Raw genomic sequence first — 54,304 nt, forward strand, 5'->3', positions numbered from 1 at the left:
GGCCGAAGCGATGAGCAAGGCGCTGAAAAAAGCCGGCTTTACCTTCGTCGGGCCGACCATTTGCTACGCCTTCATGCAGGCCTCGGGCATGGTCATGGACCACACTCAGGACTGCGACCGTTACGCGGACTTGGTCAACGCCGGTTAGAATGCCGGCTTTGCGCACCACACACGATCAGGAGTGACCTGTGGAAAAGTTTAAAGGCGCCTTGCTGGTAGGTGCTCTCCGGCTGTTTGCCCTGCTGCCTTGGCGCGCTGTCCAGGCGGTAGGCACGGCCATCGGCTGGATCATGTGGAAAACCCCCAACCGTTCCCGCGACACCGTGCGGATCAACCTCTCCAAGTGCTTCCCGGAATGGACCCCATGAGCGCGAAGCGCTGGTCGGCCGCAGCCTGATGGACATCGGCAAGTCCCTGACCGAAAGCGCCTGCGCCTGGATCGGCCGGCCCAGCGCTCCATCGACCTGGTGCGTGAAGTCGAAGGCCTGGAAGTGCTGCACGAAGCCCTCGCCTCAGGCAAAGGCGTGGTTGGCATCACCAGCCACCTGGGCAACTGGGAAGTGCTGAACCACTTCTATTGCAGCCAGTGCAAACCGATCATTTTCTACCGTCCGCCCAAGCTCAAGGCGGTGGATGAGTTGCTGCGAAAACAGCGCGTGCAGTTGGGCAACCGCGTAGCGGCGTCTACCAAGGAAGGCATCCTCAGTGTGATCAAGGAAGTGCGCAAAGGCGGCCAAGTGGGTATTCCCGCCGACCCGGAACCGGCTGAATCCGCCGGGATCTTCGTGCCGTTCTTCGCCACCCAGGCGCTCACCAGCAAGTTTGTGCCGAACATGCTCGCCGGCCACAAAGCCGTGGGTGTGTTCCTGCATGCCCTGCGGCTGCCGGATGGCTCGGGTTATAAAGTGATCCTGGAAGCGGCACCGGAAGACATGTACAGCACTGACACCGCTACGTCCTGCGCGGCGATGAGCAAGGTGGTGGAGCGGTATGTCGGTGCGTACCCGAGCCAGTACATGTGGAGCATGAAGCGCTTCAAGAAGCGCCCGCCGGGCGAGGCGCGGTGGTACTGAGCCACCCCTGACTCAAGACCCATGCAGATCTAATGTGGGAGCTGGCTCAAGGTTGGCGATCGAGTTCTTCAGGAACACCGCCATCTCTTTCTCGGCCTGCTTGTCGCCATGGGCTTGTGCCGCTTCGATGCCCTTCTCCCAGGCTTGTCGGGCTGCCGCGCTATCGCCTTGAGCGTGGTGCGCCTTACCCAACAGCTTCCACGCCGCCGAATACTTCGGATCGAACTCGACGCATTTCTGCAGATGCTCCGCTGCCTTGCTGTTGTCCTTCGCGTCCAGGTAACCCTTGCCCAAACCAAAACGCAGCAGCGCGTTATCCACACCCTTGGCGAGCATTTTCTCCAGTGACTCAAGCATACAGAACCCCCTTGTAGGCGCCGGGGGGACGCCTATTCCTTGCCGGCGACGGCGTCAGAAAAAACTCAGCCCCACGTGGAACAATTTCTCCACGTCGCGAATATGTTTCTTGTCCACCAGGAACAGGATCACATGGTCACCCGTGGCGATCACCGTATCGTCGTGGGCAATGATCACCTCTTCGTCACGAATGATCGCGCCATGGTGGTGCCTGGCGGCAAGCCGATATCGCGGATGGCCTTGCCGATCACCTTGCTCGACTTCGAGTCGCCGTGGGCAATCGCTTCGATGGCTTCCGCCGCGCCGCGCCGCAGGGAATGCACGCTGACGATATCGCCGCGGCGCACGTGGGCGAGCAAGGTGCCGATGGTGGCCAACTGCGGGCTGATGGCGATGTCGATATCGCCGCCCTGGATCAAGTCCACATAGGCCGGGTTATTGATGATGGTCATCACTTTCTTCGCGCCCAAGCGCTTGGCCAGCAACGACGACATGATGTTGGCTTCGTCATCGTTGGTCAGCGCGAGGAAGATATCGGCGTCGGCGATGTTTTCTTCCATCAGCAGGTCGCGGTCCGAGGCACTGCCTTGCAGTACGACAGTGCTGTCCAAGGTGTCAGACAAATGCCGGCAACGAGCCGGGCTCATCTCGATGATCTTTACCTGGTAGCGGCTTTCGATGGCTTCGGCCAAACGCTCGCCGATCTGCCCGCCACCCCGCGATGACGAATGCGTTTGTAGGTCTCGTCGAGGCGGCGCATTTCACTCATGACGGCGCGAATATTCGCCTTGGCCGCGATGAAAAACACTTCGTCGTCAGCCTCGATCACTGTATCGCCCTGGGGCAGGATCGGGCGGTCACGGCGGAAAATTGCGGCTACGCGGGTTTCCACATTGGGCATGTGCTCACGCAACTGGCGCAGTTGCTGGCCCACCAGCGGGCCACCGTAATAAGCCTTCACCGCGACCAATTGCGCCTTGCCACCGGCAAAGTCGATCACCTGCAAGGCGCCTGGGATTTCGATCAGGCGCTTGATGTAATGGGTGACCACTTGTTCAGGGCTGATCAGTACGTCCACCGGAATCGCGTCGTTGTCGAACAGGCCGGCGCGGGTCAGGTAGGCCGCTTCGCGCACACGAGCGATCTTGGTCGGGGTATGGAACAGGGTGTGGGCGACCTGGCAGGCGACCATGTTGGTTTCATCGCTGTTGGTCACGGCGACGAGCATATCGGCATCGTCGGCACCGGCCTGGCGCAGCACCGTCGGAAACGACGCTCGACCCTGTACCGTACGGATATCCAGGCGGTCGCCGAGGTTGCGCAGGCGCTCGGCATCGGTGTCGACCACGGTGATGTCGTTGGCTTCGCTGGCCAAATGTTCGGCCAGCGAAACCGCCGACCTGCCCTGCCCCAAGGATGATGATTTTCATCCGGTCACTCCCTTAAAACCATTCAGCCGCGCGCGGCGGCGATCTTGATCAGTTTGGCGTAGTAGAAGCCATCATGTCCGCCTTCTTGCACGAGCAATTGGCGGCCATGGGGCTGCTTGATGCCAGCCGTGGGTGGCGAGGTCCAGCTCCCGGGCGCCCGCTGGTGCGGGCGAGGAAGGCTTCGATGACCTCGGTGTTCTCGGTGGCAAGGTGGAGCAGGTGGCGTAAAGCAGGATGCCGCCGACTTCCAGGGTCGGCCACAGCGCGTCGAGCAGTTCGCCTTGCAGCACGGCCAGGGCGGCAATGTCGTCGGGTTGGCGGGTGAGTTTGATATCCGGGTGCCGGCGGATCACGCCAGTGGCTGAGCACGGTGCGTCCAGCAGGATGCGCTGGAACGGCTTGCCGTCCCACCATGCGGCAGTGTCGCGCCCATCGGCGGCGATCAGCTCGGCGCTCAAGCCCAGGCGCGCGAGGTTTTCCCGTACGCGCACCAAGCGCTTGGCTTCAAGATCCACAGCCACTACACCGGCCAGGTCTTTTTCGACCTCCAGGATGTGGCACGTCTTACCGCCGGGCGCACAGCAGGCGTCGAGTACGCGCTGGCCGGGAGCCAAGTCGAGCAAGTCGGCGGCCAACTGCGCAGCCTCGTCCTGCACACTGATCCAGCCTTCGGTAAAGGCCCGGCAGGCTGCGCACATCGGCGGCGGCCTCGAGCACGATGCCGTCAGTGCTGTACACGCACGGCGTAGCGTTGATGCCGGCGTCGGTGAGCAATTGCAGGTAGGCATCACGGCCGTGGTGACGCCGGTTGACCCGCAGGATCATCGGCGGATGTGCGTTGTTGGCCGCGCAGATCGCTTCCCATTGCTCGGGCCAGAAGGCTTTCAGGGACTTTTGCAGCCAGCGCGGGTGAGCGGTACGCACTACCGGATCGTGTTCCAGCTCGGCCAGCAGCGCATCGCTCTCGCGCTGGGCACGGCGCAGCACGGCATTGAGCAAGGCCTTGGCCCAGGGCTTTTTCAGTTTGTCGGCACAACCGACGGTTTCACCGATGGCAGCGTGGGCCGGCACGCGGGTGTAGAGCAACTGATAGAGGCCCACCAGCAACAGTGCCTCGACGTCCGCGTCCGCGCCCTTGAACGGCTTTTGCAGCAGCTTGGCCGCTAGCGCAGACAAACGTGGTTGCCAACGGGCGGTGCCAAAGGCCAGGTCCTGGGTGAAACCGCGGTCGCGATCCTCGACTTTATCCAGCTGTGTCGGCAGTGAGCTGTTAAGCGAGGCCTTGCCGTTGAGGACAGCGGCGAGAGCCTTGGCGGCGGCCAGACGTGGGTTCATTGAGCGGCCACCCCAAGGATCGTGCCCAGGGCAAATTTCTCACGACGGCTGTTGAACAAATCGCTGAAGTTCAGAGCCTTGCCGCCGGGCAATTGCAGACGAGTCAGGCACAGTGCCTGTTCACCGCAAGCCACCACCAGGCCATCTTTGCTGGCGCCGATGATTTCCCCTGGGGCGCCTTTGCCATCGGCCAACGTCGCGGCGAGTACCTTCAAGGCTTCGCCGTCGAGGCTGCTGTGGCAGATCGGCCACGGGTTGAACGCACGCACCAGGCGTTCCAACTCCACGGCGGGACGGCTCCAGTCGATGCGCGCTTCGTCTTTGTTCAGCTTATGGGCGTAGGTAGCCAGGCTGTCGTCCTGGACTTCACCTTGCAGGGTGCCGGCCGCAAGGCCGGTGATGGCCTGGATCACCGCGGGCGGGCCCAGTTCAGCCAGACGGTCGTGCAGGCTGCCGCCGGTGTCTTCGGCGGTGATAGGCGTGGTGACCTTGAGCAGCATCGGGCCGGTGTCCAGGCCCGCCTCCATGCGCATCACGGTCACGCCGCTCTCGCCGTCGCCCGCTTCCACGGCGCGCTGGATCGGCGCAGCACCGCGCCAGCGTGGCAACAGCGAAGCATGACTGTTGATGCAGCCCAGCCGCGGAATATCCAGCACCGCCTGGGGCAGGATCAGGCCGTAGGCCACCACCACCAGCAAGTCCGGTTGCAGCGCGGCCAATTCAGCCTGGGCTTCTGCGTTACGCAGGGTCGGCGGCTGCAGTACGGGAATAGTGTGCTCCAGCGCCAACTGTTTGACCGGGCTCGGCATCAGTTTTTGCCCGCGACCGGCCGGGCGATCCGGCTGGGTGTACACCGCGACGATGTCATGAGGGCTGGCAAGCAGCGCCTTGAGGTGTTCGGCGGCAAATTCGGGGGTACCGGCAAAAACAATGCGCAGTGGCTCGGTCATGGGAGGTCTCGGTTAAAAGCAGTCACAAAAGAAAAAGGCTTGCCGCAGCAAGCCTTTGGAAGAAGGGCATCAAGCTTGCTGGCGATGCTTTTTTTCCAGCTTCTTCTTAATCCGGTCGCGCTTGAGCGTGGACAGGTAATCGACAAACAGCTTGCCATTGAGGTGGTCGCATTCGTGCTGGATGCACACTGCCAACAGGCCTTCGGCAATCAGCTCGAACGGCTTGCCGTCGCGGTCCAGGGCCTTGATCTTCACGCGCAGCGGGCGCTCGACGTTCTCGTAGAACTCCGGCACCGACAGGCAACCTTCCTGGTATTCGCCCATCTCGTCGGTCAGCGGTTCGAACTCGGGGTTGATGTACACCATCGGTTCGCTGCGGTCTTCCGACAGGTCCATGACCACGATGCGCTGATGCACGTTGACCTGGGTCGCGGCGAGGCCGATGCCCGGGGCTTCATACATTGTTTCAAACATGTCATCGACCAACTGACGAACCTTGTCGTCCACTACGGCCACCGGTTTGGCGATCGTGCGCAGGCGCGAGTCGGGGAATTCGAGGATGTTCAAAATAGCCATAAGCGTAATTGCTGCACATGTGAGGTAGAGGCAAATCGGCGTTGGGATGGACCCAGACAGCCGGTGTGAAGCGCCCCGAAGCCGCGAAGGCTCTGGCATTTCACGCGAACGCACATAATAAAGGAGATTGACCCCATGAGGAAATCGCTACTCGTCTTGCTGCTGTGGGCCCCGTTCGCGATGGCCCTGCTGCCGCAGCCCGTCCAGCGACTGGATCAGCCGACGCAACACGCTATCCAGCGGTTTTTACTGCATAACCGCCTGCTTGATTCGCCCCAGGATCTGGACAACGCCCCGTACATTGTCGCCGCCGATGCAGGACGCGTGCTGGGTGCCAATGGCGAGCGGGTGCATGCCCGAGGCAACTTGGACCCTTCCCAGCCCGATTACGCAATCTTCCGACGGGGTAAGGTCTACACCGACCCCCACACCCAGGAACTGCTGGGCATCAATGCCGACGACATTGGCACTGCGCGATTTGTCGTGGCCGGTGACCTGACGACCCTGGCCGTACAGCGGATCACCCAGGAGGTACGTCCCGGCGACCGCCTGCTGCGCGTGCAGTCTCCCGTCGACCCGACGACCTTTGGAGACACGCCGGCAGCGGCTTTTGTCGAAGGGCAAATCATCGATATCCCCAAAGGCGTCACTCAGATCGGCGTACTCGATGCAGTCACCCTGAACAAAGGCCGTCGCGACGGCCTGGTCGAAGGCCAACGCCTCAGTGTGATCAAGACTGGCGCTACCGTGCGCGACATCTTCACCGCAGCCCCGGTGAAGCTTCCCGATGAACACGCCGGCGTCCTACTGGTGTTTCGCACCTACGAAAAGCTCAGTTACGCCCTTGTGCTCAGTGCCTCACGACCGTTGGCGGTGATGGACCGATTCGAGACTGCCCACCAAACACAATAAATAGCCTGCTAAATAAGTTACCAACAGAGTTATCCACAGCTTGTTCCGGTCAAGGATGATCAAATGAATCCGATAAACTGTCATGAAATATCCCCGTCAGAACTGGAAGCCCGACTACGCTTGCACAGGCTGCCGGAACTGGGTCCCAAGCGCTTTCGCTTGCTGATCGAAGCGTTCGGCTCTGCATCCAAGGCTCTCAGTGCACCCGCCAGTGCCTGGCGTTCACTGGGTGTGCCGGCCATCAGTGCCGACGCCCGTCGCAGCCATGAAGTCCGCGAGGGTGCCCGTTCGGCATTGGCCTGGCTGGCGTGCCCGGGCCAGCATTTGCTGATGTGGGACCAGCCGGAGTACCCCGCGCTGCTCGCCCAGATTGATGACGCGCCACCGCTGTTATTCGTCGCCGGTGACCCCCTGATCCTGGAAAAACCGCAACTGGCGATGGTGGGGAGCCGCCGCGCAACCCGTCCTGGCATGGACACGGCGGCCGCGTTTTCCCGCAGCCTGGCGAGTGCCGGTTTTGTCATCACCAGCGGCCTGGCCTTAGGCATCGACGGCGCAGCTCATCAAGCCGCATTGGACGTGGGCGGCCAGACAATCGGGGTACTCGGCACCGGGCTGGAAAATTTTTATCCACAGCGTCACACACGCCTGGCGGCGGCGATGATTGACCAAGGCAGTGCCGTGGTTTCCGAGTTTCCCCTGGACGCACCGCCCCAGGCCGGCAACTTCCCCAGGCGTAACCGCATCATCAGCGGGTTGTCCCTGGGCGTACTGGTGGTGGAAGCCAGCATGGCCAGTGGTTCGCTGATCACCGCGAAACTGGCGGCCGAGCAAGGCCGCGAGGTGTATGCCATTCCGGGGTCCATTCATCATCCCGGCGCCAAGGGCTGTCACCAGTTGATCCGTGACGGTGCGGTACTGGTGGAAACCATCGAGCACATTCTTGAAGGTTTGCGTGGCTGGCAGGCGCTGTCCCGACCGACGCCGATGCCTGTCGTGCATCCGCTGGTGGCGCTGCTGCACGCGGCGCCCCACACCAGTGAAGGCCTGGCGATTGCCAGCGGGCGGCCGCTGTCCCAGGTGTTGGCGACCCTGACCGAGCTTGAACTCGAAGGCCAGGTCATCTGCGAAAGCGGGCGCTGGCTTGCGCGCTGCTAGGTTTTGTAACGAAGATCGGTAAACTGCGCAGAGCTTTAGTCTGGAGAGTGAACCATGGTCAACCGGTGGCGTGTGCTGGAAACCGCACGAGAAATTCGCGCAGGCGCGGTGATTGCCTACCCAACCGAGGCAGTTTGGGGCTTGGGCTGCGACCCGTGGAACGAAGAAGCAGTGGACCGTTTGCTCGCCATCAAGAACCGTTCGGTGGACAAGGGCCTGATCCTGGTGGCGGACAACATCCGTCAGTTCGACTTCCTGTTCGAAGATTTCCCGCAGGATTGGATCGACCGCATGGCCAGCACCTGGCCGGGCCCGAACACCTGGCTGGTGCCTCATCAGGACATGCTGCCGGAATGGGTAACGGGTGTTCACGACACCGTGGCGCTGCGGGTAACCGATCATCCACTGGTGCGCGACTTGTGCTCGCTGGTGGGGCCGTTGATTTCCACGTCGGCCAACCCCCAGGGACGTCCGGCGGCGCGCTCGCGGATTCGCGTGGAGCAATACTTCCGTGGCCAGGTAGACCTGGTATTGGGTGGCGCCCTGGGTGGGCGCAAGAACCCGAGCCTGATTCGCGATCTGGTGACGGGCGAGGTGGTGCGGCCTTCCTGAGGCCGAGGCGCGGCCATCGCGGGCAAGCCCGGCGCCCATACTTGATCCGTGTTCGTCATGACAACGCGGTCAAATGTGGGCGCCGGGCCTGCCCGCGATGAGGCGTTTACAGGCTCCAGATATCGATTGTCCTACGGCAACAGAATGGTCGACCCTGTCGTGCGCCGCCCGGACAACTCGGTCTGTGCCTTCGCCGCATCCGCCAGTGAATAGCGCTGGTTGATATCAATGCGCACCTTACCGCTCTTGATCATCGAGAACAGGTCATCCGCCATTGCCTGCAGGTTCTGCGGGTTATTGGCGTAGGTCGCCAACGTCGGCCGGGTGACGTACAGCGAGCCTTTGGCCGCCAGAATCCCCAGGTTCACCCCGTCCACCGCACCCGACGCATTACCGAAACTCACCACCAGCCCCCGCGGCGCGACGCTGTCCAGTGACGTCAGCCAGGTGTCCTTGCCAACGCCGTCGTACACCACCGGGACTTTTTTGCCGTCGGTCAATTCCAGCACGCGCTGTGCGACATCTTCCTTGCTGTAGTCGATGGTTTCCCAGGCTCCTAAGGATTTGGCCAACGCGGCTTTTTCCGGCGAGCTGACGGTACCGATCAGCTTGACGCCCAGCGCCTTGGCCCATTGACAGGCCAGGGAGCCTACGCCGCCTGCGGCGGCATGGAACAGGATGGTTTCGCCGCCTTTCAGTTCGTAGGTCTGGCGCAACAGGTACTGCACGGTCAGGCCCTTGAGCATGGCGCCGGCGGCTTGTTCGTAGCTGATCTCATCCGGCAGGTGCACCAGGTTGGCGGCGGGCAACACGTGCAGCTGGCTATAGGCACCCAGCGGGCCGCTGCCATAGGCCACGCGGTCGCCGACCTTGAATTGGGTGACTTCGCTGCCGACGGCGTCGACCACACCGGCGCCTTCTGCGCCCAACCCCGATGGCAACGCGGGCGGCGCGTACAGGCCACTGCGGAAATAGGTGTCGATGAAGTTCAGGCCGATCGCCTCGTTACGCACACGCACCTGCTGCGGGCCCGGCTCCGCCGGCGTGTAGTCCACATACTCAAGCACTTCGGGGCCGCCATGGGCGCTGAACTGGATACGTTTTGCCATCTGCCTTCTCCTTGGGTCGAATTCGCGTAGCCCACTATCCCACTCCTAAGCTTGATCTTCGTCAACTGCGGCGCAATGGGGTGCAGTGGTATCCTGTGCGCCCATTTGCCGCCGACGCCCAATGGCCTCGCGTAGCTTTGCCCGATTCAAGGTGATGCCATGACTACCCGCACCGAGGCTGTAAAGGCCTACCTGCTAGACCTGCAAGACCGCATTTGCAGCGCCCTGGAAACCTTCGAGACGGACACTCGCTTTATCGAAGACGCCTGGACCCGGCCTGCCGGCGGCGGTGGTCGCACCCGTGTAATCGAGAACGGTTCGGTGATCGAAAAAGGCGGCGTTAACTTTTCCCACGTGTTTGGTAGCGGCCTGCCACCGTCCGCCAGCGCGCATCGACCTGAACTGGCCGGTCGAGGCTTTGAAGCCCTGGGCGTGTCGCTGGTGATCCATCCGCATAACCCACATGTGCCGACTTCCCACGCCAACGTGCGGTTTTTCATCGCCGAGAAAGAGGGTGAAGAACCGGTATGGTGGTTCGGTGGTGGCTTCGACCTCACGCCTTACTACGGCAACGAAGAAGACTGCGTCCACTGGCACCGCGTGGCCGAGCAGGCCTGTGCGCCGTTCGGTCCGGATGTGTATTCGCGCTACAAGGCGTGGTGTGACACCTACTTCCATATCAAGCACCGCAACGAACCGCGCGGTATCGGCGGCCTGTTCTTCGATGACTTGAACGAGTGGGGCTTCGACACCTGCTTCGCCTTCATCCGGGCCATCGGCGACGCTTACATCGACGCCTACTTGCCGATCGTGCAGCGCCGCAAGGCTCTCGCCTACACCGAGCAACAGCGCGAATTCCAGGAATTCCGTCGCGGTCGCTACGTTGAATTCAACCTGGTCTATGACCGTGGCACCCTGTTCGGCTTGCAGTCGGGTGGGCGCACCGAGTCGATCCTGATGTCGCTGCCGCCGCAAGTGCGCTGGAACTACGACTGGAAGGCCCAGCCCGGCAGCGAAGAGGCGCGTCTTACCGACTACTTCCTGCAAGACCGCGACTGGCTCGGCATCGCCGCGCCCAAGGCGGCTGTCTGATGGATCGTTACGTCGTCTTCGGCAACCCCATCGGCCACAGCAAGTCGCCGCTGATCCACCGGATGTTCGCCGAGCAAACGGGCGAGCAACTGGACTACAGCACCTTGCTGGCACCGCTGGAGGATTTCACCGGCTGTGCCCGTGAGTTTTTTCAACACGGCCGTGGCGCGAACGTCACGGTGCCGTTCAAGGAAGACGCCTACCGCCTGGCCAACACCCTGACCGAACGCGCCCAACGTGCGGGCGCGGTGAACACCCTGAGCAGGCTGGCCGACGGTAGGCTGCTGGGTGATAACACCGACGGCGCCGGCCTGGTGCGTGATCTCACGGTCAATGCCGGGCTGAAACTGCAGGGCCAGCGCATCCTGCTACTGGGTGCCGGCGGTGCGGTACGTGGCGCGCTGGAGCCGCTGCTGGCCGAGCAACCGGCCTCGCTGATCATCGCCAACCGCACCGTAGAAAAAGCCGAGTTGCTCGCCGAGTTGTTCGACGACCTGGGCCCGGTGTCTGCCAGCGGTTTCGACTGGCTGCGTGAGCCGGTGGACGTGATCATCAACGCCACGTCCGCAAGCTTGTCAGGCGATGTACCGCCGATTGCCGGCAGCCTGATCGATCCGGGCAAGACCTTTTGCTACGACATGATGTACGCCAAGGAGCCGACCGCGTTCTGCCGCTGGGCGACCGAACAGGGCGCGTCCGTGGCCATGGATGGCTTGGGCATGTTGGTGGAACAGGCGGCGGAAGCGTTCTTCCTGTGGCGCGGCGTGCGCCCGGATTCGGCGCCGGTGCTGGCCGAGTTGCGCCGGCAGTTGGCCTGACGCTATCTGACGTGGGCACGGCACTGTGGGAGCACGCAAGCCAGCGCCCACAGTTCAATGGTGTTTAGTCTTCGAACTGGATGGGGCACTTGTCGGCCCCTTCCAGTTTCCTCAACTCCTCCACCACCTGCGGCCTGGCCCTGCGCAACGTCAGGCTGCGTCCCAAGCCCTTCAGGCGCCGCGCTTCCTGATGCAGCATCTCCACCCCGGAATAGTCGATAAAGTTAATCTGCTGCGCCTCGATCACCACCCGTTCGCCCTGCAAACGTTGCAGGCGTACTTGCAGGTAATGGCTGGCGCCGAAAAAGATCGAGCCACCCACCCGCAGCACATCTTCGTCTCCCTCACGCCACTGCTGCACCCGGGGTTGCGAGGTGCGCTTGAGGTAGAAAAACAGTGACGCCAGCACCCCGGCATAAATTGCCGTCTGCAGCTCCAGCAGCAAGGTGGCCACGCACGTCAGGCCCATCACCACAAACTCGGCGCGGCTGACACGGAACAACGCACGAATGCCGCGATGGTCCACCAGGCCCCAGCAAATCAGCAGGATGCTCGCGGCCATGCTCGGGATCGGGATGTGTGCGATCAGCGCCGCCCCAAACACCGCGAACACCGCCACCCACAGCGCGGAAAACACGCCGGCCAATGGCGAGCAGGCGCCGGCCTCATAGCTGAGGCCGGAGCGAGTAAAGGACCCGGCTGACAAGTAGCCGGAGAAAAATCCGCCAACGATATTGGATAAACCCTGCGCGCGTACTTCTTGGTTGGCATCGAGCAATTGCTGTGAACGGGCCGACAGCGAGCGGGCGATCGACAGGCTGGTGACCAGCCCGAGCATGCCCACTGCCACGGCGCTGGGCAGCAGGCGAAGAATCATGTCCAGGTCCATCGGCAAGGGGCTGAACGGCGGCAGTTTGCCAACAAATGAACTGACCCGCGCCACATGCCCGAACATTGCCGGCCACACCCATGCGACCACGCTGCCCAGTGCCAGTGCAATCAACAGCGTTGGCCAGCGGGGTACCAGGTACTTGAGTAGCGCGCCCACCAGCAACGTGCCCAGCCCAAGGGCGAGGGACGCATGGTCCCATTCGCCGCTGTGGTGGATCAGTGCCAGCAGGCTATTGATCGCCGTAGCCTGGCTGGGTAAATCCAAACCCAGCAGGTTGGGCAACTGCCCCAGGGCAATCACCACGGCGGCACCCAGGGTGAAACCGAGCACCACCGAGTGAGAGACAAAATTCACCAGCGCGCCAAAGCGCAGCATGCCCAGCAGCCACTGGAAAACGCCGGCGAGGAAGGTGAGCAGCAGGATCAGGGTGATGTAGTCCTGGGACCCCGGCACGGCCAGGGGGCTGACACTGGCGTAAAGCACGATGGAAATGGCCGCCGTGGGGCCGCAGATCAGGTGCCAGGATGATCCCCAGAGGCAAGCGATCAGGACCGGGATAATCGCGGCATACAAGCCGTATTCGGGAGGCAGGCCGGCAATCAGTGCGTAGGCGATCGACTGCGGCAGGGCGAGCACGGCGCCGCTCAGGCCGACCAGTGCGTCACGGCCGACGCTGGCACGGGTCTGGCGCGGCAGCCAGGCGAGGAACGGAAAGAGTGATTGGCGGTTGGGCCGGGGCATCGCAGACTCGGGTCGGAAAAGGTGTGAGGCAGAGTATCAGTACACGCAAGCCCCTGTGGGCGCTGGCTTGCCTGCGATACTGGCACCTCGGTGTTACCGGAACACCACAGTGATGCTATCGCAGGCAAGCCAGCGTCCACCGGAGTGGCGGCGGCCGTCAGAGTTTGGCTTTTACAGCGGCCAGCGCACCCTTGCCATCCACGGTTTTCACGCCGTCCAGCCACTTGTCCAACACTGCCGGATTCGCCTTTAGCCACGCCTTGGCCGCATCGGCGTTGCTGACCTTTTTATTGGCCACCTCGGCCATGATGCTGTTCTCCATCTCCTGGGTAAAACTCAGGTTGGTCAGCAATTTTCCGACATTTGGGCAGGCCTGCGCATAGCCCTTGCGGGTCAAGGTATACACGCTGCCGGTGTCACCAAAGTATTTCTCGCCGCCCTTGAGGTAATGCATTTTCAATTGCACGTTCATCGGGTGCGGCGTCCAGCCGAGGAAGGTCACGAATTTCTGCTTCTTCACCGCTCGCGACACTTCGGCCAGCATCGCCTGTTCGCTGGACTCGATCAGCTTCCATTGGCCGAGGTCGAAGTCGTTTTTCTTGATGATCTCTTGCAACGAGATATTCGCCGGCGCGCCGGAGCCAATGCCGTAGATCTTCTTGTCGAACTTGTCGGCAAACGTGTTCAGGTCAGCAAAGTCATGCACACCGGCGTCCCACACGTAGTCGGGCACGGCGAGGGTGAACTCGGTGCCGTCGAGGTTTTTCGCCAGTTGCACCACATCGCCATTGGCCACGAACTTGTCGTAGAAGCCCTGCTGTGCCGGCATCCAGTTGCCCAGGAACACATCCACCTGGCCATCCTTGAGCCCGCCGAAGGTGATCGGCACCGCGAGGGTGTCGACCTTGGCCTTGTAGCCCATGCCCGTCAGCAGGAAACCGGTGATGGCATTGGTGGCCGCGATATCGCTCCAGCCTGGATCGGCCATCTTTACCGTTTCGCAGCTGGTATCCGCGTACACGTTGACGCTGCTCAGCGCCAGGATGCCCAATACCACAGTCAACTTTTGCATGGCCTTCCCTCTGTCTATTTATGGGTGTTGGCAGGGTTGTGGATAACGTGCCTTGCGCTCCAGGTCGTCGAGATCGATATGGTTGCGCATGTATTGCTGACTGGCGTCCACCAGTGGCTGGTGATCCCAGCTCTTCAGCTTGCCCTGGGTCAGTGCTTCAAACACCAGGCGACGGCGACGTTGGCTGGCGAGCACCTGTTGGTGGATCGCCGGGATGTCCCATTTGGCCCGCGCCTCGTCCAGGAAAGCTGCAAACAGCGCCTGATGCTGCGGCGACTGGCTGAGTTCTTCCTGCTCCCGAGGGTCGTTGTGTACATCGAACAGTAGACAAGGGTCGTCTTCGCTGTAGATGAATTTGTAGGCGCCACGGCGAATCATCATCAGCGGGCTGATGGTGCCTTCGGCCATGTATTCGCCAAACACTTCGTCGTGCCCGCCCTGCCCCTGCAAGTGCGGCACCAGTGAGCGGCCATCCAGTGGCAGTCGCGGGTCCAACTCGCCGCCGGCCAGTTCCACCAGGGTTGGCAACAGGTCGGCGGTGGACACCGCTTTGCTGACGCGGCCCGCCGCGAACTGCCCTGGCGCACTGACCAGCAGCGGCACGCGGGCGGCCATTTCAAACCAATGCATCTTGTACCAGAGGCCCCGCTCGCCGAGCATGTCGCCGTGATCGCCGGAGAAGACAATGATGGTGTCATCGGCCAGGCCTGTGTCTTCCAGGGTCTGCAGCAGCTTGCCGACATTGCTGTCGATGTAGCTGCATGCGCCGAAATAGGCGCGGCGTGCATCGCGGATCTTATCCACAGGCAGCGGCTTGTCCCACAAGTCGTAGACCTTGAGCAGGCGCTGGGAGTGCGGGTCGAGATCGGCTTGGGCCGGCGTGGTAGGCAATGGAATGTCGGCGTCGTCGTACAGGTCCCAGAACGGCTTGGGAATGGTGTACGGATCGTGCGGGTGCGTCATCGACACGGTCAGGCAGAATGGCTGGTCGCCGTCTTCGCGGATATGGTCGAACAGGTATTGCTGGGCCTTGAACACCACCTCTTCATCGAAATCCAGCTGGTTGGTGCGCACGCATGGCCCGGCCTGCAGCACCGACGACATGTTGTGGTACCAAGTGGGGCGCACGTCTGGCTCGTCCCAGTTCACCGCCCAGCCATAGTCGGCGGGGTAGATGTCGCTGGTCAGGCGCTCTTCGTAACCGTGCAATTGGTCGGGGCCGCAGAAATGCATCTTGCCCGACAGCGCCGTGCGGTAGCCGAGGCGGCGCAGGTAGTGGGCGTAAGTCGGCACGTCGGCAGGGAAATCCGCCGCGTTGTCATAGGCGCCGATTTTGCTCGGCAGTTGCCCGCTCACCAGGGTGAAGCGCGACGGTGCGCACAGCGGGCTGTTGCAATAGGCGGCGTCGAACACCACGCCTTGTGCAGCCAGACGGCTCAGGTTTGGCAGTTTGATCGGCGAAGAACCGTAGAACGGAAGCAACGGTGCGGCCATTTGATCGGCCATGATGAAAAGAATGTTCTTGCGCTTCATGATCTATCGGCATTCCATAGGCGGTGTTTATGCGACTGAGCATGCAGCCCATGGAAAATGGGGTAAAGCCCATGAAAAGCAATGTCTAGGATAAGCACAGCTTATGTATGAAGCCCTCGGTGACCTGTCTCTCGATCTGCTGCGCGCCTTTGAAGCGGCAGCGCGTCATCGCAGCTTTACCGCCGCCGCGATGGAACTGGGCACCACCCAGCCAGCGATCAGCCAGCAGATCAAGCGCCTGGAAGAACAACTGGCGATCCGCCTGTTTGATCGCATCTACCGTGGCATCGAACTGACCGATGCTGGCGCCTTGTTGTTCGAGCATGTGCAAGGCGGTTTGCAGGCCATCAACGCCGGGCTCAGTGCGATCACCCAGCAGGATCAGCACGAAGTGCTGCAAGTGGCCACCGACTTCGCCTTCGCCGCGTATTGGTTGATGCCGCGCCTGCATCGCTTTCATGCGGCCAACCCTCAGGTGGATGTGAGCCTGGTGACCAGCGAGCGCAACCACGCCACCTTGCGCAGCGACATCGACGTGGCCGTACTGTTTGGCGATGGTCGTTTCAAGCAGGGCGACAGCCTGTGGCTATTCAACGAGGAAGTGTTCCCGGTGTGCAGCCCGCAGTGGCTCAAGGAACAGGCCAGGCCGTTGTCTGTACAAAATTTGCACGATTTTCCATTGCTGCACCTTCGCCAGGAGAACAACAGCCAGTGGTTCGACTGGAGCGGCGTGTTTCGCGAACTGGGCATCGCCAGTGCACCGACGCCCGGCCAACTGCGCTTCGACAACTACACGCTGTTGATTCAAGCCGCGATTGCCGGCCAGGGCGTGGCTATCGGCTGGCGCCACTTGGTGGATAACCTGCTGGAACAGAACTGGTTGTGTCGGCCGATCAGCGACACAGTGATCTCGCGTTTCGGCTATTACGTGGTGCAACCCCAACGCAAACGCCGGGGGCAGTTAGTGGAGCGTTTTGTCGACTGGCTGGTCGCCGAGCAGGCCAGTAGTGCGCAGTCCTTGACCGGGCTGGCCCTGCCGTCGATTGCGGTCTAGCATCTGGCGCATATTGGATCCGGAGTCCGTCATGCAACGTATCAAGGGTTACCACGCCCATATCTACTTCGACGCAAACACGATCGACCAGGCGCGCACCCTGTGCGAAGACGCCGCCAAACTCTTCCCGCTGCGTATGGGGCGCGTGCATGAGCGGCCCGTGGGCCCGCACCCGGACTGGAGCTGCCAACTGGCGTTCGATGCCGAGTACATCGGCGTGGTGCTGCCGTGGTTGGTGATCAATCGGAATGGGTTGGTGGTGTTCCTGCATCCCGATACTGGCGATGACCTCAAGGACCATACCGATTACGCGATCTGGATGGGCGCGATGCGCGAGTTGGATTTGTCTATTTTTTAATCGATCCCGTCACCTGGCTGCGCTAAGGGACGGGATTTTTATTGCCTTCTCCCACTATATGGGACCGTTATTTATATATTGAGATATAGCCAAGCATAGGTTTATATTCGCCCATCTGCTTTTTTCAGCACCCACTCAATTCAGGTGAAGCGATGCAGGCGCAATTGATCGCGCTCGATTGGGGTACCAGCTCCCTTCGTGCTTATAAACTCGGCCCCGCAGGCGTGGTGCTGGAACAGCGCTCGCTGGCGTGGGGCATCATGCATTTGCCCACCGAGCCCCGCGATATAGCCGGCGTACGCTGCAGCGATGGCTTCGAGTTGGCGTTCGATGCGGCCTGCGGGGATTGGCTCGACGCCGCGCCCAACGTGCCGGTGATCGCCTGCGGCATGGTTGGCAGCGCCCAGGGCTGGAGCGAAGCGGCCTACCGCAACACTCCGGTCGATGTGGCGAGCCTTGGCCAAGCGCTGCATCGCGTGCGCAGTGTGCGTGGCGTCGACGTGCATATCGTGCCGGGCGTGATCGAGCGGGTTGGCTTGCCCAATGTGATGCGCGGCGAAGAAACCCAAGTATTGGGCGTGCTGCAAGGGTTGGGCGCCAATGGGTTGATCGGCCTGCCCGGCAGCCATTCCAAGTGGGTCGAGGTGGTCGAGGGCTGCATCACCCACTTCGACACCTTCATGACCGGCGAGCTGTTCGCGGTGCTGAGCAAACACAGCATCCTGGGGCGCACCCAGCAACCCAGCGAACAATTCCAGGCTGACGCCTTTGACCGAGGCGTGCACGTGGCGCTCTCCAAAGACGGCCAGCGCGGTGTGCTGTCGACCCTGTTCAGCGCGCGCACCCTTGGACTTACCGCGCAACTCGCCCCCGACCAGCAGCCTGATTACCTCTCGGGTTTGCTCATCGGCCATGAACTCGCCGGTTTGCCCGGCCGCGCAAAACACCAGCCGATCATCCTGGTCGGCGCCGCTCCCCTCTGCGCCCGCTACCAACGCGCCCTCACCCTTTGCGGCTTTGCCCACGTCAGCCTGGCGCAGGAAGCCACCGAGCGTGGCCTGTGGCAATTGGCCGTGGCAGCCAAGCTCATTCAACCTGTAACGGAGGCCTGACATGCTCAAGCAAGCACTCGCGCAAAACGGTTTGATCGCCATTCTGCGCGGCATTCGCCCGGACGAAGCCGAGGCCGTCGGCCAGGTGCTGTATCAGGCCGGGTTTCGCGTGATCGAAGTCCCGCTGAACTCGCCCGACCCTTACACCAGCATCCGCACCCTGCGCGATACCCTGCCCGCCGATTGCCTGATCGGTGCCGGTACGGTGTTGCTGCCTGAGCAGGTCGAGCAAGTGAAGGCCGCCGGTGGCCAGGTGATCGTGATGCCCCACAGCGATGCCAAGGTGTTGCGTGCCGCCAAAGCCGCGGGTCTGTTCCTGTCGCCGGGTGTGGCGACGCCCACCGAAGCCTTTGCCGCATTGGCCGAAGGCGCCGACGTGTTGAAGCTGTTCCCTGCCGAGCAAATGGGCCCGGCGGTGATCAAGGCGTGGCTGGCGGTATTGCCGGCCGGCACCTTGTTGCTGCCGGTGGGCGGCATTACTCCGGACAACATGCAGGTGTTTATCGACGCTGGCGCCAAAGGCTTCGGGCTGGGCTCCGGGTTGTTCAAGCCGGGCATGACCGTGGATCAGGTAGCGAGCCGCGCCCAGGCTTATGTCGCCGCCTGGAAAGCCCTGAGCTGACTTCAAGTTCCGCGCCCACAGGCGCTGCATCTAATAAGAGAGATAACAGATGAAAATCACCAAACTGACGACCTTTATCGTCCCGCCGCGCTGGTGCTTCCTCAAGGTCGAGACCGACCAGGGTGTGACCGGCTGGGGCGAGCCTGTCGTCGAGGGCCGCGCCCACACCGTGGCGGCGGCCGTCGAAGAGCTGTCCGACTACCTGATCGGCAAAGACCCCCGCAATATCGAAGACATCTGGACCGTGCTCTATCGCGGCGGCTTCTACCGGGGCGGTGCCGTGCACATGAGCGCCCTCGCCGGTATCGACCAGGCGCTGTGGGACATCAAGGGCAAGGCCCTGGGTGTGTCGGTCAGTGATCTCTTGGGTGGCCAGGTGCGTGACAAGATTCGTGTGTATTCATGGATCGGCGGCGACCGCCCGGCCGACACCGCCCGCGCCGCCAAAGAGGCCGTGGCCCGTGGCTTCACGGCGGTGAAAATGAACGGCACCGAAGAGCTGCAGTTCGTCGACAGCTTCGAAAAAGTCGACCTGGCCCTGGCCAACGTGGCCGCCGTGCGTGATGCGGTCGGCCCCAACGTCGGCATTGGCGTCGACTTTCATGGCCGCGTGCACAAGCCCATGGCCAAGGTGCTGATGAAGGAACTGGACCCGTACAAGCTGATGTTTATCGAAGAGCCGGTGCTCAGTGAAAACTACGAAGCGCTGAAGGAACTGGCACCGCTGACCAGCACCCCGATTGCCTTGGGCGAACGCCTGTTTTCGCGCTGGGACTTCAAGCGCGTGCTCAGCGAAGGTTACGTCGACATCATCCAACCGGATGCGTCCCACGCCGGTGGCATCACCGAAACCCGCAAAATCGCCAACATGGCCGAAGCCTACGACGTGGCGCTGGCCCTGCACTGCCCGCTGGGCCCGATTGCGTTGGCGGCCTGCCTGCAACTGGACGCGGTCTGCTACAACGCGTTCATCCAGGAGCAAAGCCTGGGCATTCACTATAACGAGAGCAATGACCTGCTCGACTATGTGCGCGACCCGGGCGTGTTCGACTATGACCAAGGCTTTGTGAAGATCCCCAACGGGCCGGGCCTGGGCATCGAGATCAACGAAGAGTACGTGATCGAACGCGCGGCCATCGGCCACCGCTGGCGTAACCCGATCTGGCGGCATGCCGACGGCAGTTTTGCCGAGTGGTAATTCCTGGCTGACGCACAACAGGTGGGAGCGGGCTTGCCCGCTCCCACCTTGTTGATCCGGTTTATCCCGTCAGATCCATTTCAGACCTCAATAAGCATAAGAAGAGGCGACCCCCATGCACCCTGAATCCTTCACCGGGCAGGCTTCTTTAGTCACGCCTACCAGAAAGCGCTTTTTCATCATGCTGCTGTTGTTCATCACGGTGGTGATCAACTACCTCGACCGCAGCAACCTGTCGATCGCCGCGCCGGCGCTGACCAGCGAACTGGGTATCGACCCCGTGCACGTCGGGCTGATTTTCTCCGCGTTCGGCTGGACCTACGCCGCCATGCAAATCCCCGGCGGCTGGCTGGTAGACCGTGTGCCGCCGCGCATCCTCTACACCGCCGCGTTGTTGCTGTGGTCCATCGCCACGGTGATGCTCGGTTTCGCGGCCAGCTTCATCGCGCTGTTCGTGCTGCGCATGGCCGTCGGCGCCCTGGAAGCCCCGGCCTATCCGATCAACAGTCGCGTGGTCACCACTTGGTTTCCCGAGCGCGAGCGCGCCACGGCGATTGGCGTGTACACCTCCGGGCAGTTTGTCGGGCTGGCGTTCCTCACACCGGTTTTGGCTTGGCTGCAACACGCATTTGGCTGGCACATGGTGTTTGTCGCCACAGGCGGCGTGGGCATTGTGTGGGCGATCATCTGGTACGCGGTGTATCGCGAACCCAAGGACTTCAAAGGCGCCAACGCAGCGGAGATCGAGCTCATCCGTGACGGCGGCGGGCTGGTGGATATGCAGGCGAAAACGGTCAAGGCGCCGTTCAGCTGGGTCGACTTGGGCATCGTGTTGAGCAAGCGCAAGCTCTGGGGCATCTACCTGGGGCAGTTCTGCCTGAACTCCACGCTGTGGTTCTTCCTGACGTGGTTCCCGACCTACCTGGTGAAATATCGCGGCATGGACTTCATCAAGTCCGGCCTGCTGGCGTCGTTACCGTTTCTCGCGGCGTTTGTCGGCGTGCTGTGTTCCGGGGTCTTTTCCGACTGGTTGATTCGTCGCGGCGCGTCGGTAGGCTTTGCACGCAAATTGCCGATCATTGGCGGGTTGCTGATCTCCACGGCGATCATCGGCGCCAACTATGTGGACTCGACGGCGTGGGTGATTGCGTTCCTGGCGCTGGCGTTTTTTGGCAATGGCCTGGCGTCCATCACCTGGTCGTTGGTGTCGACCCTGGCGCCGGCGCGGCTGCTGGGGCTGACCGGTGGGGTGTTCAATTTCATCGGCAACCTGTCGGCGATTGCCACGCCAATCGTGATTGGCTTTCTCGCCAGCGGCGATTCGTTTGCGCCGGCAATTACTTATATTGCGGTGCTGGCGTTGCTCGGTGCGCTGTCCTACGTCTTGCTGGTTGGTAAGGTCGAGCGCATCGAACTCAAATAACCACCGCCCAACCTTGCAGGAGCCGGCAAGCCGGCTCCTGCAGTGGGAGTGGCTCAGTTGAGGACGCCGTCGAGGATCTCGTAGACGATGCCCGTGCCGACGGCAATCAACACCACATCCGGCCCCGAACGGCGCCATTCATAGCCCGGGTATACCGGCAAGCGCGCCAGGGCGCGGTTATCGAGGCGTTCGCCGTAGTAGCCACGGGGCAGTGGCTGGCCGCGCACCAGGCGCACATTTGGCGGTGGTGGTGCGCCGCGGGAGAACTGGCCGTGGTTGTCATGGATGATCTGCCGAACCGGACCGAAGTCCTGGGGTGGGCCGCCGCGACGGTTGTCCTGCGGGCCGCGATGGTCATCGCCACGTTGTTCGTGCTGGCCTTGCGGGCCGCCACGGTCAGGGCCGCCTTGGTCATAAGGCGCGGCTTGCACCAGGGCGCTGGCACCAAGCACCAGCACGCCGAGGCTTGCGATCACGGATTTGGGCATTTTCATCGGGTATTCCTCAGGGCACACACAAAAAAAGGGATCTCGAACGAGGTTCGACATCCCTTGGTCTTGCTGTTTAGGCCGTGCCTGAGCAGGTTGATTCCTCTGTATCAGGAACTTTACCTATGGCTTACGGGGCGCTTACTTACGGGCGTTACGCACGCCTTCCGATAGCGCCGCACACAAGCCCAGTACGCCATCGATGGCTTGCTGGTCATTGCTGGCGTTGGCGATGTGATCGATCAGCGCCGAACCCACGACCACGCCATCGGCCAGGCGAGCGATGGCCGCCGCTTGTTCCGGTGTACGGATACCAAAACCGATGCAGATCGGCAGGTCGGTGTGGCGACGCAGGCGGGTCACGGCTTCTTCGACATGCTCCAGGGTCGCTGCACCCGCACCTGTAACACCGGCCACTGACACGTAGTACACAAAACCGGAGCTGCCATTCAGGACGGTCGGCAAGCGCACATCGTCAGTGGTTGGCGTGGTCAGGCGGATAAAGTCGATGCCGGCAGCCTGGGCCGGGTCGCACAGCTCACCGTTATGCTCGGGCGGCATGTCGACCACGATCAGGCCGTCGACGCCGGCTTCCTTGGCATCGGCAATGAACGCCGTCACACCGTATTTATGGATCGGGTTGAAGTAACCCATCAATACCAGCGGCGTTTCGTGGTTGTCCTTGCGGAACTCGCGGACCATCTGCAGGGTTTTCGCCAGGTTCTGCTTGGCTTCCAGCGCGCGGATATTGGCCAGCTGGATCGCCGGGCCGTCTGCCATTGGGTCGGTGAAGGGCATGCCCAGCTCGATCACATCGGCACCGGCGGCTGGCAAGCCCTTGAGGATTGCCAGGGAGGTGTCATAACCCGGGTCGCCGGCGGTGACGAAGGTCACCAGGGCGGCGCGGTTTTCTTCTTTAAGCTGCGCAAAGCGGGCTTGCAGGCGGCTCATCAGTGTTTCTCCTGCTTAGACTGTTCCATATGGTGCATCACGGTCTGCATGTCTTTGTCGCCACGGCCCGAGAGGTTGAGCACCATCAGGTGATCCTTCGGCAGGGTGGGTGCGCGCTTGAACACTTCGGCCAGCGCGTGGGCGCTTTCCAGTGCAGGAATAATCCCTTCCAGGCGGCAGCATTTGTGGAACGCATCCAGGGCCTCATCGTCGGTCACCGAGGTGTACTGGACACGGCCGATGTCATGCAACCAAGCGTGTTCAGGGCCGATGCCGGGGTAGTCGAGGCCCGCGGAGATGGAGTGGGCGTCGATAATCTGGCCATCGTCGTCTTGCAGCAGGAAAGTGCGGTTGCCGTGCAGTACGCCGGGCACGCCACCGTTTAGGCTGGCGGCATGCTTGCCGGTCTCAATGCCGTGGCCGGCGGCTTCAACGCCGATGATCTGGACGCTGGTGTCATCCAGGAACGGGTGGAACAGGCCCATGGCATTGGAGCCGCCACCGATGCACGCCACCAGGCTGTCCGGCAGGCGGCCTTCCTGGGCTTGCAACTGGTCGCGGGTTTCCTTGCCGATCACGGCTTGGAAGTCACGCACCATGGCAGGGTACGGGTGTGGGCCGGCGACGGTGCCGATCAGGTAGAACGTGTCGTCGACGTTGGTCACCCAATCACGCAGGGCTTCGTTCATTGCGTCTTTGAGCGTGCCGGTGCCGGCTACTACCGGGATCACCTCGGCGCCCAGCAGCTTCATGCGGAACACGTTGGCTTGCTGGCGCTCAATGTCAGTGGTGCCCATGTAGATCACGCATTGCAGGCCGAAGCGCGCCGCCACGGTGGCGGTGGCCACGCCGTGCATGCCGGCGCCGGTCTCGGCAATGATGCGTTTCTTGCCCATGCGCCGTGCCAACAGGATCTGGCCGATGCAGTTGTTGATCTTGTGCGCGCCGGTGTGGTTCAGCTCTTCACGCTTGAGGTAGATCTTGGCGCCGCCGCAGAATTCGGTCAGGCGTTCGGCGAAATACAGTGGGCTTGGACGGCCGACATAGTCGCGCTGGAAGTAAGCCAGTTCTTCTTTGAACGCCGGGTCTTCCTTGGCCGCTTCGTATTCGCGGGCCAGTTCGAGGATCAACGGCATCAGGGTTTCAGCGACGTAGCGGCCGCCGAACGCGCCAAACAGGCCGTTGACGTCTGGGCCGTTACGTAGATCGGTCTGGGACTGAGTCATGGGACGCTCCAGGAAAGAATGGGGGGTGTAAAGCAATGAGGACCACTCTACCCCTGACCTTCTACGCTGAAAACCGATAAGATCGCCGTAACCTGTCAGGAAAACTCACATATGAGCCGCGACCTTCCTCCCCTTAACGCGCTGCGTGCCTTTGAAGCCACCGCGCGCCTTAACAGCGTCAGCCAGGCTGCCGAGCAATTGCATGTGACCCACGGCGCCGTCAGCCGGCAGTTGAAGGTGCTGGAAGAGCATTTGGGGGTGAGCTTATTCGTCAAGGATGGACGCGGCCTTAAACTCACAGATTCCGGTATCCGTTTGCGTGACGCCAGCGCAGAAGCGTTCGAGCGGTTGAGGGATGTGTGTGCCGAACTCACCCAAAGCAGCGCCGACGCGCCGTTCGTGCTGGGGTGTTCGGGCAGCTTGCTGGCGCGCTGGTTGATCCCGCGCCTTGGCCGCCTGAACGCGGACCTGCCGGACCTGCGCCTGCATTTGTCGGCAGGTGATGGCGATCTCGATCCTCGCCGTCCTGGGCTGGATGCCCTGCTGGTGTTTGCCGAGCCGCCATGGCCCGCGGACATGCAGGTGTATGAGCTGGCCAGCGAGCGCATCGGCCCGGTGATGAGCCCGCTCTTCGCCGGCTATGAGCGCCTGCGCCAGGCGCCTGCCCAAGCCTTGTGTGGCGAAGCCTTGTTGCACACCACCTCACGCCCGCAAGCCTGGCCCAGTTGGGCGCAGCAACACGGGATCGCGCCCGGCACGTTGAAGCATGGCCAGGGGTTCGAGCATTTGTATTATTTGCTGGAGGCGGCGGTGGCAGGATTGGGGGTGGCGATCGCACCCGAGCCGCTGGTGGCAGAGGACTTGCGAGCGGGTCGCCTGGTGGCGCCATGGGGTTTCAGTGAAACCCCGGCCCACCTGGCGCTGTGGCTACCCAAGCGCGCCGCAGACGGTCGCGCTGGGCAGCTGGCGCAGTGGCTCAAGGCTGAGCTGTTGCGCCAGCCGGGTTAGCCGGTAAACCATCAGTCACCGCGTTTGCACAGCAGATAAGCCGCCAGCAGACCCAATGCACCGACAGCGACGCCGGCGGTGGTCCATGGGTGCTCTTGCGCGTAATCGCGGGTTGCAACACCGGTTTCGCGGATTTTGACTTTGCTTTCTTCGTAGGCATCGCTGATCAGGTGACGGGAGTGCTTGAGGGCATTCTCGGCATTGCTTTTCAGGGCCTTCAGCGTTTTGCGCGACTCATCGGACGCATCGTCCTTGAGACTCTCAAGTGACTTGAGCAGGCTCGAAATCTCGGCTTCCATGCTTTCCAGCGACGCTTTGCGTAAAGAAGTGTTGGCCATGTGGACTCTCCTGAATGATTGAGTGGCATGTGTAGATACCGACTGCGGCCATTTCAGAAAGTGCAGTAAATCTGAACTTTCAGGTAGGAATGGTCGCCAGAAGCAGTACGAACATTGACTGCTACGCTTGCTAAACGACCCTTAGGAGAACTGCCATGAGTGATCATCACACTTACAAGAAAGTCGAATTGGTTGGCTCGTCCACCACCAGCATCGAAGACGCGATCAACAATGCCCTGGCCGAAGCCAACAAGAGCATCAAGCACCTGGAATGGTTCGAGGTGACCGAAACCCGTGGTCACATCAAGGACGGCAAGGCGGCACACTTCCAAGTGACCCTCAAAGTGGGGTTCCGAATTGCCAGTAGTTGATCACATCGGTTGAACTTGCCGACTGGCCGATTGCCATAACCTGCGCTACAACCAATGGGTGCCGATGCCACGAGCGTCGGCACGCTCTTTTCGATCAGCGCAAGGAAAGTAACGGATGAAGAAGTTCTTGTTAGCGGTAGGTTTGTTGAGCATTGCAGGCACAGCCCTGGCGGCGGGCAAGCCTTGTGAAGAGCTGAAAAGCGAAATTGCAGCGAAAATCGACGCCAAGGGCGCCTCGGGTTATTCGTTGGAAGTGGTGGATAAAGGCGCTGCAGCCGAGGGTTATACCGTAGTCGGCAGCTGCGAAGCCGGCACCAAGGAAATCGCCTACAAGCGCGGTTAATCCCGTGTGGCAGACATAAAAAACCGACGCACGTGCGTCGGTTTTTTTTCGCCTGAAGGTTTTAGCCTTTCATCAACTGCGCCAGCAACTCATAGGAATGAATCCGGTCGGCGTGCTCGTACAGGTCGCAGGTAAAGATCAACTCATCGGCACCGGTTTGCTCGATCAGCACGTCCAGTTTGGCGCGGATCTTCGCCGGGCTGCCCACCATTGCTAGGCCAAGAAAGCTGGCGACTGCGTCTTTTTCATGGGGCAGCCATAGGCCTTCCATGGTTTTCACCGGGGGGCGCTGCACCAGGCTCTGCCCGCGCATCAGCGCGAGAATGCGTTGGTACACGGAGGTGGCCAGGTAGTCGGCTTGCTCATCGGTGTCAGCGGCCACCAACGGAATGCCAAGCATCACGTAGGGTTTGTCCAGCACGGCCGAAGGCTTGAAGTGGTTGCGGTACACGCGAATCGCTTCATGCATCAGGCGTGGTGCGAAATGCGAGGCGAAGGCGTAGGGCAAGCCGCGTTCGCCCGCCAGTTGGGCGCTGAACAGGCTGGAGCCCAGCAACCAGACCGGTACGTTGGTGCCGGTGCCGGGAACGGCAATTACCCGTTGGTCGGGCGTGCGTGGGCCCAGGTAGGCCATCAACTCGGCCACATCTTCCGGGAAGTCATCGGCACTGCCCGAGCGCTCACGGCGCAGGGCGCGAGCGGTCATCTGGTCGGAGCCGGGCGCACGGCCCAGGCCCAGGTCGATACGGCCAGGGTAGAGGCTTTCCAGGGTGCCGAACTGCTCGGCGATCACCAGGGGGGCGTGGTTGGGCAGCATCACGCCGCCGGAGCCGACGCGAATGGTCGAAGTGCCACCGGCCAGGTAACCCAGCAGCACAGAGGTGGCCGAGCTGGCGATGCCGTCCATATTGTGGTGTTCAGCCACCCAGAAACGGTTGTAGCCGAACTTTTCCACGTGCTGGGCCAGGTCCAGGGAATTGCGCAGCGACTGCGCCGGACTGCCGTTGGCCCGCACGGGCACCAAGTCGAGGGTCGAGAACTTTACGTCGGACAGCGATTTCATAAGCCTGCTTCTCCAAGGGGGCCGCAGGCTTTTTAGACGAACCAAAACCTGCCGCTGCATGTGCATACCTATGCAATGAGGGCATATACCCGAGATTCAATAGTTGGGCCGGAAATTTCCTACTGCATCACTAGGTTTCTCCGACAAGATGAACTTTGCCTGGCCGTCTATCCTCAGAACCCTTACTGACGCAAAACCACCGTTCGAGGAGACCGCTATGAGTATCGTTAAAAAAGCATCCGCGCATTGGGAAGGTGACCTGAAGACTGGCCTGGGTTCCATCTCAACGGAAACCGGGGTACTGCGCGAAGCGCCCTACGGCTTCAAGGCCCGTTTCGAAGGCGGTAAGGGCACCAACCCGGAAGAGTTGATCGGCGCAGCCCACGCTGGCTGTTTTTCCATGGCGTTTTCCATGATTCTCGGCGACGCCGGGCTCAAGGCTGACAGCATCGACACCCACGCTGAGGTGACCCTGGACCAGGTCGACGGTGGTTTCGCGATCACTGCGGTGCACTTGGTCCTCAAGGCCAAGATTCCAGGCGCTAGCCAGGCCCAGTTTGATGAACTGAGCAAGAAGGCCAAGGAAGGGTGCCCGGTGTCCAAGGTGCTGAACGCGACCATCACACTGGATGGCACGCTCGTAAACTGACACCGCTGTATTGTCAGGCGCCAGCTTCTGTGGGAGCTGGCGTGCCTGCGATGGCATCACCTCGGTGTCACTGCGCAACCGAGGCGCCTGCATCGCGGGCATGCCCGGCCCCCACAGAGCTGTGTGACGACATTTAGTTATGCGTTAAATCAGAACTCGTGTTTCACCGATGTGGTCCTATAGCCTATGCAGCCTTAGCCGCACACTCGTGCGCAATGCATTTAGGGAGCTTCAACATGAAACGTTTTGCCTTGGCTATCATCTGCGGTGTATTGGCCACATCGGCTGTGGCCGCACCAAAAGACTGCGAAGAGCTCAGGAAAGAGATCGAGGTCAAGATCCAGGCGAATGCGGTTCCGTCCTACACCCTGGAGATCGTCAGCAAGGAAGAAGCCGACAAGCACGACGTAGCCATGGTCGTCGGCAGCTGCGAGAACGGCACCAAAGCCATCGTCTACCAGAAAAACAACGACTGATCAGATGCAGTTGACGCTGCGTTCTTCTGCAAGCAACTGACGCGCCGAGTCATACAGCCGGATATTGGGTGTGAAGGCCAGTGAGCGGCCTTCCAGCACATAGCGCTGGCCGGCCTGGAAGTGGTCGTATTCCAGGGTCATGAAGCAGGTGCGGTACATCATTTGGCTCAGCCCACCCAAACCGCCGCCAGCAGGGACTTCAAAGTCGAAACGCACCATCAGTTCGTGATGGCCGGGCGGGAACTGGAAATAGCGCCCGTCATCCAGGTTCTTGCCGTCCAGCCGCTGCGCCATCACCAGCTTGGAACCCGGCGTCGGCGTGGTGAAATCCACCCAGGCTTGCTGCGGATCCACAGGGGGTACGGGGGTTGTCGTGCAGGCGCTAAGGAACACGGCGGCGACGGGAAGCAAGAGCTGACGCATGGCAGGCACTCGACAGAAAGAGAGAATTGAGCCTGACGCGACGGCAGCAGACTCCCTATGAGTATAAACACGTCAGGCCATGGAAAAATTCCGCACAGGCACGATAGTCTGGCGAGCAAATTACCCAGGAGCGGTCGAGGCATGGTCAGGCGTTTTCTTCCAGGGTTGATGGTTGTGCTGCTGAGCGGCTGCTCCAGTGTCAGTTATTACGGCCAGTTGGCCAGTGGTCAGTGGCAATTGCTACGGGCTCGTGAGCCGGTGGCGCAGGTGATTGCCGACCCCACCCGCCCCGCATTGCTGCGCGAGCACCTGGTGCAATCGCAGAAAGCGCGCACGTTCGCCAGTGAACACCTGCACCTTCCCGACAACCAGAGTTACAGGTTGTACGCTGATATTGGCCGGCCGTACGTGGTCTGGAACGTCTTCGCCACGCAGGAGTTTTCCCTGTCCCCCGAAACCCATTGCTTCCCCATCGCTGGCTGCGTGGCGTATCGCGGCTACTACAACCAGGGCGCGGCGCGCGGCGAGGCGGCGTTGTTGAAGCAACGGGGCATGGATGTATCGATCGGTGGCGTCGAGGCTTACTCGACTTTGGGCTGGTTCAATGACCCCATCATGAATTCAATGATGAACTGGGGGGATGAGCGCCTGGCTACGCTGATCTTCCATGAGCTGGCGCACCAGCGTTTCTATGTGAAGGACGACACCGAGTTCAACGAGTCGTTTGCCAATTTCGTCGAGCAGGAAGGTACGCGCCAATGGCGCGCGGCACGTGGGTTGGCGCCGGATAGCCTGTCGACTTCAACGCAGCGTGATCAGTTTATCCAGTTGGTCCTCGATACCCGTCAACGTCTGCAGGCCCTGTACGCGCAACCCTTGGCGGTTGATGCGATGCGCCAGGCCAAGGCGGCGCAATTCGAACGTTTGCGCCGTGATTACCGGCACCTGCGGGATAGCCAATGGGGCGGCGATAAACGTTATGACGGCTGGGTCAACCAGCCCATGAACAATGCGCGGCTGTTGCCGTTCGGGCTGTACGACCAGTGGGTGCCGGCGTTCGCGGCCTTGTTTGCGCAGGAGGGAGGGGATTGGGTGAGGTTCTATGCGGCGGTGGAGAAGCTGGGAGGGTTGCCGGTGGAACGGCGCAAGGCGGCGTTGAGACAGTTGGAGGGTCCTGGCCATTAGGGCCTCTTCGCGGGCTAGCCCGCTCCCACAGGTGACCGCCTTTCAACAGCTAGAGTGCGGTCGAACGTGGGAGCGGGTTTGCCGCCGAATGGGGTCTCAAGGCCGCTGCAAAAACGCCTCATGCATCTGTGCCAACGTCTCGAAATGCCAGGTCGGCGCTTCGGCATTCAACTCTTCGAAGCTGCCAAACCCGTACCCCACTGCCGCCGAATCCAGCCCATTGCTGCGCGCGCCGATCAAGTCATGCTTGCGGTCACCAATCATCAGGGTGGTGGCCGGGTCCAGGCCTTCTTCGCTGAGCACATGGGCGATCAGCTCAACCTTATTGGTGCGCGTGCCGTCCAATTCGCTGCCGTAGATCACCTTGAAGTGCTTGGCGAAATCGAAATGCCGGGCGATCTCGCGGGCAAACACCCACGGCTTGGACGTCGCCACATAGAGCTGGCGACCTTGGCCGCTCAGGTCTTCCAGCAGCGGCATCACGCCGTCAAACACACGGTTTTCATACAGGCCGGTGACCTTGAAGCGCTCGCGATAGAAATTCACCGCGTCCCAGGCCTTGGCTTCATCGAAGCCGTAGAACTGCATGAACGCTTGCAGCAAGGGCGGGCCGATGAAGTGTTCGAGTTGGGTCAGGTCCGGCTCATCAATGCCGAGTTTGGCGAGGGCGTACTGGATCGAGCGGGTGATGCCTTCTCGCGGGTCGGTGAGGGTGCCGTCCAGGTCGAACAGGACGGTTTGGTAGTGCAGGGTCATCGGTCGAATCCTTCAGCCAGGTGCAGGTCTTTGAGCTTCACGTAGTTCGCGGCGCTGTAGGTGAAAAAGGCGCGTTCCTTGTCAGTCAGCGGGCGGATCTGTTTAACCGGGCTGCCGACATACAAGAACCCGCTCTCGAGTTTCTTGCCTGGCGGCACCAGGCTGCCAGCGCCGATGATCACGTCGTCTTCCACCACGGCGCCGTCCATCACGATGCTGCCCATGCCGATCAGGATGCGGCTACCCACGGTGCAGCCATGCAGCATGACCTTGTGGGCGATGGTGACGTCGTCGCCGATCAACAGCGGGAAACCGTCCGGGTTGAAGGGGCCTGAGTGGGTGATGTGCAGCACGCAGCCATCCTGCACGCTGGTGCGCGCACCGATGCGGATGCGGTGCATGTCGCCGCGGATCACGGTCAGCGGCCAGACCGAGCTGTCGGCGCCGATTTCGACATCGCCGATCACCACCGCCGAAATATCGACAAAAGCCCCGGCGCCCAGGGCTGGCGTGTGGTTCTGATAGGTGCGAAGGGTCACGATAGCCTCTCTCTCTTCTGCTGATAGCTGCGGTGGGCGTTGATTGTAATTAAGATGGCCCCATCTTTGTTCTTACATGTTTCTTCAGCCAAGGTGCCAACCGTGAGCGCGAACAACCCTCTTCTGCAGTCCTACGACCTGCCGCCGTTCTCGGCGATCCGTGCCGAGCACGTCCAGCCGGCCATCGAACAGATCCTCGCTGACAACCGCGTTGCCATCGAAGGTATCCTGCAAAGCCAGGGTAAAAATCCGACCTGGGCCGGCCTGGTGCTGGCCATGGACGAGCTGAACGACCGCCTGGGCGCTGCCTGGAGCCCTGTCAGCCACCTCAATGCCGTGTGCAACAGCGCCGAACTGCGCGAAGCCTATGAAGGCTGCCTGCCGGCGCTGAGTGCCTACTCCACCGAGATGGGCCAGAACCGCGCGCTGTTCCAAGCCTTCGAAGCCCTGGCCAACAGCCCGGAAGCCGCCGGTTTCGACGTGGCGCAAAAAACCATCCTGGAGCATTCCCTGCGCGACTTCCGCCTGTCGGGTATCGATTTGCCGCCCGAGCAGCAAAAACGCTACGCCGAAGTGCAGAGCAAGCTGTCCGAACTGGGCAGCAAATTCTCCAACCAGTTGCTGGACGCCACCCAGGCCTGGACCAAACACGTGACCGACGAGGCCACCCTCGCCGGCCTCACTGACTCGGCCAAGGCGCAAATGGCCGCGGCCGCCCAGGCCAAAAGCCTCGACGGCTGGCTGATCACCCTGGAATTCCCGAGCTACTACGCGGTGATGACCTACGCCCAGGATCGCGCTCTGCGTGAAGAAGTCTACGCGGCCTACTGCACCCGTGCGTCGGACCAGGGCCCGAATGCCGGTCAGAACGATAACGGCCCGGTGATGGAACAGATCCTCGACCTGCGTCAGGAACTGGCTCAGTTGCTCGGTTACGCGTCCTTCTCCGAACTGAGCCTGGCCACCAAGATGGCCGAGTCCAGTGACCAAGTGCTGAGCTTCCTGCGCGACCTGGCCAAGCGCAGCAAGCCGTTCGCTGCCCAGGATCTGCAACAACTCAAGGCCTACGCCGCCGAACAAGGCTGCACCGACCTGCAAAGCTGGGACAGCGGTTTCTACGGCGAAAAACTCCGTGAGCAGCGCTACAGCGTGTCCCAGGAAGCCCTGCGTGCCTATTTCCCGATCGACAAAGTGCTGGGCGGCCTGTTCGCCATTGTGCAGCGCCTGTACGGCATCGAGATCGCCGAGCAGAAAGGCTTCGACACCTGGCACCCGGATGTCCGCCTGTTTGAAATCAAGGAAAACGGCCAGCACGTCGGCCGCTTCTTCTTCGACCTGTACGCTCGCGCCAACAAGCGTGGCGGTGCCTGGATGGACGGCGCCCGCGATCGTCGTCGTACGATCGACGGCGTACTGCAAAGCCCGGTGGCCAACCTGGTGTGCAACTTCACCCCGGCCGACAGCGGCAAGCCTGCGCTGCTGACCCACGATGAAGTCACCACGCTGTTCCACGAATTCGGCCATGGCCTGCATCACTTGTTGACCCGTGTCGAACACGCGGGAGTGTCCGGCATCAACGGCGTGGCCTGGGATGCGGTGGAGTTGCCGAGCCAGTTCATGGAGAACTGGTGCTGGGAGCCGGAAGGCCTGGCGCTGATCTCCGGTCACTACGAAACCGGCGAGCCACTGCCTCAGGACCTGTTGGAAAAAATGCTTGCGGCCAAGAACTTCCAGTCCGGCCTGATGATGGTGCGCCAGTTGGAATTCTCGCTGTTCGACTTCGAACTGCATGCCACCCACGGTGATGGCCGCAGTGTGGCCCAAGTGCTGGAAGGCGTGCGCGACGAGGTATCGGTGATGCGTCCGCCGGCCTACAACCGCTTCCCCAACAGCTTTGCGCACATCTTCGCCGGGGGTTACGCGGCGGGGTACTACAGCTACAAGTGGGCCGAAGTGCTGTCGGCAGATGCCTTCTCCAAGTTCGAAGAAGACGGCGTGCTCAATGCCGAAACCGGCCGCGCCTTCCGTGAGGCGATCCTGGCGCGGGGCGGTTCGCAGGAGCCGATGGTACTGTTCGTCGACTTCCGCGGACGAGCGCCGTCAATTGACGCACTCTTGCGCCACAGCGGCTTGAGTGAGGACGCGGCAGCATGAGTGAGGGGCCTGTGATTACCAAAAAGCAATTCATCGCCGGGGCGGTCTGCCCGGCGTGCAGCGAGCCAGACAAGCTGAAGATGTGGACCGAAGACAACGTGCCGCATCGCGAGTGCGTGGCCTGCGGCTATACCGACACGCTGAATGACCAGGGGCTGTCGGTGCCCAAAGAGCTGGGTACGCGAGTGAATACCTCGGCGTTGAAAGCGCCTGCGGACCCTAAGGTGCAGGCGGTGCAGTTCTTTCCTAATCCGAAGCTGAAAAAAGTCTGACCGTTGTAGGAGCCCGGCTTGCCAGCGATAGCGCTCATGGGATCGCTATCGCTGGCAAGCTTGGCGCCTCCCCTTGTTTTTCGTCCTTGCCTGTCGTCGTGATCCAATCCTTCATTGAGCACAGTGCAAACGCACTCGTGCTGCAATCGCCATTCGCCAAAGCCGTGCGCAGCTTGTCGACATCGGCTCTCATCATGTAGCGGATGCCGTCCTTGAAGCCGTTACTGGTGCCAAAGCCGCCCACCGTCATCTCGTTCAGCGCCTCTTCCTTGCTCCAACCATTGATTCTTGAGCATCTGTGACATAACCGAGCAGAGGGTGGGAGAGAGTGCCCAGCTTCATCTGCAGGGGGTCAAGGAGGCGTGAGGGGTTCGTCAAAGAATCGTTAAGCCTCAGTCTTTAGTCGCTGAAACGATTCTCTACATCCTTAGCCTGCTATCATTTGTAACTATTGATTGCCGCTGCGTTCTATCCCCTTGGATAGGTTGGATCCAATTCGCTGCTGAAAAACCCACAAGCTGCTCCCAGAAGCGGCTGATAAACCCGTGACCACATGATGAGGTGCCACCATGTCTGATCAAGATCAAGACAACCCCCGGCGTGACTTTCTGCGCAAATCCTTGACCCTGATCCCGGTTGTCACGGTTGCCAGCACCGGCCTTGGCGGTTCGATGCTGATGGCTACGCCTGAGCCCGCCCAGGCGGCACCTGCCAAGCCAGTGGTTACCGAAAAGTCCTACGAGCCCACGTATTTCACCGCTGAGGAGTGGGCGTTTATCAACGCCGCCGTCGAGCGCTTGATCCCTGCCGATGCTCAAGGCCCGGGCGCCTTGGAAGCGGGCGCGCCGGAATATATCGACCGCCAGATGAACACCCCTTACGCCAGCGGCGCCCTATGGTTCATGCAAGGCCCGTTCAACGCCGATGCGCCGCCGGAAATGGGCTGGCAGAGCAAATTGGTGCCCAAGGACATTTATCGACTGGGCATTGCCGCGACGGATGCATGGTCGAAGGCCTTCAACGGTAAAACTTTTGCTGCGCAAGACAGCGCTACCCGAGACGATATATTGCGCCGCCTCGAGGCAGGTGGCAGCGAAGTGACAGCGCATTTTGAGGCGGTGCCGCCGAAGATGTTCTTCAACCTGTTGCTGCAAAACACCAAGGAAGGGTTCTTCTGCGACCCGATCCACGGTGGCAACAAAGGCATGGTCGGCTGGACCATGATCGGCTTCCCCGGCGCCCGCGCCGATTTCATGGATTGGGTGGAACGCAACGAGCAGTACCCCTTCCCGGCAGTTTCAATCCGCGGCGAGAGGGCCTGAACGTGGCGACCATCATGAAAAAAGTGGATGCGGTGATCGTAGGCTTCGGCTGGACCGGCGCGATCATGGCCAAGGAACTGACGGAAGCGGGCCTCAACGTGGTAGCGCTGGAGCGCGGCCCGATGCAGGACACTTATCCGGACGGCAACTACCCCCAGGTCATCGACGAATTGACCTACAGCGTGCGTAAGAAACTCTTTCAGGACATCTCCAAAGAGACGGTGACCATTCGCCATAGCGTGAATGACGTTGCCCTGCCTAACCGTCAGCTGGGTGCGTTCTTGCCGGGCAACGGCGTGGGCGGCGCAGGCCTGCACTGGTCGGGCGTGCATTTCCGTGTCGACCCGATTGAGCTGCGCATGCGCAGCCACTATGAGGAGCGCTACGGCAAAAGCTTCATTCCCAAGGACATGACCATCCAGGACTTCGGCGTGAGCTATGAAGAGCTCGAGCCGTTTTTCGACTACGCAGAAAAAGTCTTCGGCACTTCCGGCCAGGCCTGGACCGTAAAAGGCCAGTTGGTCGGCGAAGGGCGTGGCGGCAACCCGTACGCACCGGATCGCTCCAACCCGTTCCCCCTGCAAGCGCAGAAAAACACGGTGTCGGCGCAGTTGTTCCAGAAAGCCGCTGCCAGCGTCGGGTACAAACCCTACAACCTGCCCTCGGCCAATACCTCGGGGCCTTACACCAACCCCTATGGCGCGCAGATGGGCCCGTGCAACTTCTGCGGTTTTTGCAGTGGCTACGTGTGCTACATGTACTCCAAGGCCTCGCCGAACGTGAATATCCTGCCGGCGTTGCGCCAGGTGCCGAACTTCGAGCTGCGGCCTAATTCCCATGTGCTCAAGGTCAACCTCGACAGCACCAAGAGCAAGGCCACCGGCGTGACCTACATCGACGCCCAGGGGCGCGAATACGAGCAGCCGGCGGACTTGGTAATCCTTGGCGCCTTCCAGTTCCACAACGTGCGTCTGATGCTGCTGTCGGGCATCGGCAAGCCCTACGACCCGATTACCAACGAGGGCGTGGTGGGCAGGAACTTCGCCTACCAGAACATGGCGACCATCAAGGCCTTCTTCGACAAGGACACCCACACCAACAACTTCATCGGTGCGGGCGGTAATGGCGTGGCCATCGATGACTTCAACGCCGACAACTTCGACCACGGCCCCCACGGTTTCGTGGGCGGTTCGCCGATGTGGGTCAACCAGGCGGGCAGCCGGCCGATTGCAGGCACCTCCAACCCGCCGGGCACCCCGGCCTGGGGCAGCGCGTGGAAACGTGCCACTGCCGATTATTACACCCACCAGGTGTCGATGGATGCCCACGGCGCCCATCAATCCTACCGGGGCAACTACCTGGATCTGGACCCGGTTTACCGAGATGCCTACGGCCTGCCGTTGCTGCGTATGACGTTCGACTGGCAGGAAAACGACATCAAGATGAACCGCTTCATGGTCGAGAAGATGGGCAAGGTTGCCGAAGCGATGAACCCCAAGGCGATTGCGGTACTCGGCAAAAAGGTGGGTGAACACTTCAACACGGCGTCCTACCAGACCACCCACCTCAACGGCGGCGCGATCATGGGCACCGACCCGAAAACCAGCGCGTTGAACCGTTATCTGCAGAGCTGGGATGTACACAACGTATTCGTCCCAGGCGCGTCCGCTTTCCCACAGGGCTTGGGTTACAACCCGACCGGCCTGGTGGCGGCATTGACCTACTGGTCGGCCCGGGCGATCCGCGAGCAGTATCTGAAAAACCCCGGCCCACTGGTTCAGGCATAAGGAGCGATGACCATGAAAGCACTTGTTATCGCGACCTTTGCCCTTTTCAGCAGTTGCTCTGCGAGCGCCGCTGAAACCGACTTGATCAAGCAGGGTGAATACCTGGCCCGGGCGGGTGACTGCGTGGCCTGCCACACCGCCAAGGGCGGTAAGCCCTTTGCCGGCGGCCTGCCGATGGAAACCCCCATTGGTGTGATCTATTCCACCAACATCACGCCGGACAAGACCGGCCTGGGCGACTACAGCTTCGAAGATTTCGACAAGGCCGTACGCCATGGCGTCGCCAAGAACGGCAGTACGCTTTACCCGGCCATGCCCTACCCGTCTTACGCACGCGTCAGCGACAGCGATATGCAGGCGTTGTATGCGTACTTCATGAAGGGGGTCGAACCCGTTGCCCAGGAGAATAAGGACAGTGATATTCCCTGGCCCTTGAGCATGCGTTGGCCGTTGGCGGCGTGGCGTTGGATGTTTGCGCCTGCAGTCGACGCGCATCAGGCGCCTGCCGCTGCCGACCCGGTGATCAGCCGCGGTGCCTACTTGGTCGAAGGCCTCGGCCACTGCGGCGCGTGCCATACGCCACGGGCCCTGACCATGCAGGAAAAAGCCCTGAGTGCCACTGACGGCGACGCTTTCCTGTCCGGCAGCGCGCCACTGGAAGGTTGGATCGCCAAGAGCCTGCGCGGCGACCACAAGGACGGTCTCGGCAGTTGGAGCGAGGAGCAACTGGTGCACTTCCTCAAGACCGGTCGCAGTGATCGCAGTGCGGTGTTTGGGGGCATGAGCGATGTCGTCGTCCACAGCATGCAGTACATGTCTGAAAATGACCTGACAGCTATCGCCCGTTACCTCAAGAGCCTGCCGGCGGTGGACCCCAAGGACACGCCGCACTCGTACGACAAGCAGGTGGCGGATGCGCTGTGGAAAGGCGATGACAGTCAGCGGGGCGCCTCGGTGTATATCGACAACTGCGCCGCTTGCCACCGTACCGATGGCCATGGCTATACACGCGTGTTCCCGGCATTGGCGGGCAACCCTGTCCTGCAGACAGCGGATGCCACGTCATTGATCAACATCGTGTTGAACGGTGGCACCTTGCCGGCCACCCACACGGCGCCGTCCACGTTCACCATGCCGGCGTTCGCCTGGCGCCTGTCGGATCAGGAAGTGGCGGATGTGGTCAGTTTTATCCGCGGCAGTTGGGGTAACCAAGGCACGCCGGTAAAAGCCAGTGAGGTGGCGGACCTGCGCAAGAACGATATGCGCACAACCTCTGGCGATGACCTGGGGCAAGTGACGCAAAAGCACTGATCCCTCCCTGACCGCCAAACGGCACTGGTCAGAAGCCTTGCGCCTCGATACTGTATATAAAAACAGTATCGAGGCGTTTTCATGTCTACTCCGCTGCCGCCCCGAGGCCGGGGCACGGCCACCAACCTGCATAACCGCTTTGCGCCCACTGTCAGCGTGGCCGAGGACGATGGGTGGTTCCAGGAAGTGCCGCCGACCCAGGGCACGGAAGTGCGCATCGAGACGGCCAGGACCATCATCACCCGCAACAACTCGCCGGACTTGCCCTTTGATCGCTCGATCAATCCTTACCGCGGTTGCGAGCATGGCTGCATCTACTGCTACGCCCGGCCCAGCCATGCGTATTGGGACATGTCGCCAGGGTTGGATTTCGAAACCAAACTGATCGCCAAGACCAACGCCGCGGATGTGCTGGAACAGCAGCTGTCGAAGCCGGGTTATGTGTGTGCGCCGATCAACCTGGGTTCCAACACCGACCCGTACCAGCCGATCGAGCGCGAGTACAGGATCACCCGCAAAACCCTGGAAGTGTTGCTGCGGTATCGCCACCCGGTGACCATCATCACCAAGGGTTCGCTGATTTTGCGCGATCTGGATCTGCTGACCGAGTTGGCGCGCCAGCGGCTGGTGGCCGTGATGATCAGCCTCACCAGCCTGGACGACGAACTCAAGCGCATCCTGGAGCCACGCACGGCGGCGCCCAAGGCGCGATTGCGGGCGATTCGGGTGATGCGTGAGGCGGGGATCCCGGTGGGTGTGCTGTGCTCGCCGATGATCCCGATGATCAACGACAGTGAGTTGGAAAGCCTGTTGACCGAAGCCCATGCCGCTGGCGCGCAAAGCGCGGCGTACATGATGCTGCGCCTGCCGCTGGAGGTGGCACCATTGTTCGAGGAGTGGCTGGCAGCCCATTACCCGCAACGTGCGGCCCATGTGATGAGCCTGGTGCGCCAGGTGCGTGGCGGCGAGGTCTATGACAGCCGGTTCGGCGTGCGCATGCGTGGCGAAGGCCCGTTTGCCGATTTGCTGGCGCAGCGCTTCAGCAAGGCGATCAAGCGCCTCGGGCTGAACCGGCGGGAGGGTTTCAATCTGGATTGCACAGCCTTTTGTCCACCGGGCAGGCAGATGGCTTTGTTGTAGAATGAGCAGGAAGAATGTGAGGTTCCTGTAGGAATAGTCGCGTTTTGACATCACTGAAACCCGCGTCCTAGAGCGGTTCATTCAGTTTGAGTTAAGTTTCGACGGTTACCTTGTTCAGCGAGTGACTGATGAGTCGACGTTCTGGTCTGTGGTATTTACAACTATTGCACCAGCCTGGCGTCAGAACTGAGCTGAAAACTCCCCTGCATTAATCAAGAGGATGAATCATGAGTGACAAGGATAAACAGCCGTTGGCTGCGTCGGCTTCTGCCTCTCCAGTGGCGGAAACCGCCGATGCAGCGCTAAAGCATATCGTTGACGGCTTTTTGCATTTCCATCACGACGTCTTCCCGCAGCAGGAAGAACTCTTCAAGAAACTCGCCACGGCACAGAGCCCACGGGCGATGTTCATTACCTGCGCCGACTCGCGCATCGTGCCTGAGTTGATCACCCAGAGTTCGCCTGGCGATCTGTTCGTAACCCGTAACGTCGGTAACGTCGTGCCGCCTTATGGGCAGATGAACGGCGGTGTTTCCACGGCCATCGAGTACGCGGTACTTGCCCTGGGCGTGCAGCACATCATCGTCTGCGGGCACTCTGATTGCGGCGCCATGCGTGCGGTTCTCAACCCGGCCAGCCTGGAGAAGATGCCAACCGTCCGGGCTTGGCTGCGACACGCCGAGGTCGCCAAGTCCATGGTCGAGGACAACTGCGACTGCGCCAACGAAGGCGAGAGCATGAAGGTGCTGACCGAAGAAAACGTCATTGCCCAACTGCAGCATTTGCGTACCCACCCTTCCGTGGCTTCGCGCATGGCCAATGGTCAGTTGTTTATCCACGGTTGGATCTACAACATCGAGACCAGCGAAATACGCGCCTACGATGCCGACCAGTCGGCGTTCCGACCGTTGGGCGGCGACGGGCCGATCCCTTGCGCGACGCCTAAAGCGCGCTTCTAAAACACTTCCCTGCCGGGTAAAGCGGTGGCTGCCATGGACGCAGCCAGGCTTTACCGCGCCCGGCGAATGCCTCGGGAGAGTCATCATGCGTGCTGCTCAATTGAAAGCTGTATTGCCACGGGAGCTGCTCGCTTCCGTGGTTGTGTTTCTGGTCGCCCTGCCCCTGTGCATGGGCATCGCGATCGCCTCCGGCATGCCGCCTGCCAAAGGCCTGATCACCGGGATCATCGGTGGCCTGGTCGTGGGTTGGCTGGCGGGTTCGCCGTTGCAGGTCAGTGGTCCCGCCGCCGGTTTGGCTGTGTTGGTATTCGAACTGGTGCGCCAGCACGGGATGCTGATGCTCGGGCCGATCCTGTTGCTGGCCGGCTTTCTGCAGCTGGTAGCCGGGCGTTTGCGCCTGGGTTGCTGGTTTCGCGTCACGGCCCCGGCGGTGGTATACGGCATGCTGGCGGGGATTGGCGTACTGATTGTGCTATCCCAGATTCACGTGATGCTCGACGGCGCGCCCAAGCCCTCGGGGTTGGACAACTTGACAGGCTTCCCGGCGGCGTTGGCCGAGGCGATCCCGACCCTGGGCGGTGGCCTGGGCTGGCAGGCGGGATTGCTCGGGTTGTCGACGATGCTGGTGATGTACGCCTGGGATAAATGCCGCCCGCAGACGCTGCGCTTTGTGCCCGGCGCCTTGTTGGGCGTGGGCCTGACCACCGTTGTCAGCCTGATCCTGGCGTTGCAGGTCAAGCGCGTCGAGGTCCCGGAGAACCTCGCCGACGCCATCGATTGGTTGCGTCCAAGCGACCTGTTGAACCTCGCAGATCCCCAACTGTTGATCGCTGCTTTTGCGGTCGCGTTTATCGCGAGCGCAGAAACCCTGCTCTCCGCCGCGGCAGTCGACCGCATGCACAGTGGTCAGCGTTCTGATTTCGATAAGGAATTGTCCGCTCAGGGTGTAGGCAACATGCTCTGTGGCCTGGTCGGCGCTTTACCGATGACCGGCGTGATCGTGCGCAGTTCGGCCAACGTGCAAGCCGGTGCTACCACGCGTTTGTCGGCGATGTTCCATGGCCTGTGGCTGCTGGCGTTCGTGCTTCTGCTGTCGAGTGTGCTGCAAAGCATCCCGGTGGCGAGCCTGGCGGGCGTGCTGGTGTACACCGGTATCAAGCTGGTGGACGTCAAGGCGTTCAAGGCGTTGGGCCGCTATGGGCGGATGCCGATGTTCACCTATGCGGCTACGGCGCTGGCGATCATCTTTACCGACCTGCTGACCGGCGTGCTGGTGGGCTTCGGGTTGACGCTGGTCAAGCTGGCATTCAAGGCTTCACGCCTCAAGGTCAGCCTGATCGACTTGCCCCAGGAAGGCGAGATGGAGTTGCGCTTGACCGGTGCGGCGACCTTTCTGAAAGTGCCGGCGTTGACTCAAGTGCTGTCGACGGTGCCTGCGGGGAGCACTGTGCACGTGCCGCTCAATAACCTGAGTTACATCGACCATTCCTGCCTGGAGTTGCTGGAGGAGTGGGGGCGGGCCAATGCGGCCAAGGGCTCGAAGCTGGTGATCGAGGCGCGCGGGTTGAAGCGCCGGTTGGAAGGCAGGGTGCGGACGACGACGGGGATAGGTTCAGCGGCTTCAACAGGCTGACGAAACCGGGTCAAAGATGGGGGAGCGGACAAGCCAGCTCCCCCATTTGACCTCTGAGGGGCTGGAAATCAGGCAGGCTGATCCAGCGCCAGCTCAACCCCCAACTGCCGCGACAGGCACGGCCAGCGCTTCCACGCAGCTTCCGTGTCCGGGCTCTTCAGCTGGTCGCGATAGGCTTCGACCGACTCCAGCGCAAAGCTGTCCTCGTTAAGCATTTCGTCCACCGCGTGGTGCACGGCTTCATCCAATTGGTTGGCGAATGCCTCGCCGATCAGTTGATGGGCAATGACATTGGCCACCGTGGTGTCGGCCGGTATCAACGGCTGGCCAAAATGCTTGATATACAGATCGTTGACTTCCTCCACCAAGCGATGGGCCAGGTAGGCCTCGTCCAGAAGGCTGTCGAGCCCTTCATGGCCGGCCAGGATGGCGGGCGGTTGCAGGAAGAAATGCTCGGCAATCTTCAGCACCGGCTTGATCTGGCTTTCGATACCCGCCTCGCGGGCTACGTCGTTGGCGGCGTCGAGTAAGTCTGGGACGAGGTCGATGTAGGCCGTTACAAAGCGGGTCATGACAATGTTGCGATCACCGTCAGCCAGGGAGATGGCCGAATGCAGGTGCGGCAATTGTTTTTCCAGTTGCTGGGCAAGCTGGCCCGTGCTGGCTTCGTGTTGATGGGCACGGGAAATCTGCTCGCGCAATGCGGCGGTGTTCATGAAAGCTCCAGTGATGCAGGCGTAGGAAAAGGGAGAGGATAAGGTAGCTCGTTTATACGAGCGCCTAAGACGCATTTGTCATAATTATTTCATGGTTATGCACCTGCGTTATATCCAATTGCCATCGTTCGTCGGATAAACGATTCCGCCCCCGTATTTATTAGCGCCAACCGGTCATTTCTGCTCATTTGCCCCTACACATTGCGGGGTTGCAGAGCGTGTCTATACTCGGATTTGTACGCGATTAGCTGATGACGCCAGACTGCATAAGCAGGCGAGGCTAAGCGGTTGTAAGCAGTATGGAAGCCGCTCCCTTCGACGCAGGTGCAAACCGGCGGGATAACAAGAACGATAAGGGGAACCCGCAATGATGCGACATCCACACGTTTGGATGGGCCTCCTGTTGTGGTCGGTATTCGGCCAGGCACATGCCGCCTGGACAACGAATATGGCGCCAGGGGCGACAGAAGTCAGTCACGCCGTGTTCGACCTGCACATGACCATTTTCTGGATCTGTGTAGTGATCGGCATCATCGTGTTTGGCGCGATGTTCTGGTCGATGATCGTTCATCGCCGGTCCACGGGCCAGGTCGCGGCCAAGTTCCACGAGAGCACTACCGTGGAGATCCTCTGGACCGTCGTGCCCTTGCTGATCCTGATCGCGATGGCCATTCCGGCGACCAAGACCCTGATCAACATCTACGACAGCAGTGAATCGGATATCGATATCCAGGTCACCGGCTACCAGTGGAAGTGGCATTACAAATACCTGGGCCAGGACGTGGAATTCTTCAGCAACCTGGCCACGCCCGCCGAGCAGATCCACAACCAGGCGACCAAGGGCGAACATTACCTGTTGGAGGTTGACCAGCCGCTGGTGTTGCCGGTGGGGGCCAAGGTGCGGTTCCTGGTAACGGCTGCCGACGTGATCCACTCCTGGTGGGTGCCGGCATTTGCGGTCAAGCGCGACGCCATTCCAGGCTTCGTCAACGAGGCCTGGACCCGAGTCGAGAAGCCCGGCATCTACCGCGGCCAGTGCGCCGAGCTGTGCGGCAAGGACCATGGCTTCATGCCCATCGTGGTCGAGGTCAAGTCCAAGGCCGACTATGACACCTGGCTTGGCGAACGCAAGGAAGAAGCGGCCAAGCTCAAGGAGCTGACCTCCAAAGAGTGGACGCTGGAGGAGTTGGTGGCCCGTGGCGACAAGGTCTACCACACCACCTGCGTGGCCTGTCACCAGGCCGAGGGCCAAGGCCTGCCGCCGATGTTCCCCGCGCTCAGGGGCTCCAAGATCGCCACCGGGCCGAAAGAGGGCCATCTGAGCATCGTTTACCACGGCAAGCCTGGCACCGCGATGGCGGCCTTTGGCAAGCAGCTTTCGGAAGTGGATATCGCCGCCGTGGTGACCTACGAGCGCAATGCCTGGGGCAACAACAAGGGCGACATGGTCACGCCTAAAGATGTGCTGGCCATCAAGCAGGCGGAAAGCAAATGACCGACTTGATCGCTTTCACCTCGACCCGCCCCGCCCACTCGCTTGCAGGAGAACGGCCATGAGCACTGTGATCGATGACCATGGTCACGCCGACCATGCACACGGCCCCGCCAAAGGGTTGATGCGCTGGGTGCTGACCACCAACCACAAAGACATCGGTACCCTGTACCTGTGGTTCGCCTTCACCATGTTCCTGCTCGGCGGCTCGTTCGCCATGGTGATCCGGGCTGAGCTGTTCCAGCCCGGCTTGCAGATTGTCGAGCCGGCGTTTTTCAACCAGATGACCACCATGCACGGCTTGATCATGGTGTTCGGCGCGGTCATGCCGGCGTTCGTCGGCCTGGCCAACTGGATGATCCCGCTGATGATCGGCGCGCCGGACATGGCCCTGCCGCGCATGAACAACTTCAGCTTCTGGCTGCTCCCGGCGGCGTTCCTGCTGCTGGTCTCGACGCTGTTCACGCCGGGCGGCGGACCGAACTTCGGCTGGACGTTCTACGCCCCGCTCTCCACCACCTACGCGCCGGAAAGCGTGACGTTCTTCATCTTCGCCATCCACCTGATGGGCATCAGCTCGATCATGGGCGCGATTAACGTCGTCGCCACGATCCTCAACCTGCGCGCGCCCGGCATGACGTTGATGAAAATGCCGCTGTTCGTCTGGACCTGGCTGATCACCGCGTTCCTATTGATTGCGGTAATGCCGGTCCTGGCGGGTTGCGTGACCATGATGCTCATGGATATCCACTTCGGCACCAGCTTCTTCAGTGCGGCCGGCGGCGGTGACCCGGTGCTGTTCCAACATGTGTTCTGGTTCTTTGGCCATCCCGAGGTGTACATCATGATCCTGCCGGCGTTTGGCGCCGTCAGCTCGATCATCCCGACCTTTTCGCGCAAGCCATTGTTCGGCTACACCTCAATGGTCTACGCCACGGCGAGCATCGCGTTCCTGTCGTTCATCGTGTGGGCGCACCACATGTTCGTGGTCGGTATTCCATTGGTGGGCGAACTGTTCTTCATGTACGCCACGCTGCTGATCGCCGTGCCGACGGGGGTAAAGGTGTTCAACTGGGTGAGCACCATGTGGCAAGGTTCGCTGACCTTCGAGACGCCGATGCTGTTTGCGGTGGCCTTCGTGATCCTGTTCACCATTGGCGGGTTTTCCGGGCTGATGTTGGCGATTGCGCCGGCGGACTTCCAGTACCACGACACCTATTTCGTGGTGGCGCACTTCCATTACGTACTGGTGCCCGGCGCGATCTTTGGCATCTTCGCCTCGGCCTACTACTGGCTGCCGAAATGGACCGGCCACATGTACGACGAGACCTTGGGCAAGCTGCACTTCTGGCTCTCGTTCGTGGGCATGAACATGGCGTTCTTCCCCATGCACTTCGTTGGGCTGGCGGGCATGCCGCGGCGTGTGCCGGACTACAACCTGCAGTTCGCGGACTTCAACATGGTCTCGTCGATTGGCGCCTTCATGTTTGGCGCTACGCAGATTTTCTTCCTGTTCATTGTGATCAAGTGCATCCGTGGCGGCCCGCCGGCGCCGGCCAAGCCATGGGATGGTGCAGAAGGCCTGGAATGGAGCGTCCCCTCGCCTGCGCCTTACCACACGTTCACCACGCCGCCGGAGGTGAAATGAACGCTCTGTTCGTCATGCTGGCACCCCTCCCTTGTGGGAGCGAGCTTGCCCGCGAAAGCGCTGTATCAGTCGCCACAAACAGTGCCTGGCAAGCCGCGTTCGCGGGCAAGCTCGCTCCCACATTGACCGCGTTCGGTTCGGGTGAAGGTCATGGCTGAGTCCGTGCCGCTCAAGCGCCTGGTCACCCGCCTGCTGATCCTGGTGGTGGCGATGTTCGCCTTCGGTTTTGCGCTGGTGCCGATCTACGACGTGATGTGCAAGGCGTTCGGCATCAACGGCAAGACTGCAGGGCAGTACGAGGGCGAGCAGGTCGTTGACCTGTCGCGTCAGGTGCGGGTGCAGTTCTTGTCCACCAATGCCATCGACATGGTCTGGGATTTCTACGCGAAGGCGGACGAAGTGGTGGTCAACCCGGGTGCGGTGACCGAGATGCTGTTCGTGGCCTACAACCCCACCGACAAGCCGATGACCGCCCAGGCCGTACCCAGTATCTCGCCGGCCGAAGCGGCGATGTATTTCCACAAGACCGAGTGCTTTTGCTTCACCCAGCAAGTGCTACAGCCAGGCCAGCGGATCGAGATGCCAGTGCGTTTCATTGTCGACCGCGACATGCCCAAGGATGTGAAGCATCTGACCCTGGCGTACACGCTGTTTGATATCACTGCGCGCCAACCGCCGGTGGCTGCCCATAGCGGCGGCTAGCTACTGTTTGCCCGCTCAATCAGGAGAGCGAATACATGTCGACTCATGATACGTACTACGTACCGGCGCAAAGCAAATGGCCGATAATTGCCACGATTGGCCTGCTGGTCACGGTGTACGGCCTGGCCGTGTGGTTCAACGACCTGAAGGCAGCACGCCCAGAATCCCACGGCCCGTGGATCTTCTTCGTCGGTGGCCTGCTGGTGGCCTATATGCTGTTTGGCTGGTTCGGCGCCGTGATCAAGGAAAGTCGCGCGGGTTTGTACAGCGCCCAGATGGACCGCTCGTTTCGCTGGGGCATGAGCTGGTTCATCTTTTCCGAAGTGATGTTCTTTATCGCGTTCTTCGGTGCGCTGTTTTATGTGCGGCACCTCTCCGGCCCCTGGCTGGGCGGCGAAGGTCACAAGGGCGTTGCGCACATGCTGTGGCCGAACTTCGAGTTTGCCTGGCCACTGCTCAACAACCCTGATCCCAAAATGTATCCCGCGCCGGAAGGCACCATCAGTCCTTGGGGCCTGCCGCTGGTCAATACCCTCTTGCTGGTGAGTTCCAGCGTCACCATCACCATCGCCCACCATGCCCTGCGCAAAGGCCATCGCGGCGCGCTGAAGGTCTGGCTGGCGCTTACCGTGCTGCTGGGCCTGGCGTTCCTCGGGTTCCAGGCCGAGGAATACATCCACGCCTATAAAGAGCTGGGCCTGACATTGGGCTCGGGGGTGTATGGCGCGACGTTCTTCATGCTCACGGGCTTCCACGGCGCCCACGTCACCATTGGCACCCTCATCCTGTTCGTGATGCTGATGCGCATCCTCAAGGGGCATTTCAATGCCGAGCACCAGTTTGGTTTCGAAGCCGCCAGTTGGTATTGGCACTTTGTGGATGTGGTGTGGATCGGGCTGTTTTTCTTTGTCTATGTGCTGTGAGTCGACTTACCACGGCGCATGAGAAACCAGTTGGCCACTGAAAAACCCCCAGGTGATCAACGCCAGGGTGATCACGGCCAGTACGACACGCACGGTCAAGGCAGTGACGAGGCGGTTGGAGTTGCCCTCGTCCTTGACCAGGAAGAACAAGCCACTGAACAGGCTCACGACGGTCGCGATCAGCATCAGGGCAATAGCGGCTTTGAGCATGGTCGGGCTCCAATGGGATGGGCGGGCAATGAAAACAAGTATAGCCAGCGCCGCAAAACGCTTTCGTCCAGGGATCGCACCCACCTTAGTGGTGCTGGTCCTGCTGCCGTTGATGGTGGGCCTGGGGTTCTGGCAACTGTCTCGTGGCCATGAAAAGCAGCGGCTGGTGGACAGTTATACCGAGCGGCGCGCGGCGGACCCGATCAGCAGTGCGCAACTCAACGACATGGCTGACCCGGCCTTTCGCCGCGTGCGGCTGCGCGGGCAACTCGATGCCGAACATAGCATCTTCCTCGACAACCGCCTGCGCGACGGCAAGGCCGGCGTCGAACTGCTGCAGCCTTTCCACGACCAGGCCAGCGGGCAGTGGCTGTTGCTCAATCGCGGCTGGTTACCCTGGCCGGATCGGCGCACGCCGCCGGTCTTCAGCACTCCGGATCAACCGTTGAACCTGGATGCCTGGGTCTATGTCGCTCCCGGCGAAACCTTCCAGCTGCACGCCGACCCGACGGGTGCGCAATGGCCGCGACTGCTGACGGCATTGCACCCTGGCGCGTTGTGGGCAGAGTTGGGGCGCAGCGGTTTCGCCTACGAGCTACGGGCCGAAGCCGGCCCGGGTACCTATGAAACCACCTGGCCTATCGTGGCCATGGGGCCGGAAAAACACCTGGCTTACGCCGTGCAGTGGTTCGCCATGTCGCTTGCCCTGCTGGCGCTTTATCTCTACCTCGGATGGCACAACAAAAAGGAGAAGCCCCATGGGAGCGGCCATGAATCCACTCAACATGTCTGAAGTGCCTGATCGGCGCAAAGGCCGTTGGCAGCTGATGCTGATCTTGATGATGGTGATCGGCCCGATGGCGCTGGCGACCTTCATGTACAAGCTGCAGTTCTGGGTGCCGGACAGCCGCAGCTACCACGGGGAGATGATCGGCAACGGCCAGACCCGTGCCGATATTGGCGTGCAGGCCGATGAGCAGCGCTGGCAACTGCTGGTGACCGCACCCGCGGCCTGCGCCGCAGATTGCCAGCAACTGGTGTACCTCGCGCGGCAATTGCAGATAGGCCTGGGGCGCGATGCCTCCCGCGCCAGTCATGCCCTGGCCAGTGCCCAGCCGCTCGGCAGCGACTACGAGGCCAAGCTCAAGGCGGAGTACCCGCAACTGCAGCGTTACCCGCTGGACCTGTCGACCTTCAGTAAAAACGCCGGTGCACCGGGGGATGCGCAACTGTGGATCGTCGATCCCCACGGCAACCTGGTGCTGCGCTACGACGCCAAGGTCAAGGGCAAGGACTTGCTCAACGACCTGCGCCACCTGCTGAAACTGTCGAACATCGGATAAGGGCATCGTCATGGCCAAACCTGGATTTCGCCTCGCGTTGTTTGCCACCTTGCTGGCGCTGATCGTGGTGCTGCTCGGCGCCTATACGCGCCTGACCCACGCCGGCCTCGGTTGCCCGGACTGGCCCGGCTGCTACGGCTTCATCAGCGTGCCCAACACCGAAGCCCAACTGGCCCATGCGCAGCTGCATTTCCCCGATACGCCGGTGGAGGCGGACAAGGGGTGGGCCGAGATGACTCATCGCTACTTTGCCGGCACCTTGGGCTTGCTGATCGTGCTGCTGGCCGCGCGCGCGTGGAGCCATCGGCGCGATCCGGGCCAGCCGGTGAAGTTGCCGCTATTTGTGCTGGCGGTGGTGGTCGCGCAGGCCGCATTCGGCATGTGGACGGTGACGCTGAAACTGTGGCCGCAGGTGGTCACCGGGCATTTATTGGGCGGCTTTGCGACCTTGAGCCTGCTGTTTCTGCTGACCCTGCGCTTGTCCGGCGTACTGCCCGCCTTGATCGTGCCCAAGCGCCTGCAATATTGGGCGACCGCCGGCCTGGTGCTGGTGATCGGCCAGATTGCGTTGGGTGGCTGGGTCAGCTCCAACTACGCGGCGGTGGCGTGTATCGATTTACCGACGTGCCATGGCCAATGGTGGCCTGCAGCGGATTTCGCGAATGGCTTTCATCTGACCCAGCACATCGGCCCCAACTACCTTGGCGGGCAGTTGGACAGCGAGGCGCGCACGGCCATCCACCTCACCCACCGCATCGGGGCTGTCATCGTCAGCCTGGTGCTGCTCGGCTTGGCCTGGCAGCTGCGCGCGGTCGGTATGACACGGCTGGCCGGCGTGTTGCTGATCGCCCTCGCGGCGCAAATCTGCCTGGGCTTGAGCAACGTATATTTTCATCTGCCACTGCCGGTCGCGGTAGGGCATAACGCCGGCGGTGCTGCCTTGCTGCTGACGCTGGTACTGGTCAACTATCACGCCCGCACGAGCCTCGTCAGGGTGCGCAACCAGTTGCCGTTCGGCTGGCGCTTTATCCCGCGCAAACAGGTCTCGGGCCTGATTACCCTTAAAGGAGAGATGCCATGGCGACCTTGATCAGCGCGCGCCCCGGCCAGGCGATCTGGCGTGATTACCTGGAGCTGACCAAGCCGAAGGTGGTGGTGCTGATGCTCATCACCTCGCTGGTGGGGATGTTCCTGGCGACGCGTGCCGGCGTACCGTGGACGGTGCTGGTGTTTGGCAACCTGGGGATTGCGCTGTGTGCGGGTGGTGCGGCGGCGGTCAACCATGTGGTGGATCGGCGCATCGACGCGGTGATGGCGCGTACCCACAAGCGACCGTTGGCGCAGGGGCGGGTGTCGCCGTTGGCGGCATTGGCGTTTGCATTGTTTCTGGCTGTTGCAGGATTGGCGCTGTTGCTGGCGTTCACCAATCCGCTGGCGGCCTGGCTGACGCTGGCCTCGCTGCTCGGTTATGCGGTGATCTACACCGGCTTTCTCAAGCGCGCGACGCCGCAGAATATCGTCATTGGTGGCCTCGCCGGTGCGGCGCCGCCGCTGCTGGGATGGGTCGCGGTCACCGGCCACGTGAGCGCCGAACCGTTGCTGCTGGTGCTGATCATCTTCGCCTGGACCCCGCCGCACTTCTGGGCCCTGGCCATCCATCGCAAGGAGGAATACGCCAAGGCCGACATCCCGATGTTGCCGGTGACCCATGGCGAGCACTACACCAAGGTGCACATCCTGCTCTATACCTTCGCCCTGCTGGCGGTGAGCCTGATGCCCTATGTGATTCATATGAGCGGCCTGCTGTACCTCGCGTGCGCACTGCTATTGGGCGGGCGCTTTCTGCAATGGGCCTGGGTGTTGTACCGTGGCGGTCGGCCGCACGCGGCGATCAACACCTTCAAGTACTCTATCTGGTACTTGCTGCTGCTGTTTATTGCCCTGCTCGTAGACCACTACCTACTGTTGAACCTATGACTCGAACTCAAAAAACTGTCTTCATCCTGGTGGCCCTGGTGGCATTGATCATGGGCCTGACCGTCAACAAAGTGCTCTCGGGCAAGGGCCAGGGCGACCCCACCGCCTTGATCGACGCCGGCATCATCCTGCTGCCGCAAAGCCGCCAGCTGCCGCCAGTGACCATGACCAACCAGGAAGGCCAGCCAGTGCTGGTCAACGACCTGAAAGGCAAGTGGAGCCTGCTGTTCTTCGGCTACACCTTCTGCCCGGACATCTGCCCGACCACCCTCGCCCAACTGCGCCAGATCAAGAGCGAACTGCCCAAGGAGGCGGTGGACAAGTTGCAGGTGATCCTGGTCAGTGTCGACCCGAACCGTGATACGCCGAACCAGCTCAAGCAGTACCTGGGTTATTTCGACCCGCAGTTCCAGGGCCTGACCGGCGCGAATGTGGAGGAGGTGCAGAAGGTCTCGAATGCGGTGAGCATTCCGTTCATCCCGGCCGATACCAGCAAGCCGAACTACACCGTCGACCACAGCGGCAACCTGGCGTTGATCGGGCCGGATGGGACGCAGCGTGGGTTTATTCGTGCGCCGTTGAATAACCAGAAGCTGGTCGCGCAGTTGCCGGTGTTGTTGAAGCGTCCATAAGCCTTGCGCCTATGCCGCGGCCAACCCCGCCCACTGTAGGAGCCGGCAAGCCAGCTTCTACAAGTGGGTTTTGGGTGCTTCGGGGGATCAGAACGCGGGCTTGATCGCGCCTTTGTACTTCTCTTCGATGAATTGCTTCACTTCAGGCGTGTGCAGGGCTGCAACCAGCTTCTTCACGGCGTCCGAGTCCTTGTTGTCTTCGCGGGTCACCAGGATGTTCACGTAAGGCGAGTCGCTGCCTTCGATGACCAGCGCATCCTTGGAAGGGTCCAGCTTGGCTTCCAGCGCGTAGTTGGTGTTGATCAGCGCCAGGTCGACCTGGGTCAGCACGCGCGGCAGGGTGGCGGCTTCCAGTTCGCGGAACTTGAGGTTCTTGTCGTTCTTGGTGATGTCCTTGATGGTCGACAGGATGTTGGTCGGGTCCTTCAGGGTGATCAGGCCGTTCTTGGCCAGCAGCAACAGCGCGCGGCCGCCGTTGGTGGCGTCGTTCGGGATCACCACGTTGGCGCCGCTTGGCAGATCGTCGAGCTTCTTGTACTTGCTGGAGTAGGCGCCCAGGGGCTCCAGGTGCACAGCACCGACGCTCACCAAGTGAGTGCCCTTGGCTTTGTTGAATTCATCCAGGTACGGCTGGTGCTGGAAGAAGTTGGCGTCCAGGCGCTTTTCGGCGACTTGTACGTTTGGCTGCACGTAGTCGGTGAAGACTTTGACCTGCAGGTCTACACCTTCCTTGGCGAGGGCAGGTTTCACGAATTCGAGGATTTGCGCGTGGGGAACCGGCGAAGCGGCGACCGTGATGGTCTCGGCATGGGCGGAAAACGCGGCAACGGCGGCGAAAGCAACCAGTAGTTTTTTCATCCAACAAGCTCCTTGTTCGGGCATGGGCCGGCGCGGCCGGCCATGGCCGTTATTTTCGAGAAAAGTGCACCACCAGCTTGTCGCCGACGGTTTGCAGAATTTGCACCAGGATCAATAGCATCACCACGGTGACGACCATCACATCGGTCTGGAAGCGCTGGTAACCGAAGCGGATCGCCAGGTCGCCCAGGCCGCCGGCGCCCACTACACCGGCCATGGCCGTGTAGGACACCAGTGTAATCGCCGTCACCGTAATCGCTGCGAAAATGCCCGGGCGTGCTTCGGGCAGCAAGGCATTGATGATGATCTGGCGCGTGCTGGCCCCCATGGATTGCGTGGCCTCGATGATGCCGCGGTCAACTTCGCGCAGGGCGGTTTCCACCAGGCGCGCAAAGAACGGCGTGGCACCCACGACCAGCGGCGGAATTGCACCCGCCACGCCCAGCGAAGTACCGGTGAGCAACACCGTGAACGGGATCATCACGATCAGCAGGATGATGAACGGCAGCGAACGCAGGATGTTCACGATCAGCGAGAGCAACGCGTACAGGCCTTTCTGTTCGAACAGTTGGCGCGGGCTGGTGAGGAACAGCAACACGCCCAGGGGCAGGCCCAGCACCACGGTGAAGAACAGCGAGCCGAACAGCATGGTCATGGTGTCGCCAGTGGCCAGCCAGATTTCGGACCAGTCGATATTGGCGAAGAAACTCAATAGGACTTCCATTAGCGCAGGACCTCCATGTGGACGTCGGCGGCGGTGAAGCGGGCAAACGCGGCCTCCATGTCGCCGCCGGTAATGGCGAGGGTCAGTTGCCCGTAGGGGATGTCTTTGATGCGGTCGATACGACCGGCGAGGATGCTGTAGTCCACACCCGTTTCGCGGGCGACGGTACCCAGCAGCGGCGCGTAGGTCGCTTCTCCCTGGAAGGTCAGGCGCACGATACGGCCCGGTACGTGGGCGAAGTCATCGCGTTGCTCACCTTCGTCAACCTGCTCGGCTTCTTGCACGAAGCGCTTGGTGGTTGGGTGCTTGGGGTGCAGGAACACATCGGCCACCGAGCCTTGCTCGACAATCACGCCAGCGTCCATCACGGCCACCTGATCGCAGACGCGGCGGATCACGTCCATTTCATGGGTGATCAGCACGATGGTCAGCTTCAACTCGCGGTTGATCTCGGCCAGCAGTTGCAGCACCGAAGCGGTGGTCTGCGGGTCGAGGGCGCTGGTGGCTTCGTCGCACAGCAAAATCTTTGGCTTGGTTGCCAGGGCGCGTGCAATGCCGACGCGTTGCTTTTGGCCACCGGACAATTGCGCCGGGTACTTCTTGGCGTGGTCCGACAAGCCAACGCGCGCGAGCAATTCTGCAACGCGCTGGTCGATTTCCTTGCGCGACAGCTCGCCCGCCAACGTCAGCGGCAGTGCCACGTTGTCAGCGACGGTCTTGGAGGCGAGCAGGTTGAAGTGCTGGAAGATCATCCCGACCTGCTGACGGAAACGGCGCAGGCCGTTGGCGTCCAGGGCGGTGACTTCTTCGCCATCCACCTTGATCTGGCCGCCACTCGGTTCTTCGAGGCGGTTGATCAGGCGCAGGAGTGTGCTTTTACCCGCACCGGAGTGGCCGATCAGGCCAAACACCTGGCCGTTTTCGACACTCAAGCTGGTGGAGTGCAGCGCGGGGATATCCTTACCGGCGACGCGGTAGGTTTTATGGACGTTATGAAACTCGATCACGTAGCGAACCTTGTGGGGCGCATGGAAAAGGGATCAGCGGTTAGCCGGGCGCGCATTTTAGCCTGTCCGTATAGCGTTTCTTAGCATTTATTTCGCATTCAACCAGCGATTTGGCAATAACGCGATCAAAGGTCATAAAAAAGGAACGGTGCAAAACGGTGTCAGTCATTACTTAAGCAACTCGATTTCCCAGGTGCCGTGCCTGGGGTTTTGCTCAAACGAGCCGGGGATCGCTCTGGCCACTTTGAATA

At 61.3% G+C, this 54,304-nt stretch carries 56 protein-coding genes and 4 pseudogenes (1 of these 60 cut by a window edge); 37 read left to right on the forward strand and 23 right to left on the reverse strand.

The window, feature by feature from the left end; genetic code table 11:
* Window positions 1-148, forward strand: a 148-nt coding sequence (locus ATH90_RS00005; protein ID WP_141537441.1) for a DNA-3-methyladenine glycosylase I, incomplete at its 5' end; no start/stop codon positions are given.
* A 40-nt stretch (window positions 149-188) separates the two neighbouring features.
* Window positions 189-1,073, forward strand: a pseudogene (locus ATH90_RS00010) (lysophospholipid acyltransferase).
* Between the two features lie 12 nt (window positions 1,074-1,085).
* Here ATH90_RS00010 and ATH90_RS00015 read toward each other — a convergent pair.
* The 5 genes and pseudogenes from ATH90_RS00015 to def form a co-directional block, all read right to left on the reverse strand.
* Window positions 1,086-1,430: a tetratricopeptide repeat protein gene (locus ATH90_RS00015; protein ID WP_098465465.1), complete on the reverse strand. Its 345-nt coding sequence runs from the start codon at window positions 1,428-1,430 to the stop codon at window positions 1,086-1,088.
* 54 nt (window positions 1,431-1,484) lie between these two features.
* Window positions 1,485-2,860, reverse strand: a pseudogene (trkA, locus tag ATH90_RS00020) (Trk system potassium transporter TrkA).
* 22 nt (window positions 2,861-2,882) lie between these two features.
* Window positions 2,883-4,195 (reverse strand): annotated as a pseudogene (rsmB, locus tag ATH90_RS00025) (16S rRNA (cytosine(967)-C(5))-methyltransferase RsmB).
* A complete protein-coding gene (gene fmt, locus ATH90_RS00030; protein ID WP_098465466.1) occupies window positions 4,192-5,145 on the reverse strand; it encodes a methionyl-tRNA formyltransferase in 954 nt (317 codons plus the stop codon). The pseudogene rsmB and the gene fmt overlap by 4 nt, the downstream one beginning before the upstream one ends.
* 69 nt (window positions 5,146-5,214) lie before the next feature.
* Window positions 5,215-5,721, reverse strand: coding sequence for a peptide deformylase (gene def / locus ATH90_RS00035; protein WP_034110518.1), 507 nt, complete (start codon window positions 5,719-5,721; stop codon window positions 5,215-5,217).
* A gap of 135 nt (window positions 5,722-5,856) precedes the next feature.
* On the opposite strand from def, the gene ATH90_RS00040 reads away from it, so the two are divergent.
* The 3 genes from ATH90_RS00040 (at window position 5,857) to tsaC (ending at window position 8,403) form a co-directional block, all read left to right on the forward strand.
* Window positions 5,857-6,633 (forward strand): peptidoglycan-binding protein, encoded by a 777-nt coding sequence (locus ATH90_RS00040; RefSeq protein ID WP_098465467.1) that lies wholly within the window; start codon window positions 5,857-5,859, stop codon window positions 6,631-6,633.
* A 63-nt stretch (window positions 6,634-6,696) separates the two neighbouring features.
* Window positions 6,697-7,791: a DNA-processing protein DprA gene (gene dprA / locus ATH90_RS00045; protein WP_034110521.1), complete on the forward strand. Its 1,095-nt coding sequence runs from the start codon at window positions 6,697-6,699 to the stop codon at window positions 7,789-7,791.
* Window positions 7,792-7,845: 54 nt separating this feature from the next.
* Complete coding sequence (gene tsaC, locus ATH90_RS00050; RefSeq protein WP_034110523.1) at window positions 7,846-8,403, forward strand: L-threonylcarbamoyladenylate synthase type 1 TsaC; 558 nt, start codon at window positions 7,846-7,848, stop codon at window positions 8,401-8,403.
* 131 nt (window positions 8,404-8,534) lie between these two features.
* Here the strand turns inward: tsaC and ATH90_RS00055 are convergent, their stop codons facing one another.
* On the reverse strand, window positions 8,535-9,512 hold the full coding sequence (locus ATH90_RS00055; RefSeq protein ID WP_069078632.1) for a quinone oxidoreductase family protein: 978 nt from the start codon (window positions 9,510-9,512) through the stop codon (window positions 8,535-8,537).
* A 159-nt stretch (window positions 9,513-9,671) separates the two neighbouring features.
* On the opposite strand from ATH90_RS00055, the gene hemF reads away from it, so the two are divergent.
* Window positions 9,672-10,604 (forward strand): oxygen-dependent coproporphyrinogen oxidase, encoded by a 933-nt coding sequence (gene hemF, locus ATH90_RS00060; RefSeq protein WP_034110527.1) that lies wholly within the window; start codon window positions 9,672-9,674, stop codon window positions 10,602-10,604.
* The gene (gene aroE, locus ATH90_RS00065) at window positions 10,604-11,422 is read left to right on the forward strand and encodes a shikimate dehydrogenase (RefSeq protein WP_098465468.1); all 819 of its coding nucleotides are present in this window, start codon (window positions 10,604-10,606) and stop codon (window positions 11,420-11,422) included. The genes hemF and aroE overlap by 1 nt, the downstream gene beginning before the upstream one ends.
* A 64-nt stretch (window positions 11,423-11,486) precedes the next feature.
* Here the strand turns inward: aroE and ATH90_RS00070 are convergent, their stop codons facing one another.
* From ATH90_RS00070 to betC, 3 genes are all read right to left on the reverse strand, one after another.
* Complete coding sequence (locus ATH90_RS00070) at window positions 11,487-13,055, reverse strand: SulP family inorganic anion transporter (RefSeq protein WP_069078633.1); 1,569 nt, start codon at window positions 13,053-13,055, stop codon at window positions 11,487-11,489.
* Between the two features lie 157 nt (window positions 13,056-13,212).
* A complete protein-coding gene (gene choX / locus ATH90_RS00075; protein ID WP_098465469.1) occupies window positions 13,213-14,127 on the reverse strand; it encodes a choline ABC transporter substrate-binding protein in 915 nt (304 codons plus the stop codon).
* Window positions 14,128-14,145: 18 nt separating this feature from the next.
* Window positions 14,146-15,660 (reverse strand): choline-sulfatase, encoded by a 1,515-nt coding sequence (gene betC / locus ATH90_RS00080; RefSeq protein ID WP_098465470.1) that lies wholly within the window; start codon window positions 15,658-15,660, stop codon window positions 14,146-14,148.
* 103 nt (window positions 15,661-15,763) lie between these two features.
* Here betC and ATH90_RS00085 point away from each other — a divergent pair, with 103 nt between their 5' ends.
* The 6 genes from ATH90_RS00085 to ATH90_RS00110 all read left to right on the forward strand — a co-directional run bounded on the left by ATH90_RS00085 (window position 15,764) and on the right by ATH90_RS00110 (window position 21,427).
* Window positions 15,764-16,714: a choline sulfate utilization transcriptional regulator gene (locus tag ATH90_RS00085; protein WP_034110536.1), complete on the forward strand. Its 951-nt coding sequence runs from the start codon at window positions 15,764-15,766 to the stop codon at window positions 16,712-16,714.
* Between the two features lie 31 nt (window positions 16,715-16,745).
* Entirely contained in the window at window positions 16,746-17,072 is a 327-nt protein-coding gene (locus ATH90_RS00090; protein WP_034110537.1) for a DOPA 4,5-dioxygenase family protein, read from the forward strand.
* A 152-nt stretch (window positions 17,073-17,224) separates the two neighbouring features.
* Window positions 17,225-18,184 (forward strand): 2-dehydro-3-deoxygalactonokinase, encoded by a 960-nt coding sequence (locus tag ATH90_RS00095; protein ID WP_098465471.1) that lies wholly within the window; start codon window positions 17,225-17,227, stop codon window positions 18,182-18,184.
* Window position 18,185: 1 nt separating this feature from the next.
* The gene (locus ATH90_RS00100) at window positions 18,186-18,806 is read left to right on the forward strand and encodes a 2-dehydro-3-deoxy-6-phosphogalactonate aldolase (protein ID WP_034110541.1); all 621 of its coding nucleotides are present in this window, start codon (window positions 18,186-18,188) and stop codon (window positions 18,804-18,806) included.
* Window positions 18,807-18,855: 49 nt separating this feature from the next.
* Window positions 18,856-20,004 (forward strand): galactonate dehydratase, encoded by a 1,149-nt coding sequence (dgoD, locus tag ATH90_RS00105; protein WP_003170741.1) that lies wholly within the window; start codon window positions 18,856-18,858, stop codon window positions 20,002-20,004.
* Between the two features lie 115 nt (window positions 20,005-20,119).
* Complete coding sequence (locus ATH90_RS00110; RefSeq protein ID WP_034110543.1) at window positions 20,120-21,427, forward strand: MFS transporter; 1,308 nt, start codon at window positions 20,120-20,122, stop codon at window positions 21,425-21,427.
* Between the two features lie 53 nt (window positions 21,428-21,480).
* Here the strand turns inward: ATH90_RS00110 and ATH90_RS00115 are convergent, their stop codons facing one another.
* From ATH90_RS00115 to trpB, 3 genes are all read right to left on the reverse strand, one after another.
* The gene (locus ATH90_RS00115) at window positions 21,481-21,921 is read right to left on the reverse strand and encodes an anti-virulence regulator CigR family protein (RefSeq protein WP_034110545.1); all 441 of its coding nucleotides are present in this window, start codon (window positions 21,919-21,921) and stop codon (window positions 21,481-21,483) included.
* 135 nt (window positions 21,922-22,056) lie between these two features.
* Window positions 22,057-22,866 (reverse strand): tryptophan synthase subunit alpha, encoded by an 810-nt coding sequence (gene trpA / locus ATH90_RS00120; protein WP_098465472.1) that lies wholly within the window; start codon window positions 22,864-22,866, stop codon window positions 22,057-22,059.
* Window positions 22,866-24,092, reverse strand: a complete 1,227-nt coding sequence (gene trpB / locus ATH90_RS00125; RefSeq protein WP_034110549.1) for a tryptophan synthase subunit beta — start codon at window positions 24,090-24,092, stop codon at window positions 22,866-22,868. The genes trpA and trpB overlap by 1 nt, the downstream gene beginning before the upstream one ends.
* Window positions 24,093-24,203: 111 nt before the next feature.
* On the opposite strand from trpB, the gene ATH90_RS00130 reads away from it, so the two are divergent.
* Window positions 24,204-25,100 carry a LysR family transcriptional regulator gene (locus ATH90_RS00130; protein ID WP_034110551.1) on the forward strand — a complete coding sequence of 299 codons (897 nt, stop codon included), beginning with the start codon at window positions 24,204-24,206 and terminating at the stop codon, window positions 25,098-25,100.
* 11 nt (window positions 25,101-25,111) lie between these two features.
* On the opposite strand, the gene ATH90_RS00135 is transcribed toward ATH90_RS00130, so the two are convergent.
* Window positions 25,112-25,438, reverse strand: a complete 327-nt coding sequence (locus ATH90_RS00135) for an ElaB/YgaM/YqjD family protein (protein WP_003170746.1) — start codon at window positions 25,436-25,438, stop codon at window positions 25,112-25,114.
* 155 nt (window positions 25,439-25,593) lie between these two features.
* Here ATH90_RS00135 and ATH90_RS00140 point away from each other — a divergent pair, with 155 nt between their 5' ends.
* Both ATH90_RS00140 and ATH90_RS00145 read left to right on the forward strand, forming a co-directional pair.
* Window positions 25,594-25,809, forward strand: coding sequence for a dodecin (locus ATH90_RS00140; RefSeq protein WP_005783406.1), 216 nt, complete (start codon window positions 25,594-25,596; stop codon window positions 25,807-25,809).
* Window positions 25,810-25,924: 115 nt separating this feature from the next.
* On the forward strand, window positions 25,925-26,152 hold the full coding sequence (locus ATH90_RS00145) for a DUF1161 domain-containing protein (RefSeq protein WP_034110552.1): 228 nt from the start codon (window positions 25,925-25,927) through the stop codon (window positions 26,150-26,152).
* A 61-nt stretch (window positions 26,153-26,213) separates the two neighbouring features.
* Here ATH90_RS00145 and ATH90_RS00150 read toward each other — a convergent pair whose 3' ends face one another.
* Window positions 26,214-27,215, reverse strand: a complete 1,002-nt coding sequence (locus tag ATH90_RS00150) for an LLM class flavin-dependent oxidoreductase (RefSeq protein ID WP_034110554.1) — start codon at window positions 27,213-27,215, stop codon at window positions 26,214-26,216.
* Between the two features lie 217 nt (window positions 27,216-27,432).
* Between ATH90_RS00150 and ATH90_RS00155 the strand changes: the two genes are divergently transcribed.
* Together ATH90_RS00155 and ATH90_RS00160 are read left to right on the forward strand one after the other, a co-directional pair.
* Window positions 27,433-27,864 carry an OsmC family protein gene (locus ATH90_RS00155; protein WP_034110556.1) on the forward strand — a complete coding sequence of 144 codons (432 nt, stop codon included), beginning with the start codon at window positions 27,433-27,435 and terminating at the stop codon, window positions 27,862-27,864.
* A gap of 236 nt (window positions 27,865-28,100) precedes the next feature.
* Entirely contained in the window at window positions 28,101-28,340 is a 240-nt protein-coding gene (locus ATH90_RS00160) for a DUF1161 domain-containing protein (RefSeq protein ID WP_034110558.1), read from the forward strand.
* Here the strand turns inward: ATH90_RS00160 and ATH90_RS00165 are convergent, their stop codons facing one another.
* A complete protein-coding gene (locus ATH90_RS00165) occupies window positions 28,341-28,763 on the reverse strand; it encodes a PA0061/PA0062 family lipoprotein (protein WP_034110560.1) in 423 nt (140 codons plus the stop codon).
* A 141-nt stretch (window positions 28,764-28,904) separates the two neighbouring features.
* Here ATH90_RS00165 and ATH90_RS00170 point away from each other — a divergent pair, with 141 nt between their 5' ends.
* Window positions 28,905-29,948, forward strand: a complete 1,044-nt coding sequence (locus ATH90_RS00170; protein WP_098465473.1) for an aminopeptidase — start codon at window positions 28,905-28,907, stop codon at window positions 29,946-29,948.
* Window positions 29,949-30,044: 96 nt separating this feature from the next.
* On the opposite strand, the gene ATH90_RS00175 is transcribed toward ATH90_RS00170, so the two are convergent.
* On the reverse strand, window positions 30,045-30,704 hold the full coding sequence (locus ATH90_RS00175) for an HAD family hydrolase (protein ID WP_034110564.1): 660 nt from the start codon (window positions 30,702-30,704) through the stop codon (window positions 30,045-30,047).
* Window positions 30,701-31,243 (reverse strand): gamma carbonic anhydrase family protein, encoded by a 543-nt coding sequence (locus ATH90_RS00180; protein ID WP_098465474.1) that lies wholly within the window; start codon window positions 31,241-31,243, stop codon window positions 30,701-30,703. The genes ATH90_RS00175 and ATH90_RS00180 overlap by 4 nt, the downstream gene beginning before the upstream one ends.
* A 54-nt stretch (window positions 31,244-31,297) precedes the next feature.
* Between ATH90_RS00180 and prlC the strand changes: the two genes are divergently transcribed.
* Both prlC and ATH90_RS00190 read left to right on the forward strand, forming a co-directional pair.
* Entirely contained in the window at window positions 31,298-33,397 is a 2,100-nt protein-coding gene (prlC, locus tag ATH90_RS00185) for an oligopeptidase A (protein WP_174555868.1), read from the forward strand.
* Entirely contained in the window at window positions 33,394-33,669 is a 276-nt protein-coding gene (locus ATH90_RS00190) for a YheV family putative zinc ribbon protein (protein ID WP_034110570.1), read from the forward strand. Before prlC ends, ATH90_RS00190 begins: the two co-directional genes overlap by 4 nt.
* Before the next feature lie 34 nt (window positions 33,670-33,703).
* Here the strand turns inward: ATH90_RS00190 and ATH90_RS00195 are convergent.
* Window positions 33,704-33,955, reverse strand: a pseudogene (locus ATH90_RS00195) (protein tyrosine phosphatase); the annotation flags it as partial.
* A gap of 283 nt (window positions 33,956-34,238) precedes the next feature.
* Here ATH90_RS00195 and ATH90_RS00200 point away from each other — a divergent pair.
* The 6 genes from ATH90_RS00200 (at window position 34,239) to ATH90_RS00225 (ending at window position 41,821) form a co-directional block, all read left to right on the forward strand.
* Complete coding sequence (locus ATH90_RS00200; protein WP_034110574.1) at window positions 34,239-34,991, forward strand: gluconate 2-dehydrogenase subunit 3 family protein; 753 nt, start codon at window positions 34,239-34,241, stop codon at window positions 34,989-34,991.
* Between the two features lie 2 nt (window positions 34,992-34,993).
* Window positions 34,994-36,778: a GMC family oxidoreductase gene (locus ATH90_RS00205; RefSeq protein ID WP_034110576.1), complete on the forward strand. Its 1,785-nt coding sequence runs from the start codon at window positions 34,994-34,996 to the stop codon at window positions 36,776-36,778.
* A 12-nt stretch (window positions 36,779-36,790) separates the two neighbouring features.
* Window positions 36,791-38,089, forward strand: coding sequence for a cytochrome c (locus ATH90_RS00210; RefSeq protein ID WP_098465475.1), 1,299 nt, complete (start codon window positions 36,791-36,793; stop codon window positions 38,087-38,089).
* Between the two features lie 81 nt (window positions 38,090-38,170).
* Window positions 38,171-39,229: a PA0069 family radical SAM protein gene (locus tag ATH90_RS00215; RefSeq protein ID WP_034110580.1), complete on the forward strand. Its 1,059-nt coding sequence runs from the start codon at window positions 38,171-38,173 to the stop codon at window positions 39,227-39,229.
* A gap of 227 nt (window positions 39,230-39,456) precedes the next feature.
* On the forward strand, window positions 39,457-40,188 hold the full coding sequence (locus ATH90_RS00220) for a carbonic anhydrase (protein ID WP_034110582.1): 732 nt from the start codon (window positions 39,457-39,459) through the stop codon (window positions 40,186-40,188).
* An 85-nt stretch (window positions 40,189-40,273) separates the two neighbouring features.
* Window positions 40,274-41,821: a SulP family inorganic anion transporter gene (locus ATH90_RS00225; RefSeq protein ID WP_034110584.1), complete on the forward strand. Its 1,548-nt coding sequence runs from the start codon at window positions 40,274-40,276 to the stop codon at window positions 41,819-41,821.
* A 68-nt stretch (window positions 41,822-41,889) separates the two neighbouring features.
* Here the strand turns inward: ATH90_RS00225 and ATH90_RS00230 are convergent, their stop codons facing one another.
* Window positions 41,890-42,537 (reverse strand): hypothetical protein, encoded by a 648-nt coding sequence (locus tag ATH90_RS00230; RefSeq protein WP_034110585.1) that lies wholly within the window; start codon window positions 42,535-42,537, stop codon window positions 41,890-41,892.
* Window positions 42,538-42,904: 367 nt separating this feature from the next.
* On the opposite strand from ATH90_RS00230, the gene coxB reads away from it, so the two are divergent.
* The 4 genes from coxB (at window position 42,905) to ATH90_RS00250 (ending at window position 47,302) form a co-directional block, all read left to right on the forward strand.
* Entirely contained in the window at window positions 42,905-44,032 is a 1,128-nt protein-coding gene (gene coxB / locus ATH90_RS00235) for a cytochrome c oxidase subunit II (RefSeq protein ID WP_098465476.1), read from the forward strand.
* 58 nt (window positions 44,033-44,090) lie between these two features.
* Entirely contained in the window at window positions 44,091-45,677 is a 1,587-nt protein-coding gene (gene ctaD / locus ATH90_RS00240; protein WP_034110589.1) for a cytochrome c oxidase subunit I, read from the forward strand.
* A gap of 150 nt (window positions 45,678-45,827) precedes the next feature.
* A complete protein-coding gene (locus ATH90_RS00245) occupies window positions 45,828-46,379 on the forward strand; it encodes a cytochrome c oxidase assembly protein (RefSeq protein WP_034110591.1) in 552 nt (183 codons plus the stop codon).
* A 35-nt stretch (window positions 46,380-46,414) separates the two neighbouring features.
* Window positions 46,415-47,302, forward strand: coding sequence for a cytochrome c oxidase subunit 3 (locus tag ATH90_RS00250; RefSeq protein ID WP_034110593.1), 888 nt, complete (start codon window positions 46,415-46,417; stop codon window positions 47,300-47,302).
* 6 nt (window positions 47,303-47,308) lie between these two features.
* Here ATH90_RS00250 and ATH90_RS00255 read toward each other — a convergent pair whose 3' ends face one another.
* Window positions 47,309-47,512 carry a twin transmembrane helix small protein gene (locus ATH90_RS00255; RefSeq protein ID WP_012721507.1) on the reverse strand — a complete coding sequence of 68 codons (204 nt, stop codon included), beginning with the start codon at window positions 47,510-47,512 and terminating at the stop codon, window positions 47,309-47,311.
* Window positions 47,513-47,540: 28 nt separating this feature from the next.
* On the opposite strand from ATH90_RS00255, the gene ATH90_RS00260 reads away from it, so the two are divergent.
* Genes ATH90_RS00260 through ATH90_RS00280 form a run of 5 tightly spaced genes read left to right on the forward strand, consistent with a single transcriptional unit; the run spans window position 47,541 to window position 51,464 of the window.
* Window positions 47,541-48,305, forward strand: coding sequence for an SURF1 family protein (locus ATH90_RS00260; protein WP_069078646.1), 765 nt, complete (start codon window positions 47,541-47,543; stop codon window positions 48,303-48,305).
* Window positions 48,271-48,855, forward strand: coding sequence for a hypothetical protein (locus ATH90_RS00265; RefSeq protein ID WP_069078782.1), 585 nt, complete (start codon window positions 48,271-48,273; stop codon window positions 48,853-48,855). The genes ATH90_RS00260 and ATH90_RS00265 overlap by 35 nt, the downstream gene beginning before the upstream one ends.
* Window positions 48,856-48,865: 10 nt before the next feature.
* Window positions 48,866-49,945 carry a COX15/CtaA family protein gene (locus ATH90_RS00270; protein WP_034110597.1) on the forward strand — a complete coding sequence of 360 codons (1,080 nt, stop codon included), beginning with the start codon at window positions 48,866-48,868 and terminating at the stop codon, window positions 49,943-49,945.
* Complete coding sequence (gene cyoE, locus ATH90_RS00275; RefSeq protein ID WP_034110598.1) at window positions 49,933-50,832, forward strand: heme o synthase; 900 nt, start codon at window positions 49,933-49,935, stop codon at window positions 50,830-50,832. The genes ATH90_RS00270 and cyoE overlap by 13 nt, the downstream gene beginning before the upstream one ends.
* On the forward strand, window positions 50,829-51,464 hold the full coding sequence (locus ATH90_RS00280) for an SCO family protein (protein WP_098465477.1): 636 nt from the start codon (window positions 50,829-50,831) through the stop codon (window positions 51,462-51,464). Before cyoE ends, ATH90_RS00280 begins: the two co-directional genes overlap by 4 nt.
* An 87-nt stretch (window positions 51,465-51,551) precedes the next feature.
* Here the strand turns inward: ATH90_RS00280 and ATH90_RS00285 are convergent, their stop codons facing one another.
* Genes ATH90_RS00285 through ATH90_RS00295 form a run of 3 tightly spaced genes read right to left on the reverse strand, consistent with a single transcriptional unit; the run spans window position 51,552 to window position 54,053 of the window.
* Window positions 51,552-52,322: a MetQ/NlpA family ABC transporter substrate-binding protein gene (locus ATH90_RS00285; protein WP_069078648.1), complete on the reverse strand. Its 771-nt coding sequence runs from the start codon at window positions 52,320-52,322 to the stop codon at window positions 51,552-51,554.
* A gap of 49 nt (window positions 52,323-52,371) precedes the next feature.
* Window positions 52,372-53,046, reverse strand: a complete 675-nt coding sequence (locus ATH90_RS00290; RefSeq protein WP_034110605.1) for a methionine ABC transporter permease — start codon at window positions 53,044-53,046, stop codon at window positions 52,372-52,374.
* Window positions 53,046-54,053 (reverse strand): methionine ABC transporter ATP-binding protein, encoded by a 1,008-nt coding sequence (locus ATH90_RS00295; RefSeq protein WP_034110607.1) that lies wholly within the window; start codon window positions 54,051-54,053, stop codon window positions 53,046-53,048. The genes ATH90_RS00290 and ATH90_RS00295 overlap by 1 nt, the downstream gene beginning before the upstream one ends.
* 193 nt (window positions 54,054-54,246) lie before the next feature.
* Between ATH90_RS00295 and katE the strand changes: the two genes are divergently transcribed.
* Window positions 54,247-54,304: the 5' portion of a catalase HPII gene (gene katE, locus ATH90_RS00300; protein ID WP_167356513.1), read on the forward strand. Its footprint extends 2,156 nt past the window's final position; the window shows 58 of its 2,214 coding nt (coding positions 1-58); it begins with the start codon at window positions 54,247-54,249; its stop codon lies off the right edge, out of view.

The sequence above is a fragment of the Pseudomonas lurida genome (assembly GCF_002563895.1).
Classification (GTDB): domain Bacteria; phylum Pseudomonadota; class Gammaproteobacteria; order Pseudomonadales; family Pseudomonadaceae; genus Aquipseudomonas; species Aquipseudomonas lurida.

What these genes read in the sequence shown, in the direction of transcription:
- ATH90_RS00015 (WP_098465465.1), bottom strand. Translation starts at nt 1,430, where the DNA reads ATGCTTGAGTCACTGGAGAAAATGCTCGCCAAGGGTGTGGATAACGCG.
- fmt (WP_098465466.1), bottom strand. Translation starts at nt 5,145, where the DNA reads ATGACCGAGCCACTGCGCATTGTTTTTGCCGGTACCCCCGAATTTGCC.
- def (WP_034110518.1), bottom strand. Translation starts at nt 5,721, where the DNA reads ATGGCTATTTTGAACATCCTCGAATTCCCCGACTCGCGCCTGCGCACG.
- ATH90_RS00040 (WP_098465467.1), top strand. Translation starts at nt 5,857, where the DNA reads ATGAGGAAATCGCTACTCGTCTTGCTGCTGTGGGCCCCGTTCGCGATG.
- dprA (WP_034110521.1), top strand. Translation starts at nt 6,697, where the DNA reads ATGAATCCGATAAACTGTCATGAAATATCCCCGTCAGAACTGGAAGCC.
- tsaC (WP_034110523.1), top strand. Translation starts at nt 7,846, where the DNA reads ATGGTCAACCGGTGGCGTGTGCTGGAAACCGCACGAGAAATTCGCGCA.
- ATH90_RS00055 (WP_069078632.1), bottom strand. Translation starts at nt 9,512, where the DNA reads ATGGCAAAACGTATCCAGTTCAGCGCCCATGGCGGCCCCGAAGTGCTT.
- hemF (WP_034110527.1), top strand. Translation starts at nt 9,672, where the DNA reads ATGACTACCCGCACCGAGGCTGTAAAGGCCTACCTGCTAGACCTGCAA.
- aroE (WP_098465468.1), top strand. Translation starts at nt 10,604, where the DNA reads ATGGATCGTTACGTCGTCTTCGGCAACCCCATCGGCCACAGCAAGTCG.
- ATH90_RS00070 (WP_069078633.1), bottom strand. Translation starts at nt 13,055, where the DNA reads ATGCCCCGGCCCAACCGCCAATCACTCTTTCCGTTCCTCGCCTGGCTG.
- choX (WP_098465469.1), bottom strand. Translation starts at nt 14,127, where the DNA reads ATGCAAAAGTTGACTGTGGTATTGGGCATCCTGGCGCTGAGCAGCGTC.
- betC (WP_098465470.1), bottom strand. Translation starts at nt 15,660, where the DNA reads ATGAAGCGCAAGAACATTCTTTTCATCATGGCCGATCAAATGGCCGCA.
- ATH90_RS00085 (WP_034110536.1), top strand. Translation starts at nt 15,764, where the DNA reads ATGTATGAAGCCCTCGGTGACCTGTCTCTCGATCTGCTGCGCGCCTTT.
- ATH90_RS00090 (WP_034110537.1), top strand. Translation starts at nt 16,746, where the DNA reads ATGCAACGTATCAAGGGTTACCACGCCCATATCTACTTCGACGCAAAC.
- ATH90_RS00095 (WP_098465471.1), top strand. Translation starts at nt 17,225, where the DNA reads ATGCAGGCGCAATTGATCGCGCTCGATTGGGGTACCAGCTCCCTTCGT.
- ATH90_RS00100 (WP_034110541.1), top strand. Translation starts at nt 18,186, where the DNA reads ATGCTCAAGCAAGCACTCGCGCAAAACGGTTTGATCGCCATTCTGCGC.
- dgoD (WP_003170741.1), top strand. Translation starts at nt 18,856, where the DNA reads ATGAAAATCACCAAACTGACGACCTTTATCGTCCCGCCGCGCTGGTGC.
- ATH90_RS00110 (WP_034110543.1), top strand. Translation starts at nt 20,120, where the DNA reads ATGCACCCTGAATCCTTCACCGGGCAGGCTTCTTTAGTCACGCCTACC.
- ATH90_RS00115 (WP_034110545.1), bottom strand. Translation starts at nt 21,921, where the DNA reads ATGAAAATGCCCAAATCCGTGATCGCAAGCCTCGGCGTGCTGGTGCTT.
- trpA (WP_098465472.1), bottom strand. Translation starts at nt 22,866, where the DNA reads ATGAGCCGCCTGCAAGCCCGCTTTGCGCAGCTTAAAGAAGAAAACCGC.
- trpB (WP_034110549.1), bottom strand. Translation starts at nt 24,092, where the DNA reads ATGACTCAGTCCCAGACCGATCTACGTAACGGCCCAGACGTCAACGGC.
- ATH90_RS00130 (WP_034110551.1), top strand. Translation starts at nt 24,204, where the DNA reads ATGAGCCGCGACCTTCCTCCCCTTAACGCGCTGCGTGCCTTTGAAGCC.
- ATH90_RS00135 (WP_003170746.1), bottom strand. Translation starts at nt 25,438, where the DNA reads ATGGCCAACACTTCTTTACGCAAAGCGTCGCTGGAAAGCATGGAAGCC.
- ATH90_RS00140 (WP_005783406.1), top strand. Translation starts at nt 25,594, where the DNA reads ATGAGTGATCATCACACTTACAAGAAAGTCGAATTGGTTGGCTCGTCC.
- ATH90_RS00145 (WP_034110552.1), top strand. Translation starts at nt 25,925, where the DNA reads ATGAAGAAGTTCTTGTTAGCGGTAGGTTTGTTGAGCATTGCAGGCACA.
- ATH90_RS00150 (WP_034110554.1), bottom strand. Translation starts at nt 27,215, where the DNA reads ATGAAATCGCTGTCCGACGTAAAGTTCTCGACCCTCGACTTGGTGCCC.
- ATH90_RS00155 (WP_034110556.1), top strand. Translation starts at nt 27,433, where the DNA reads ATGAGTATCGTTAAAAAAGCATCCGCGCATTGGGAAGGTGACCTGAAG.
- ATH90_RS00160 (WP_034110558.1), top strand. Translation starts at nt 28,101, where the DNA reads ATGAAACGTTTTGCCTTGGCTATCATCTGCGGTGTATTGGCCACATCG.
- ATH90_RS00165 (WP_034110560.1), bottom strand. Translation starts at nt 28,763, where the DNA reads ATGCGTCAGCTCTTGCTTCCCGTCGCCGCCGTGTTCCTTAGCGCCTGC.
- ATH90_RS00170 (WP_098465473.1), top strand. Translation starts at nt 28,905, where the DNA reads ATGGTCAGGCGTTTTCTTCCAGGGTTGATGGTTGTGCTGCTGAGCGGC.
- ATH90_RS00175 (WP_034110564.1), bottom strand. Translation starts at nt 30,704, where the DNA reads ATGACCCTGCACTACCAAACCGTCCTGTTCGACCTGGACGGCACCCTC.
- prlC (WP_174555868.1), top strand. Translation starts at nt 31,298, where the DNA reads ATGGCCCCATCTTTGTTCTTACATGTTTCTTCAGCCAAGGTGCCAACC.
- ATH90_RS00190 (WP_034110570.1), top strand. Translation starts at nt 33,394, where the DNA reads ATGAGTGAGGGGCCTGTGATTACCAAAAAGCAATTCATCGCCGGGGCG.
- ATH90_RS00200 (WP_034110574.1), top strand. Translation starts at nt 34,239, where the DNA reads ATGTCTGATCAAGATCAAGACAACCCCCGGCGTGACTTTCTGCGCAAA.
- ATH90_RS00210 (WP_098465475.1), top strand. Translation starts at nt 36,791, where the DNA reads ATGAAAGCACTTGTTATCGCGACCTTTGCCCTTTTCAGCAGTTGCTCT.
- ATH90_RS00215 (WP_034110580.1), top strand. Translation starts at nt 38,171, where the DNA reads ATGTCTACTCCGCTGCCGCCCCGAGGCCGGGGCACGGCCACCAACCTG.
- ATH90_RS00220 (WP_034110582.1), top strand. Translation starts at nt 39,457, where the DNA reads ATGAGTGACAAGGATAAACAGCCGTTGGCTGCGTCGGCTTCTGCCTCT.
- ATH90_RS00225 (WP_034110584.1), top strand. Translation starts at nt 40,274, where the DNA reads ATGCGTGCTGCTCAATTGAAAGCTGTATTGCCACGGGAGCTGCTCGCT.
- ATH90_RS00230 (WP_034110585.1), bottom strand. Translation starts at nt 42,537, where the DNA reads ATGAACACCGCCGCATTGCGCGAGCAGATTTCCCGTGCCCATCAACAC.
- coxB (WP_098465476.1), top strand. Translation starts at nt 42,905, where the DNA reads ATGATGCGACATCCACACGTTTGGATGGGCCTCCTGTTGTGGTCGGTA.
- ctaD (WP_034110589.1), top strand. Translation starts at nt 44,091, where the DNA reads ATGAGCACTGTGATCGATGACCATGGTCACGCCGACCATGCACACGGC.
- ATH90_RS00245 (WP_034110591.1), top strand. Translation starts at nt 45,828, where the DNA reads ATGGCTGAGTCCGTGCCGCTCAAGCGCCTGGTCACCCGCCTGCTGATC.
- ATH90_RS00250 (WP_034110593.1), top strand. Translation starts at nt 46,415, where the DNA reads ATGTCGACTCATGATACGTACTACGTACCGGCGCAAAGCAAATGGCCG.
- ATH90_RS00255 (WP_012721507.1), bottom strand. Translation starts at nt 47,512, where the DNA reads ATGCTCAAAGCCGCTATTGCCCTGATGCTGATCGCGACCGTCGTGAGC.
- ATH90_RS00260 (WP_069078646.1), top strand. Translation starts at nt 47,541, where the DNA reads ATGAAAACAAGTATAGCCAGCGCCGCAAAACGCTTTCGTCCAGGGATC.
- ATH90_RS00265 (WP_069078782.1), top strand. Translation starts at nt 48,271, where the DNA reads ATGGGAGCGGCCATGAATCCACTCAACATGTCTGAAGTGCCTGATCGG.
- ATH90_RS00270 (WP_034110597.1), top strand. Translation starts at nt 48,866, where the DNA reads ATGGCCAAACCTGGATTTCGCCTCGCGTTGTTTGCCACCTTGCTGGCG.
- cyoE (WP_034110598.1), top strand. Translation starts at nt 49,933, where the DNA reads ATGGCGACCTTGATCAGCGCGCGCCCCGGCCAGGCGATCTGGCGTGAT.
- ATH90_RS00280 (WP_098465477.1), top strand. Translation starts at nt 50,829, where the DNA reads ATGACTCGAACTCAAAAAACTGTCTTCATCCTGGTGGCCCTGGTGGCA.
- ATH90_RS00285 (WP_069078648.1), bottom strand. Translation starts at nt 52,322, where the DNA reads ATGAAAAAACTACTGGTTGCTTTCGCCGCCGTTGCCGCGTTTTCCGCC.
- ATH90_RS00290 (WP_034110605.1), bottom strand. Translation starts at nt 53,046, where the DNA reads ATGGAAGTCCTATTGAGTTTCTTCGCCAATATCGACTGGTCCGAAATC.